The sequence below is a fragment of the Maridesulfovibrio zosterae DSM 11974 genome (genome assembly GCF_000425265.1).
GTDB classification, from domain to species: domain Bacteria; phylum Desulfobacterota; class Desulfovibrionia; order Desulfovibrionales; family Desulfovibrionaceae; genus Maridesulfovibrio; species Maridesulfovibrio zosterae.
Genome location: NZ_AUDC01000012.1, coordinates 229,984 through 287,654, shown reverse-complemented (window position 1 = coordinate 287,654; position 57,671 = coordinate 229,984). Strand labels below are relative to the sequence as shown.

General features: G+C 40.7%; 58 protein-coding genes and 2 tRNA genes (2 of these 60 only partly in view). 39 read left to right on the top strand and 21 right to left on the bottom strand.

What is annotated here, in order from left to right; all coding sequences use genetic code 11:
- The 9 genes from speA to H589_RS0108210 all read left to right on the top strand — a co-directional run.
- Window positions 1-617, top strand: partial view of a biosynthetic arginine decarboxylase gene (speA, locus tag H589_RS0108255; RefSeq protein WP_027721589.1) — the 3' end only. The gene continues 1,297 nt to the left of window position 1, outside the view; only the last 617 of its 1,914 coding nucleotides appear in the window; its start codon lies off the left edge, out of view; the stop codon is at window positions 615-617.
- Window positions 618-655: 38 nt separating this feature from the next.
- Window positions 656-1,846 carry a saccharopine dehydrogenase family protein gene (locus tag H589_RS0108250; RefSeq protein ID WP_027721588.1) on the top strand — a complete coding sequence of 397 codons (1,191 nt, stop codon included), beginning with the start codon at window positions 656-658 and terminating at the stop codon, window positions 1,844-1,846.
- On the top strand, window positions 1,846-3,015 hold the full coding sequence (gene nspC / locus H589_RS0108245) for a carboxynorspermidine decarboxylase (RefSeq protein WP_027721587.1): 1,170 nt from the start codon (window positions 1,846-1,848) through the stop codon (window positions 3,013-3,015). Before H589_RS0108250 ends, nspC begins: the two co-directional genes overlap by 1 nt.
- A gap of 11 nt (window positions 3,016-3,026) precedes the next feature.
- Window positions 3,027-3,890, top strand: a complete 864-nt coding sequence (gene speB / locus H589_RS0108240; RefSeq protein WP_035075487.1) for an agmatinase — start codon at window positions 3,027-3,029, stop codon at window positions 3,888-3,890.
- A gap of 523 nt (window positions 3,891-4,413) precedes the next feature.
- The gene (locus H589_RS20905; protein ID WP_027721585.1) at window positions 4,414-4,722 is read left to right on the top strand and encodes a hypothetical protein; all 309 of its coding nucleotides are present in this window, start codon (window positions 4,414-4,416) and stop codon (window positions 4,720-4,722) included.
- Window positions 4,719-6,092: a TAXI family TRAP transporter solute-binding subunit gene (locus H589_RS0108230; RefSeq protein ID WP_027721584.1), complete on the top strand. Its 1,374-nt coding sequence runs from the start codon at window positions 4,719-4,721 to the stop codon at window positions 6,090-6,092. Before H589_RS20905 ends, H589_RS0108230 begins: the two co-directional genes overlap by 4 nt.
- A 1-nt stretch (window position 6,093) precedes the next feature.
- Window positions 6,094-6,774 (top strand): DUF2491 family protein, encoded by a 681-nt coding sequence (locus H589_RS0108225; RefSeq protein WP_027721583.1) that lies wholly within the window; start codon window positions 6,094-6,096, stop codon window positions 6,772-6,774.
- Between the two features lie 85 nt (window positions 6,775-6,859).
- The gene (locus tag H589_RS0108220; protein ID WP_035075484.1) at window positions 6,860-7,621 is read left to right on the top strand and encodes a hypothetical protein; all 762 of its coding nucleotides are present in this window, start codon (window positions 6,860-6,862) and stop codon (window positions 7,619-7,621) included.
- Window positions 7,622-7,877: 256 nt separating this feature from the next.
- Window positions 7,878-8,300 carry a thioredoxin domain-containing protein gene (locus H589_RS0108210; RefSeq protein WP_027721581.1) on the top strand — a complete coding sequence of 141 codons (423 nt, stop codon included), beginning with the start codon at window positions 7,878-7,880 and terminating at the stop codon, window positions 8,298-8,300.
- A 190-nt stretch (window positions 8,301-8,490) separates the two neighbouring features.
- On the opposite strand, the gene H589_RS0108205 is transcribed toward H589_RS0108210, so the two are convergent.
- Window positions 8,491-8,565 (bottom strand) — tRNA-Val (locus tag H589_RS0108205).
- Window positions 8,566-8,800: 235 nt separating this feature from the next.
- On the opposite strand from H589_RS0108205, the gene H589_RS0108200 reads away from it, so the two are divergent.
- The gene (locus tag H589_RS0108200) at window positions 8,801-9,205 is read left to right on the top strand and encodes a MerR family transcriptional regulator (protein ID WP_027721580.1); all 405 of its coding nucleotides are present in this window, start codon (window positions 8,801-8,803) and stop codon (window positions 9,203-9,205) included.
- A 132-nt stretch (window positions 9,206-9,337) separates the two neighbouring features.
- Here H589_RS0108200 and H589_RS0108195 read toward each other — a convergent pair whose 3' ends face one another.
- Entirely contained in the window at window positions 9,338-10,114 is a 777-nt protein-coding gene (locus H589_RS0108195; protein WP_245577076.1) for a hypothetical protein, read from the bottom strand.
- Between the two features lie 249 nt (window positions 10,115-10,363).
- Between H589_RS0108195 and H589_RS0108190 the strand changes: the two genes are divergently transcribed.
- Together H589_RS0108190 and H589_RS0108185 are read left to right on the top strand one after the other, a co-directional pair.
- Window positions 10,364-12,541, top strand: coding sequence for an AsmA family protein (locus tag H589_RS0108190; protein WP_027721578.1), 2,178 nt, complete (start codon window positions 10,364-10,366; stop codon window positions 12,539-12,541).
- Between the two features lie 137 nt (window positions 12,542-12,678).
- Window positions 12,679-12,948: a hypothetical protein gene (locus H589_RS0108185; protein ID WP_027721577.1), complete on the top strand. Its 270-nt coding sequence runs from the start codon at window positions 12,679-12,681 to the stop codon at window positions 12,946-12,948.
- A 76-nt stretch (window positions 12,949-13,024) separates the two neighbouring features.
- On the opposite strand, the gene tdh is transcribed toward H589_RS0108185, so the two are convergent.
- Window positions 13,025-14,059: an L-threonine 3-dehydrogenase gene (gene tdh, locus H589_RS0108180; protein ID WP_156891687.1), complete on the bottom strand. Its 1,035-nt coding sequence runs from the start codon at window positions 14,057-14,059 to the stop codon at window positions 13,025-13,027.
- Between the two features lie 12 nt (window positions 14,060-14,071).
- On the bottom strand, window positions 14,072-15,262 hold the full coding sequence (locus H589_RS0108175; protein ID WP_027721575.1) for a glycine C-acetyltransferase: 1,191 nt from the start codon (window positions 15,260-15,262) through the stop codon (window positions 14,072-14,074).
- 232 nt (window positions 15,263-15,494) lie between these two features.
- Between H589_RS0108175 and H589_RS0108170 the strand changes: the two genes are divergently transcribed.
- On the top strand, window positions 15,495-15,956 hold the full coding sequence (locus H589_RS0108170; protein WP_027721574.1) for an Lrp/AsnC family transcriptional regulator: 462 nt from the start codon (window positions 15,495-15,497) through the stop codon (window positions 15,954-15,956).
- 132 nt (window positions 15,957-16,088) lie between these two features.
- Here the strand turns inward: H589_RS0108170 and H589_RS0108165 are convergent, their stop codons facing one another.
- A complete protein-coding gene (locus H589_RS0108165) occupies window positions 16,089-17,183 on the bottom strand; it encodes a hypothetical protein (RefSeq protein WP_027721573.1) in 1,095 nt (364 codons plus the stop codon).
- Between the two features lie 257 nt (window positions 17,184-17,440).
- Between H589_RS0108165 and H589_RS0108160 the strand changes: the two genes are divergently transcribed.
- The 3 genes from H589_RS0108160 to H589_RS0108150 all read left to right on the top strand — a co-directional run bounded on the left by H589_RS0108160 (window position 17,441) and on the right by H589_RS0108150 (window position 23,071).
- Window positions 17,441-19,720, top strand: a complete 2,280-nt coding sequence (locus H589_RS0108160; protein WP_027721572.1) for an ATP-binding protein — start codon at window positions 17,441-17,443, stop codon at window positions 19,718-19,720.
- Between the two features lie 182 nt (window positions 19,721-19,902).
- Window positions 19,903-21,993 (top strand): methyl-accepting chemotaxis protein, encoded by a 2,091-nt coding sequence (locus H589_RS0108155; RefSeq protein WP_027721571.1) that lies wholly within the window; start codon window positions 19,903-19,905, stop codon window positions 21,991-21,993.
- Window positions 21,994-22,435: 442 nt separating this feature from the next.
- Entirely contained in the window at window positions 22,436-23,071 is a 636-nt protein-coding gene (locus H589_RS0108150) for a GntR family transcriptional regulator (protein ID WP_027721570.1), read from the top strand.
- A 54-nt stretch (window positions 23,072-23,125) separates the two neighbouring features.
- Here the strand turns inward: H589_RS0108150 and H589_RS0108145 are convergent, their stop codons facing one another.
- Both H589_RS0108145 and H589_RS0108140 read right to left on the bottom strand, forming a co-directional pair.
- Complete coding sequence (locus H589_RS0108145; RefSeq protein ID WP_027721569.1) at window positions 23,126-23,788, bottom strand: BON domain-containing protein; 663 nt, start codon at window positions 23,786-23,788, stop codon at window positions 23,126-23,128.
- Window positions 23,789-23,861: 73 nt separating this feature from the next.
- The gene (locus tag H589_RS0108140) at window positions 23,862-25,283 is read right to left on the bottom strand and encodes a glycosyltransferase family protein (RefSeq protein WP_245577074.1); all 1,422 of its coding nucleotides are present in this window, start codon (window positions 25,281-25,283) and stop codon (window positions 23,862-23,864) included.
- A gap of 163 nt (window positions 25,284-25,446) precedes the next feature.
- Here H589_RS0108140 and H589_RS0108135 point away from each other — a divergent pair, with 163 nt between their 5' ends.
- The 7 genes from H589_RS0108135 to H589_RS0108105 all read left to right on the top strand — a co-directional run bounded on the left by H589_RS0108135 (window position 25,447) and on the right by H589_RS0108105 (window position 30,799).
- Window positions 25,447-26,046 (top strand): RlmE family RNA methyltransferase, encoded by a 600-nt coding sequence (locus H589_RS0108135; RefSeq protein WP_027721567.1) that lies wholly within the window; start codon window positions 25,447-25,449, stop codon window positions 26,044-26,046.
- Window positions 26,047-26,102: 56 nt separating this feature from the next.
- A tRNA-Tyr gene (locus tag H589_RS0108130) sits at window positions 26,103-26,187 on the top strand.
- 187 nt (window positions 26,188-26,374) lie between these two features.
- Window positions 26,375-27,121 carry a YebC/PmpR family DNA-binding transcriptional regulator gene (locus H589_RS0108125; protein WP_027721566.1) on the top strand — a complete coding sequence of 249 codons (747 nt, stop codon included), beginning with the start codon at window positions 26,375-26,377 and terminating at the stop codon, window positions 27,119-27,121.
- A complete protein-coding gene (gene ruvC, locus H589_RS0108120) occupies window positions 27,122-27,628 on the top strand; it encodes a crossover junction endodeoxyribonuclease RuvC (RefSeq protein ID WP_027721565.1) in 507 nt (168 codons plus the stop codon).
- The gene (gene ruvA / locus H589_RS0108115) at window positions 27,625-28,236 is read left to right on the top strand and encodes a Holliday junction branch migration protein RuvA (RefSeq protein WP_027721564.1); all 612 of its coding nucleotides are present in this window, start codon (window positions 27,625-27,627) and stop codon (window positions 28,234-28,236) included. The genes ruvC and ruvA overlap by 4 nt, the downstream gene beginning before the upstream one ends.
- Window positions 28,237-28,260: 24 nt before the next feature.
- Window positions 28,261-29,241 (top strand): Holliday junction branch migration DNA helicase RuvB, encoded by a 981-nt coding sequence (ruvB, locus tag H589_RS0108110; RefSeq protein ID WP_027721563.1) that lies wholly within the window; start codon window positions 28,261-28,263, stop codon window positions 29,239-29,241.
- Window positions 29,242-29,341: 100 nt separating this feature from the next.
- Window positions 29,342-30,799, top strand: coding sequence for a sensor domain-containing diguanylate cyclase (locus tag H589_RS0108105; protein ID WP_027721562.1), 1,458 nt, complete (start codon window positions 29,342-29,344; stop codon window positions 30,797-30,799).
- Between the two features lie 9 nt (window positions 30,800-30,808).
- Here H589_RS0108105 and H589_RS0108100 read toward each other — a convergent pair whose 3' ends face one another.
- From H589_RS0108100 to fdhD, 4 genes are all read right to left on the bottom strand, one after another.
- Complete coding sequence (locus H589_RS0108100; RefSeq protein ID WP_027721561.1) at window positions 30,809-31,681, bottom strand: transposase; 873 nt, start codon at window positions 31,679-31,681, stop codon at window positions 30,809-30,811.
- Between the two features lie 20 nt (window positions 31,682-31,701).
- Window positions 31,702-32,694 (bottom strand): GTP 3',8-cyclase MoaA, encoded by a 993-nt coding sequence (moaA, locus tag H589_RS0108095; protein ID WP_027721560.1) that lies wholly within the window; start codon window positions 32,692-32,694, stop codon window positions 31,702-31,704.
- Between the two features lies 1 nt (window position 32,695).
- Window positions 32,696-33,643, bottom strand: a complete 948-nt coding sequence (locus H589_RS0108090; RefSeq protein WP_027721559.1) for a formate dehydrogenase accessory protein FdhE — start codon at window positions 33,641-33,643, stop codon at window positions 32,696-32,698.
- A 438-nt stretch (window positions 33,644-34,081) separates the two neighbouring features.
- Complete coding sequence (fdhD, locus tag H589_RS0108085) at window positions 34,082-34,870, bottom strand: formate dehydrogenase accessory sulfurtransferase FdhD (protein WP_027721558.1); 789 nt, start codon at window positions 34,868-34,870, stop codon at window positions 34,082-34,084.
- A 249-nt stretch (window positions 34,871-35,119) separates the two neighbouring features.
- Between fdhD and H589_RS0108080 the strand changes: the two genes are divergently transcribed.
- The 6 genes from H589_RS0108080 to H589_RS0108055 all read left to right on the top strand — a co-directional run bounded on the left by H589_RS0108080 (window position 35,120) and on the right by H589_RS0108055 (window position 41,045).
- On the top strand, window positions 35,120-35,947 hold the full coding sequence (locus H589_RS0108080; protein ID WP_027721557.1) for an ABC transporter substrate-binding protein: 828 nt from the start codon (window positions 35,120-35,122) through the stop codon (window positions 35,945-35,947).
- A gap of 173 nt (window positions 35,948-36,120) precedes the next feature.
- Window positions 36,121-36,819: an ABC transporter permease gene (locus tag H589_RS0108075; protein WP_027721556.1), complete on the top strand. Its 699-nt coding sequence runs from the start codon at window positions 36,121-36,123 to the stop codon at window positions 36,817-36,819.
- Window positions 36,816-37,469 carry an ABC transporter ATP-binding protein gene (locus H589_RS0108070; RefSeq protein WP_027721555.1) on the top strand — a complete coding sequence of 218 codons (654 nt, stop codon included), beginning with the start codon at window positions 36,816-36,818 and terminating at the stop codon, window positions 37,467-37,469. The genes H589_RS0108075 and H589_RS0108070 overlap by 4 nt, the downstream gene beginning before the upstream one ends.
- A 149-nt stretch (window positions 37,470-37,618) precedes the next feature.
- Window positions 37,619-40,084 (top strand): glycogen/starch/alpha-glucan phosphorylase, encoded by a 2,466-nt coding sequence (locus H589_RS0108065; RefSeq protein WP_051249673.1) that lies wholly within the window; start codon window positions 37,619-37,621, stop codon window positions 40,082-40,084.
- 153 nt (window positions 40,085-40,237) lie between these two features.
- Window positions 40,238-40,531 carry an MTH1187 family thiamine-binding protein gene (locus tag H589_RS0108060; protein WP_027721553.1) on the top strand — a complete coding sequence of 98 codons (294 nt, stop codon included), beginning with the start codon at window positions 40,238-40,240 and terminating at the stop codon, window positions 40,529-40,531.
- A 31-nt stretch (window positions 40,532-40,562) separates the two neighbouring features.
- The gene (locus H589_RS0108055; RefSeq protein ID WP_245577072.1) at window positions 40,563-41,045 is read left to right on the top strand and encodes a hypothetical protein; all 483 of its coding nucleotides are present in this window, start codon (window positions 40,563-40,565) and stop codon (window positions 41,043-41,045) included.
- Window positions 41,046-41,047: 2 nt separating this feature from the next.
- On the opposite strand, the gene H589_RS0108050 is transcribed toward H589_RS0108055, so the two are convergent.
- On the bottom strand, window positions 41,048-41,794 hold the full coding sequence (locus tag H589_RS0108050; RefSeq protein ID WP_027721551.1) for a UPF0280 family protein: 747 nt from the start codon (window positions 41,792-41,794) through the stop codon (window positions 41,048-41,050).
- Window positions 41,795-41,878: 84 nt separating this feature from the next.
- A complete protein-coding gene (locus tag H589_RS0108045; protein ID WP_027721550.1) occupies window positions 41,879-42,529 on the bottom strand; it encodes a lactate utilization protein in 651 nt (216 codons plus the stop codon).
- A gap of 377 nt (window positions 42,530-42,906) precedes the next feature.
- On the opposite strand from H589_RS0108045, the gene rpmH reads away from it, so the two are divergent.
- The 7 genes from rpmH to H589_RS0108015 all read left to right on the top strand — a co-directional run bounded on the left by rpmH (window position 42,907) and on the right by H589_RS0108015 (window position 48,698).
- Window positions 42,907-43,041, top strand: coding sequence for a 50S ribosomal protein L34 (gene rpmH, locus H589_RS0108040; protein ID WP_015337954.1), 135 nt, complete (start codon window positions 42,907-42,909; stop codon window positions 43,039-43,041).
- Window positions 43,029-43,406 (top strand): ribonuclease P protein component, encoded by a 378-nt coding sequence (rnpA, locus tag H589_RS20635; RefSeq protein WP_084146914.1) that lies wholly within the window; start codon window positions 43,029-43,031, stop codon window positions 43,404-43,406. Before rpmH ends, rnpA begins: the two co-directional genes overlap by 13 nt.
- Window positions 43,406-43,714, top strand: coding sequence for a membrane protein insertion efficiency factor YidD (yidD, locus tag H589_RS20630; RefSeq protein WP_084146912.1), 309 nt, complete (start codon window positions 43,406-43,408; stop codon window positions 43,712-43,714). Before rnpA ends, yidD begins: the two co-directional genes overlap by 1 nt.
- A complete protein-coding gene (yidC, locus tag H589_RS0108030) occupies window positions 43,704-45,311 on the top strand; it encodes a membrane protein insertase YidC (RefSeq protein ID WP_027721548.1) in 1,608 nt (535 codons plus the stop codon). Before yidD ends, yidC begins: the two co-directional genes overlap by 11 nt.
- A 52-nt stretch (window positions 45,312-45,363) precedes the next feature.
- Entirely contained in the window at window positions 45,364-46,968 is a 1,605-nt protein-coding gene (jag, locus tag H589_RS0108025) for an RNA-binding cell elongation regulator Jag/EloR (RefSeq protein WP_027721547.1), read from the top strand.
- Between the two features lie 94 nt (window positions 46,969-47,062).
- Window positions 47,063-48,442 (top strand): tRNA uridine-5-carboxymethylaminomethyl(34) synthesis GTPase MnmE, encoded by a 1,380-nt coding sequence (mnmE, locus tag H589_RS0108020; RefSeq protein ID WP_425411455.1) that lies wholly within the window; start codon window positions 47,063-47,065, stop codon window positions 48,440-48,442.
- A gap of 1 nt (window position 48,443) precedes the next feature.
- Window positions 48,444-48,698 (top strand): hypothetical protein, encoded by a 255-nt coding sequence (locus H589_RS0108015; RefSeq protein WP_027721545.1) that lies wholly within the window; start codon window positions 48,444-48,446, stop codon window positions 48,696-48,698.
- A gap of 126 nt (window positions 48,699-48,824) precedes the next feature.
- On the opposite strand, the gene H589_RS19400 is transcribed toward H589_RS0108015, so the two are convergent.
- On the bottom strand, window positions 48,825-49,490 hold the full coding sequence (locus H589_RS19400) for a TIGR04282 family arsenosugar biosynthesis glycosyltransferase (protein ID WP_051249671.1): 666 nt from the start codon (window positions 49,488-49,490) through the stop codon (window positions 48,825-48,827).
- A gap of 2 nt (window positions 49,491-49,492) precedes the next feature.
- Window positions 49,493-50,194, bottom strand: coding sequence for a TIGR04283 family arsenosugar biosynthesis glycosyltransferase (locus H589_RS0108005; protein WP_027721544.1), 702 nt, complete (start codon window positions 50,192-50,194; stop codon window positions 49,493-49,495).
- Window positions 50,195-50,240: 46 nt separating this feature from the next.
- Between H589_RS0108005 and H589_RS0108000 the strand changes: the two genes are divergently transcribed.
- Window positions 50,241-50,711 carry a pyridoxamine 5'-phosphate oxidase family protein gene (locus tag H589_RS0108000; protein WP_027721543.1) on the top strand — a complete coding sequence of 157 codons (471 nt, stop codon included), beginning with the start codon at window positions 50,241-50,243 and terminating at the stop codon, window positions 50,709-50,711.
- Window positions 50,712-50,859: 148 nt separating this feature from the next.
- Here the strand turns inward: H589_RS0108000 and H589_RS0107995 are convergent, their stop codons facing one another.
- Window positions 50,860-51,210 carry a TraR/DksA family transcriptional regulator gene (locus H589_RS0107995; protein ID WP_027721542.1) on the bottom strand — a complete coding sequence of 117 codons (351 nt, stop codon included), beginning with the start codon at window positions 51,208-51,210 and terminating at the stop codon, window positions 50,860-50,862.
- A 165-nt stretch (window positions 51,211-51,375) separates the two neighbouring features.
- On the opposite strand from H589_RS0107995, the gene H589_RS0107990 reads away from it, so the two are divergent.
- Window positions 51,376-52,020: a class I SAM-dependent methyltransferase gene (locus tag H589_RS0107990; protein ID WP_051249670.1), complete on the top strand. Its 645-nt coding sequence runs from the start codon at window positions 51,376-51,378 to the stop codon at window positions 52,018-52,020.
- A 95-nt stretch (window positions 52,021-52,115) separates the two neighbouring features.
- Here the strand turns inward: H589_RS0107990 and H589_RS0107985 are convergent, their stop codons facing one another.
- The 5 genes from H589_RS0107985 to H589_RS0107965 form a co-directional block, all read right to left on the bottom strand.
- Window positions 52,116-54,521 (bottom strand): Cache 3/Cache 2 fusion domain-containing protein, encoded by a 2,406-nt coding sequence (locus H589_RS0107985; RefSeq protein WP_027721540.1) that lies wholly within the window; start codon window positions 54,519-54,521, stop codon window positions 52,116-52,118.
- A 144-nt stretch (window positions 54,522-54,665) separates the two neighbouring features.
- Complete coding sequence (locus H589_RS0107980) at window positions 54,666-55,094, bottom strand: hypothetical protein (protein ID WP_027721539.1); 429 nt, start codon at window positions 55,092-55,094, stop codon at window positions 54,666-54,668.
- Between the two features lie 224 nt (window positions 55,095-55,318).
- Window positions 55,319-55,942, bottom strand: a complete 624-nt coding sequence (locus H589_RS0107975; RefSeq protein ID WP_027721538.1) for a LysE family translocator — start codon at window positions 55,940-55,942, stop codon at window positions 55,319-55,321.
- Window positions 55,943-55,954: 12 nt separating this feature from the next.
- Window positions 55,955-56,362, bottom strand: a complete 408-nt coding sequence (locus tag H589_RS0107970) for a response regulator (RefSeq protein ID WP_027721537.1) — start codon at window positions 56,360-56,362, stop codon at window positions 55,955-55,957.
- Window positions 56,363-56,384: 22 nt separating this feature from the next.
- On the bottom strand, window positions 56,385-57,002 hold the full coding sequence (locus tag H589_RS0107965; RefSeq protein ID WP_027721536.1) for a D-sedoheptulose 7-phosphate isomerase: 618 nt from the start codon (window positions 57,000-57,002) through the stop codon (window positions 56,385-56,387).
- 164 nt (window positions 57,003-57,166) lie between these two features.
- Between H589_RS0107965 and H589_RS0107960 the strand changes: the two genes are divergently transcribed.
- Window positions 57,167-57,671, top strand: the start of a protein-coding gene (locus tag H589_RS0107960; RefSeq protein ID WP_027721535.1) for a glycoside hydrolase family 3 protein. It continues 608 nt past the right edge of the window; only the first 505 of its 1,113 coding nucleotides appear in the window; its start codon is at window positions 57,167-57,169; the stop codon falls past the right edge of the window.

The window sequence follows — 57,671 nt, the reverse complement described above, 5'->3', positions numbered from 1 at the left end:
TCCGTCGTATCGGCATACTCGCAAAAGACCTCCCGTCGCTACCGCAGGAACTTGAAGGTATTGGACATGCTCTTTCTGATATATATTATTGCAACTTCAGTGTGTTTCAATCTCTGCCCGATGCATGGGCAATTGGTCAGCTTTTTCCTATAATGCCTGTACACAGGCTTGGTGAAAAACCTGTCCGTGAAGGAATTCTTGCAGACATCACCTGTGATTGTGACGGAAAAATCGATCGTTTTATTGACAGTCAGGGAGTCAAACGGACGATGCCTCTGCATGAGTTGAAGGATAACGAAGAGTATTATCTTGGGGCCTTCCTTGTCGGAGCCTATCAGGAAACTCTTGGTGACCTGCATAATCTTCTTGGTGATACAAATATTGTCACTGTGAAGATCAAAGAGAACGGAGAGTTTGATTTTGTTGGAGAAATGGAAGGAGATACTGTGGAAGATATACTTTCATACGTTGAATATGATACAAAGTACCTTCTGACACGTTTCCGTGAAACAGCTGAAAATGCGGTACGTGAAAAACGCATTACTCCTACTCAGCGCAGAGAAATACTTCAAGCCTACAAAACTGGCTTGCAGGGTTATACATACTTTGAAAGATAAAAAATATCCCGCTTAGAGGATAATATGAGGATAATATTATGTCCAAGGTCCTAATTATCGGTGCCGGAGGAGTCGGGAGTGTTGCAGTTCATAAATGTGCTCAACTACCTGAAGTTTTTGGTGAAATACATTTAGCCAGCCGTACTGTTGAAAAGTGCCATGCAATTGCTGATTCAGTAAAGAAGCGCACTGGTGTAACTGTTTCTACTTATCAGGTTGATGCGGATAATGTGCAGGAGACAGTTGAACTGTTAAAACGTATTAAGCCCGATCTTCTGGTCAACCTGGCGTTGCCGTATCAGGATCTGCCGCTCATGGATGCATGTCTTGAGGTTGGGGTAAACTATCTTGATACCGCAAACTACGAGCCGCCGAATGAGGCTAAATTTGAATATAAATGGCAGTGGGCTTATCAGGAACGTTTTAAAGCTGCAGGATTGATGGCGCTGCTTGGTTCCGGATTTGATCCCGGTGTAACGAATGTATTTGCAGCTCATGCCATGAAGCATCACTTTGATGAAATTCATGAACTGGACATCATTGACTGCAACGCCGGTGATCACGGTCAGGCTTTTGCTACAAACTTCAACCCTGAAATCAATATCAGGGAAATCACCCAGCGTGGCCGTTATTGGGAACGGGGTGAATGGGTTGAAACAGATCCTCTTTCATGGTCTATGGACTATGATTTTCCTGATGGAATCGGTCCTAAGAAATGCTATCTTATGTATCATGAAGAGCTTGAATCACTGGCTCTGCATATCAAAGGTCTTAAGCGTGCAAGATTCTGGATGACCTTTTCCGAACAGTACCTCACTCATTTAAAAGTACTGGAGAATATAGGTATGACTTCCATTGAGCCTATTGAGTATAAGGGACAGATGATTCAGCCTATCAAGTTTTTGAAGGCAGTTCTGCCTGAACCGGGATCACTGGGACCGCTGACCAAGGGCCGCACATGCATCGGTAATGTCATGAAAGGTATTAAAGATGGTAAAGAGAAGAAACTTTACGTCTATAATATTTGCAGCCACGAAGCTGCGTATGAAGAAGTCGGTTCACAGGCTATCTCCTATACAACCGGAGTTCCTGCTATGATCGGTGCTATGATGATGGTGACTGGAAAATGGTCAGGCGAAGGTGTTTTCCATATGGAACAGTTTGACCCTGATCCTTTTATGGATGCATTGAACAAGCACGGTCTTGCATGGAATGAAGTGGAATTGTAGTGAGCTGCCAGAGTGAATACAACTTCAATCCTTTTGAAGTTAAAACACCATGTTTTATTGTGGACGAGGGCCTTCTGGAGAAAAATCTGGAGATCCTCGCCTCTATAAAGGAGCAGGCAGGATGTAAAATTCTGCTTGCTCTGAAATGTTTCGCCATGTTCAGCACCTTTCCGCAGCTTTCACGAAAGCTGGACGGTATTTGTGCCAGCTCTCCCCATGAGGCCAGATTGGGCCGAGAAGAGTTTGGAAAAGAAGTACACAGTTTTGCTGCCGCATACTCTGAAAATGATATCAATGAGCTATGCCGGACCAGTGATCATATTGTGTTTAATTCCTTTGCACAGTTAAATAAATTCCGCCCTGTTATTAAAGACATTGCCCGCACTGAAAATCGTAAAATAGAACTTGCTGTGCGCATCAATCCTGAACATTCTGAGGGAGCTGTGCCTATTTATGATCCTTGTTCCCCCGGTTCCAGACTTGGAATTCGCAAGGCTCAATTTGAACAGGACAACCTTGATGATGTTATAGGGCTTCACTGGCATAATCTATGTGAGCAGGGTGCGGATTGTCTGGAACGGACAATTGAAGCTGTTGAAAGAAATTTCGCTGATATATTGCCGCAGATGCAATATGTTAATTTCGGCGGCGGTCATCATATCACCAGAGAAGGGTATGATGCTGACCTGCTGATAGAATTAATTATCCGATTCAAAAAGAAATGGAATGTTGAAGTTTACCTTGAACCGGGTGAGGCCGTTGCGCTTAACAGCGGATTTCTGGTTGCATCTGTTCTGGATGTAACTTTGGCAGATATGCCTATTGTGATAATGGATTCTGCTGTGCCATGTCATATGCCTGATGTTATTGAAATGCCTTACAGGCCTTATATAGTAGGGTCTGGTGAAGCGGGTGAGAAGAAATGGACCTGTCGAATCGGAGGTCCTTCCTGCCTGGCAGGTGATGTGGCGGGTGAATATTCCTTTGATGCCCCTCTGAAAGCAGGAGACAGGCTGGTCTTTACTGATATGGCCATTTATTCCATGGTTAAGACCAATACTTTCAATGGTATACAGCTTCCAGCCATTGCGCTGTACAATCCTGAAGAAAACCGTGTGAATGTTGTCCGCGAATTCGGATATGAAGATTTTAAAAACCGTCTCTCATAGGAGAATTTTCTGTGGAAGATTTTTTTCTTGCCGGTGAAATCCCTAATTGTGCTCCTGAAAAGGCTGCAATCCATATAATATCTGCTCCTCTCGAATCATCTGTTTCTTATGGAGGGGGTACGGCAGAAGGCCCTAAGGCTATTCTTGAAGCGTCGACGCAGCTTGAATTATGGAATGGGGTATCATGTCCGGGGGAAGCTGGAATTCATACAGCAGAAGTGCTGGATTGCTCTGGCGGAACTCAGAAAAGTCTAAATGCAATTGAAAAAGCAGTATCTTTTTCATCAGATTGCGGAGCGATTCCCATTGTTCTCGGCGGCGAACATACGGTTACTTTAGGAGCGTTGAGGGCTCTTAAAAAAAAGTATGGAAATTTTGGAATAGTTCAGTTTGATGCTCATGCCGACTTGCGGGATAGCTATGAAGGAGATTCGTTCAGTCATGCCTGTGTTATGCGCAGGGCTGTGGATGAACTTGGCTTGACTGTTTTTCAGCTGGGCGTACGGGCTATGTGTCTTGAAGAAGTTGAATTTCGTAAAGAAGCCGGCATCCGGTATATTGATTCACGGGAACTATATCTAAGCGGTATACCTGAATCTTTACTGCCTGATGATTTTCCTGAAAAAATTTATATCACGTTCGATGTCGATGGGCTTGACCCATCAGTTATCAGAGCTACCGGAACTCCTGTCCCCGGAGGTATAGGATGGCATGATGCAATGTCACTACTTGAGCTGGCAGTACAGAATCGTTGCGTTATAGGTGCAGATGTAGTTGAACTGGCCCCTCAGGCTGGAGATCATGCTTCAGATTTTGCGGCCGCACAGCTCGCATACCAGCTTACAGCTCATTGTATTTCTTCAGCTGGAGATTAAGGTGACATAGTAATCGTTTATTGTTTTACAAGTATATTTTGGCCAGTTTCTTTGGGGACTGGCTTTTTTATTTTCTAACATTATTTTTCCGTCAGCAAAGTCTTTGTAGGGAAAGAGTTTTGTTCAGTCTATTAAACCTGTATTCAGCTACTAAGAACATCGTGCTGGCCTGTGAATATCGAGGATTATAATTGTATAAAATAACGGTGAAATTTTAGGTAATATTTACAAATGGTTGATGGTAATTTATAAGGAAATGCACATAATAATATGTGTATTTTTCTAGATATGTACATCTGGAAGGGGAAATGCACAGCTTGCTCTAGGTAGCTGTAGAAGGTACCACACTGTTCATATCAGCTGTTTAAACAGCAAAATTATGTTTTTAGAGTTATGTGAATTGTCCTGTATTTAGATTTCAAAAACTAAAATAACCAATTATACAGCATGAAATACAATAAACTTACTATTTGCCTTGTTATGGTAATTCTTATTTCGATCTTAGGCGGAGCTGATTTGGCGGATGCTAGATACAGGTCAAGATCAAAATCTTATAGCTCCTCGAGATCATACAGTTCTTCAGCCTCGAAGACATCTTCTTCTGTTTGGGGAGGAAGAAGCGGTGGAGGATATTTCAGCTCAAGCAGTAAATCCAGTTCTGGTTACTCTAAGCCTTCTACATCAAAGTCAAAATCTACCTCTGAGTCAAAATATTCTAAACCTGCAAAATCAGCCTCTGTTCAGGGATCAGGATATAGTAAACCTCAAAAGAGTGGAATTTCATACAAGACCGGTAGCTCAGGCATGTATTCCACTGGAACTTCAAATGTGAAAAGTTCCAAATTTGATAAAAAAATTTCCAATAAGCAGACCGTGTCCGGTGCAAAGTCATCGTATGCCCAGTACCAGAATTCTAGATCCAAGTTTAAAAAGAAGTCTGTTTCATCGTATAAATCCAACTATAAAAACAATAAGCTTTCGCAGAAAGTTAATCATAATAAGAGATTTGATTACGATAATGATGCTTCTGCACGCTCTAGATACTATTCCAGCAGTGGGTGGAGGGCTCCCGGATATATTTATAACTCCCGTCCCAGCTTCGGTATGTGGGATTCTATGTGTCTGTGGATGATGCTCAGTAATCTGAGTCGTCCCGGATATTCCCAAACATTTTATAATCATCAGAATGATGTCGGAATTCAGGAATGGCGCAGGGAAGCTGATGAACTTGCCAGAACAAATGCAGAGCTTCGAGAAAAGTTGAATGAGCTGGATGCTGCTACAGCAGGTATGAATGGTCCTATAGACCCATCATTTCTGCCGGAAGGGATTCCGGCCAGTATTGCTCTGGCCCCTGAAGCTTTGGCAGCTATGTCCAGCAGTACTCCTGTTTTGCGTTTTGCTACAGCCTCTAAAACAGGAAACTATAATTATTTTGGAGGAGTTGTTAAAAGCAAAGCCAGTGGTATTGACGTTGAGCTGCTAAACACATCCGGTTCATGGGAGAATCTTGATTTATTAGTAAACGGTAAGGTTGATGCGGCAATGGTTCAGTCTGATGCACTTATGCTTTACAAAGCCTTATACCCTGATGTGAAGCTCGTTACTGAGCAGACAGTTATTTATCCTGAAGCGGTGCAAATGATTGCCAATCGTGATTCAGGTATTAAATCTGTTAAAGATATAAACCCGGATAAGCATATTTTGTACATAGGGCCCAAAGGGTCTGGTACAGCCATGACTTGGAAAGCATTCTGCGTGCTTGATAGCAGATACAAAAAAATACCGACACGCACAGCCGGTTATGATCAGGCCCTGCAGGAGGTAAGAGAAAATCCTTATGCTGTAATGATGTTTGTATCTGGGCTGAACAGTGAATTTATTCATAAAGCTAATCAACTTGCATCCTCAGGTACAGGACTACAATTGGTTACTGTAGATGATTGGGATTTCAATGATGTAAGCGATAGTGATGGAAATGATGTCTATAAATTCGTTGAAATTCCTTCTGGAGTGTATCCCGCTCTGCAGAAAGGGTGGATATTCGGTCATGATATTGAAACAATAGCTGTGGAGTCTGTAATGGTTCTGAAATCAGACTGGATCGACAGAAACGGTGCTGAAACACTTGATTCATTATCTTCAGCAATTGTCGAAGCAAAATCCATAATGCAGAAAAGAATATCAGCTAAAGGTAATTAGTATGAGTTCATGGAAAACAATAGGTCGCGTTCTCAAAAATAAAATAAGCGAAGTGAGAAAATCATCTGAGCATGATTATGATGAAAAAATTCCCCTTGGAATGCATATAGGCGGGAAAGTCGGGATTGATACCACAACTTTTCTTCTTTATGGGGATAAACTGATAACCGCAAAACCTGCTTCAGAATACTATGTCATCGGTCATGGCATTGTTTTTATTGAAGGTGAAAGAGTTGATCGAATTTATCTGAGCACGGGTAAAACAACCGAAGCTGTTCTGGAGCTTATGTCCGGAGCAGGTGAAGAGACTTATGAGGCACGTTTCTACATTCCTTTTGACAGGGTTTATCCTCAATCGGACGATGAGTGGGCATTCTGGCTGGATGAGAATGAAGGATATATCGGATGGGAGGCTTTTGAACTTAAAGATATCCTTTTCAGCAGGCTGTGGATGCCCGGACCTCAAAGGGTAAAGCCACTTGAGTTAAAGGAAAAATTACAGATAGGATCTGAAGAAGTCGATGTTACTCACGAAACAATGATATACGGGCGCAGCCCAGATGAAAATGAAGATTTGTCAGAGTATGTGCTTGTTGAACTAAGTTCTTCAGTCAATGAGGATTTTATTTCCATTATGACTGGAGTCGATATGATTCCAACCGCCATACGGGTTATGTATTGAGAAAGATTAAAACAATATCCTGATTATTTTATATGCCGAAATTATTCATTATATGCACAATCCTAAAAACTAAAATGGAGTAATTATGTCTTTTTTTAATTTTATGAAAAGTTTTACCAAAACCAAAACCCGTGATGCTGGAAAGTCCATTGTGCAGGCAATTGCAAGCTGGGACCCGGAAGCCGCTTCAGCTGCTGAAATAGAAATGATGGAAGAACGGCTTGATAAGCTTACTCAGCAGGTTGCTGAGGCCCGTTCCAGCTATCAGAAAGAGCAGAAAGAAGCTGATGAAATCAATTCCCTGTTTGATCAGCGTATGAAAGCTGCTGAATTGCTTAGCGGAAAACTTGCTGATAATCCTGAGAACGCAGCTGAAATTGAAGAAGCTCTAAATCTGCTAGTGGCTGAAATGGAAGAGATGAAGCCTGAGATTGATCGGGAAATGATGGAAGCTGTTGAAGCAAAAGAGTTCATGGGTGAGCTGGAAGAAGTTGCCAAGGCTGCTGCCGGCAAACTTAAAACAGCACGCCAGTCACTTGATAAAGCCAAACGTGATATGGAACGGGCTAAAATCAAGCAGGAGAGAGCTCAAGAGCGCGCAGAACAGAGTGCAGCACTTGCCGGACTCCGTAACGATTCAGATAACATTGGAAGTGCGCTGTCAGCTATGCAGCGTGAAGCTGAAGAAGCAACCATTAAAGCTGACGCTTTGAGTGCAAAAGCAAAACTTTTAGCTCCATCGCCAAAAGAAAAAGGCAACAGCCTTATTTCGCAGGCAATGAGTGAAGTCAAAGGTGATGCAAAGCCCACTAACTTTGCAGATCGTCTTGCTGCTCTAAAAAAATAATCTTTTTTAATACACCAATAATTCAAATCTCCTGTCACTTTCGAGTGCAGGGGATTTGAATTATTAATGTTTGGGGTTACGCGGTTCGCCTGCTAATAATTGACAGTCATTGAAAGGGTGATTTTTCAGGTTGCCAATGTTGGGCAATTCGGAATAAGTCGACTGAGCGGCGTAGCAGGGGGCTGTAATCGTGGTCAGCTTGTTCCAGATAACTTTTCAATTAAAAAATATTTCAAATATAATGGTGTAATAAGAAATGTCTTTGAATAATACTCAGCAAGATGGACAGGGGGAGAAAATACTTGAGCAGCTTAAAGATAGGCTCAAGGAATGTAAGGACAATGGCGACTCCAAGGGACGTGCCTTAACTCTTTTTGATATGGCACATATAGAGATTGACAGGAATAATCAGGAAGCTGCTTTGCTCTTAATGATTGAGGCATATTCTTTGGCTAAAGGGCTTGATGATTTGTCCTGCACATGCCCTATAGGTGAGCTTCTCGGGCAACTTCTTTATGTCTCAGGAAGTCGTGAGGAAGGACTGAACATGGTCCGTGAGTCATATGCCGGATATAAAGAAATTGGTTCTGACGATAACGCAGCAAATTCCGAATATCTGCTGGATGCAATGGAGGCACATGCTCTTGCTAATCCCATAGCTGAAACTGGAAAAGAATAGTTGTAAGTACAGGAAATAGTCTTCTTAATATCAGGTTTACCAGATTATCACGATAAGGCTTTATACCTCTTTTTTTGGCTCTACCGGCTCTACCTCAAAGATAGGCTCTACCTCAAAGAAAGGGGCGAGAGATTAATCCGATAAAAAGAAAAAAGGACTCACGATTTACACCGTAAGTCCTTGAATTCTCTGGTAGGCACGAGCAGATTTGAACTGCTGACCCCTTGCGTGTCAAGCAAGTGCTCTCCCCCTGAGCTACGCGCCTATGTCGGTCTCAACGAGGCAGGTTCTACGTGACAGCTCTGTGTCTGTCAAGCTGCTTTTTAATTTTTTTTAGATATTTAATTATTTTTCTGAATAATCAGGATGTTGAGGGTTAGGTTTATGCCTTATATGTCTTGCATGGAGCGGCCTGTTACTATTCAAATCGTTTTGTTCTCAGGAGGATAATTGCTTCTTTAGGCTTTTCTAAGAGTTATCTCTCTGATACTAAGTTTCTTATGAATGGGCAGAGTGAAGAAAAAATCTATAAAATAGGCCAGGCAGCTAAACTTGTCGGGTTGAAATCTTATGTGCTGCGGTTCTGGGAAGGCGAGTTCGAGCAACTTGAACCTATCCGGACACCCTCAGGACAGCGTTTGTATAATGACGGGCATATTGCTCTCATTAGTAGAATTAAATCGTTGTTGCATGATGAGGGGCTTACTATTGAGGGCGCACGTAAAAGGCTTGATTCTCCAGAGCCTGATGATAGCGCTGTTGCTGCACTTGAAGAGTCTACCGCTAGTAATATTGAGCAGCTGCCATTGTTTCTCCATGATGGACGCTCTGATAATTTTGTAGATAAATCAGTCCTTAAAGAAATACAGGCAGAATTGCTCGCATTGAAGAATTTACTCAGTTAATTATTTATTAATCTAGCTATTAAAAAAGGTGGTACATCTGATCGGGATAAGTCAGAAGTACCACCTTTAAATTTGGGCAGTAGATGCGTCTCATAATTGGGAGGCGTCAGGAATAGCTTCAGAAGTGTTGTTTTATTTGTTTGCGGGTAATTCCGGTGGGAATATTCTGGGATCTCTAGAGTGAACATATAGACAGAAAGCGGTAAATGCAGCAATAAATCCTGGCAAAATAGGCTCCCATGGTATTTTGTAAAATACAGGATGGACCATGGATGCTCCATAAAGCGTGGAAAAGCAGGCTATAAAAGATAGATAAAAAGAACGCGACAGTGCGCCTGCGGCTGCTATTGCCATTCCTGTCCAGAAAATTCTTTCAGGTAGAATGTGTGGTTCAATTATGTAAACCTGCCATGAAATGAACATAGACACGACCGCAATAATTGTTTCAAGGATTGGTGAAAATCTGTTTTGATCCATCACAAACATTATGGACCGAGGCAGCAGAAAGCATGAGTATACAGTCAGCCCCAATGCAAATGGAAATATATAAAAAAAAGATTCAGTCATATAGGGTGGGTCAGGATTAGGGTGCAGCATGTTGGGTAGGAAACCCTGATAGTTCGCATAATATAAAAAAGCACCTGCCAGAACCACAAGACTGGGCCACAAAATTTTTGGTGGAACTTTTCGATGGGGTTTCAGGTCGAATATTTGGGCAATTACTAGAGGTACAATTGCTCCGAAAACTGCCATATGTAATAAACAAAAGTATAGTAACTTAGTGTCTTTAAGCTTTGTTGAAAACCGGTATCCAATCTGATCCGGCCATGGACCGAAAAACTGGTCCAGATATCCCGGTAGTTTAATCATTGAAATTAAATAGATAGCGTAAGCAACAAAGGTAGCCAAAAGTAGGGTCCACTTATTTCTCATGAGGTTTTATTGCCCGATTCTAGCGCTGTTGGCAATAGTTTCAAGTTTACGTAATCGTCTACAAGTTCATTGATGTAGGGCTGGATGCGGTTGTGTTGTAATTATTGTTTGATTTTATCAGCAGAGAGGATATATTCAGGCAAGATCATAGTTTAGAATTAATGTTAGGCGTATGTTGCGTTTGAATAAAATTATGGCCTCAAGAGCCATACGGAGTTTATACTTATGAGTAAAACGTCAAAGATTATTATTACAGCGGCAGTTAGTGTGGTTGTCGTTATTGCAGCGGCTATGGTTCTGGCTACAATTTTAATTGATCCCAATGATTATAAAGATGAGATTTCAAAAATTGTACGTGAAAAGACCGGGCGTGAATTGGTTTTTGATGGAGATCTGAAACTATCAGTCTTTCCTTGGATCGGTATTTCAACTGGGGGAGTTTCGCTTTCAAATGCTCCTGGATTTGCAGAAAAAAATATGCTCAGTTTAAAATCAGCCGATGTAAGCGTTAAGCTGATCCCGCTTATTACTGGCGGCATTGAACTTCGTAATGTTGAAGCTAATGATTTACATGTAAATTTGATGCGTAATAAAAAAGGTGTCACTAACTGGGATGATTTAACCGGTGGTGATAATGCTGAAAAACAAGATAAAAAAACATCTGAAACAACAAAAAAAGAAAAATCTGAGCTTAAACTTTCAGTTGGAGGAGTCAGTGTTCAGAATGCTCAAATCGTATGGGATGACCGAAAAGAAGACATCCGGCAGGCTGTAAGTGATTGCGATATTACTGTGGATGGATTTGCTCCCGGAAGTCCGTTTAAATTTAATATACATGTAGCCCTTTCATCTACAAAGCCTGAGATTGAAGCTGACGTTAACACTTCCGGTGAAGCTGAAGTTTCAAAGGATTTTAAACAGGTCGGGGTTAAAGGTTTAAGTGTTGTTGTTGATGCTGCCGGTAAAGCTGTTCCCGGCGGAAAAGGCAAGATTGCACTTACAGGTGACGCAGCTGTTGATATGATTAAAGGTGCAGCTGATATCAAAGGGCTTGTGCTTGAAGCCTATGGCATGAGGGCAGACGGCACATTTAAAGCTGCTGGGCTCAATGGAAAAGATTTAAATTTTTCAGGTGATTTGAACGTACCCAGTTTTAATTTGAAGAGCACTCTTGATCAAATGGCTATGAATATAAAGACATCTGACAGTTCTGCCCTCAGTTCCGTTGGTATGAATTTTAATTTTTCAGGTACGAAAAGTTCTGTAGAGATTAAAGATTTGCTGATTAATCTGGATGAATCAATCATTAAGGGACTATTTTCATTTGCCAGTCCTGATCGGCCTAACATTGTCGCACAGGTTAATATTGATAAGCTTAACATAGATAAATACCTGCCGCCTAAAGAAGATAAAAAAGTTGAAGAAAAAGAAACTGCAGTTGCTCCAGCTGTAAATGAAGACAAACAGGAACTTCTCCCTGTTGATTTATTACGTAAGCTCACGCTTAAAGCTGATCTGAGTATTAAACAGCTAATAGCTGGAAAGGCCAACCTTAGCGACGTTGTCGTACGAGCCAGAGCCAAAGATGGAGTGCTCACAGTGAAACCTGCTTCACTTAATGCGGCCAAGGGCGCTTTTACCTCAACGGCAGTAGTTGACGTTCGGGGTAAGCAGCCCGTTATGACTGCAAGTGCTTCTCTGACCGGATTAGATGGAGCGGCTTTGTCGCATGAGATGACTGGTAAGGATTCATTTTCAGGAAAGATGAGTTTCAATACGAATTTGCAAACTGCTGGTAATGATATGAAGTCAGTTTATGCAAATCTCAATGGTAATTTCGGTTTTAAGGTTCTTGATGGTTATGTTTCAGGGTTTGACCTTCTTTATCTAGCAGGTGATGCGTTTTCTGTTCTGACTGGCGGTGCTTTCGGAAATAGGGATAGTAAGAGGACTGAGTTCGGTGAAGTTTCTGCAACGGCCACAATAAATAAAGGAGTTGCTGTAAACAAAGATCTGCTTATGAAATCGCCTCTGCTGCGTGCATCAGGAGCAGGAAGTATGAACCTTAATACTATGACTCTTGATTACGGGCTGGATGCAAAAATTGTAGGAACTCTGGAAGGACAGGGCGGTAAGAGTATGAATGATCTGATCGGCCTGACTGTTCCTGTAACTATTTCCGGAGCAGTTGCAGACCCATCTATAATGGTTGATCTGCCGCGTTTTGCAGTTATTCTTGCAAAGTCTGGTTTTAGCATTGTTGGAAGTGTTGTTGAAGGTGTTGGCGACGTGATTCAAGGTATCGGCGATACTTTATCAGGTAAGAAATCTTCTGGCAGTACTAGTGATCAAGACAAGAATCCTGTCCAAAAATTGGGAAATACCCTTAAAAAGTTTTTCTAACTGTATTATTGTTAATGCAAGGCCGTTCCTGGTGATGGGAACGGCTTTTTTTATTTTATGCGACACATCCTGACAGAATCTGTCTTTTTTAAGCTGTAGTCTATATCTATAGATAGATAAAAGGAGGATGGTATTAAATGAGAGGTAACCAGCTCTATGAAGTCATAGTGCGTGAAATGAATCATGTGATGGCTAATGGAAAAAGTCCCGAAAATGCAGCCTTAAGCGTTATGAATGAATTTGCGCATGAGAATATTTATGTTTCAACACGCTATCTAAAACACGCTGGTTTAGCTGCTAAGGTCGCGGAATTAAAAACTTATGGAGTTGAGAATGCAGATATTGCTGAGAGATTGGGAATAACTAAAAGGCATGTTCGCAGGTTGTATGCAAGTTTGAACAACTAAATATTTTTAAAGCTATTCTATAGATTAAAAGAGGCAAACAGATCTGCGGAGTCTGTTTGCCTTTTGATTAAGCAAATTAATCCCAGTCAAGAACAACTTTTCCGGATTGGCCAGAACGCATCACATCAAAACCTTTCTGAAAATCATCAATTTTGAAATGGTGTGTTATTGCGGGAGTTATGTCGAGGTTTGATTGCAGCATGGAAGCCATTTTATACCATGTTTCAAACATTTCACGGCCATATATACCTTTGATCTTCAATCCTTTGAAGACGACCTTGTTCCAGTCAATACCGGTACCTTCAGGCATAATGCCGAGCATAGCTATGTTTCCGCCATGATTCATTTTATCCAGCATGTCTTTAAATGCCGCAGGGCTGCCGGACATTTCAAGACCAACATCAAATCCTTCGGTCATTTTCAGGTCTGCCATAACATCATCAAGCTTTTCTTTGCTGACGTTGACAGTTTTGGATGCTCCAAGCTTACCTGCGATTTCAAGGCGGTAATCATTAAGATCTGTAATGACAATGTGTCTTGCTCCTGCATGGCGGGCAATTGCTACAGCCATGATGCCGATTGGACCTGCTCCGGTAATGAGAACATCTTCACCAACGAGATCGAATGAGAGAGCTGTATGTGCTGCATTGCCAAGAGGATCAAGGACAGATGCTACATCATCAGAAATGGATTCTGTAAGTTTGAATACATTTGATGCAGGAACACTGATGAACTCTGCAAAACAGCCCGGACGGTTTACACCAACACCAATGGTATTACGGCATAGGTGTCTTTTGCCGGCGCGGCAGTTACGGCAATGTCCGCAAGTGACATGGCCTTCAGCAGAAACACGGTCTCCGAGATCTAGTCCCTGTACTTCACTGCCCATGCTTTCGATTGTTCCGACAAATTCGTGTCCTACAACCATTGGGACAGGGATTGTCTGCTGAGCCCATTTATCCCAATTATAGATGTGTACATCGGTTCCGCAAATAGCAGTCTTTTTAACTTTGACGAGTACATCGTTGGGGCCGCACTGGGGAACCGGAACTTCTTCCATCCAGATGCCTTCTTTTGCCTTGCTTTTAACCAGAGCTTTCATCATTTTCATTTCTATATACCCTTACTTGATTATTCCGAGTTCACGGCCTACTTTAATAAATGCGTCAACAGCCTTGTTTACCTGCTCAGGAGTGTGACCTGCAGACATCTGAGTTCTGATTCTTGCAGCCCCGCGCGGTACTACTGGAAAACTAAAACCGACAACGTAGATACCTTCTTTTAACAGTCCTTCAGACATCTTCTGGGCAAGGACTGCATCACCAAGCATAACTGGTATAATGGGGTGGTTACCTGGTACAAGAGTAAATCCGGCTTCTGTCATGCGGGTGCGGAAAATTCTGCTGTTCTCTTCAAGCTTTTCACGAAGTTCAGGCTTTCCATCAATTAAATCCAGCACTGCAATTGATGTGGATGCGATAACAGGAGCAAGAGTATTGGAAAAAAGGTAGGGGCGTGATCTCTGGCGCAGCCATTCAATAATTTCTTTACGTCCTGAAGTGTATCCTCCAGATGCTCCGCCAAGAGCTTTACCCAGAGTTCCTGTGATAATATCTACCCGGTCAAGAACTCCACAATACTCATGAGTTCCTCGACCATTTTCACCGATAAAACCGACAGCATGAGAATCATCTACCATTACAAGTGCGCCATATTTATCAGCCAGGTCGCACACGGATTTGAGATCTGCTATGATGCCGTCCATGGAAAAAACACCATCTGTTACAATCAGTTTATGACGACAGTTTGCAGCGGCTTTAAGCTGCTCTTCAAGGTCAGCCATATCATTATTCTTGTAGCGAAATCTTTGAGCCTTACACAGGCGGACGCCATCAATAATAGAAGCGTGATTCAGAGCATCACTGATAACTGCATCTTCTTTACCCAGAATTGTTTCAAACAATCCACCGTTTGCATCAAAACATGAGCTGTAAAGAATCGTATCTTCGGTTTTTAAAAATTGACTGATTCTTTTTTCAAGCTGTTTGTGTACATCCTGAGTCCCACAGATAAATCTAACTGAGGAAAGTCCGAATCCGTATTTATCGAGTGCAGCTTTACCTGTCTCAATAAGATCTGGATTGTTTGCCAGTCCCAGATAGTTGTTTGCGCAAAAATTGAGTACTTCCTGGCCTCCTGCAACAGAAATAAGTGCCTGCTGCTGGGAAGTTATAATTCTTTCATCTTTGTAAAGACCTTCTGATTTTAACTCTTCAGTCTGCTCAGAAAGAGATTTTAACAAATTATTTTGCATATACTTTTCTCCTGTTGAGGAATATGGTTATTTCGAAATTATTAAAAAACTACATAAGAACTGTTGTCAAGCAAAAAAATAATGCTGATAAATTAAGAAACAAGTAAAAAAGAAGTTAAAATTGAGTGTGTGACTGTTGAAATTGATTGATTGACGGATTTGTTATTTTACCACTATGTATATTACGTTATCTTGCAAAAAATAAATCTATTTTGACTAAAGGAGATTCGGCGTGAAAGAGAGACAATTAGTTCTTGATGATGTAGATCGTAATATTATTGAAGAATTACAGCGTAATGGACGTGAATCATATAAAAATATAGCAAGAAAACTTGGTGTTTCTGATGGCACTGTACGGTTGCGTACAGAACGAATGATCAAAAATGACTATTTGCGTATCACCGCTTCCGTAAATCCTCTTTATTTTGAAAACAGCCTTATCGCTATGGTTGGTATTAATCTCGATGAACGCGCCAACTCTGATATTATGGAAAAGATATCAAAGGTTAATGGTGTTCAAAGTGTAATCAACGTTTCCGGCCGTTTTGACCTTTTAGTTGAAGTCTTTGTCGCTTCCAGAAATGACTTCCGTCAGTTTCTTGTAGATGATTTGTCATGCATTGGTGGTATCAAATCGACAGAAACATTCATGTTTCTTGATGCTATTAATAAATGGGCTGAGCACAGAGATTAAAACTTCCACTCTACCTTCTATATAATTTGTCATATTTGTCTAATTTGTGCCGAAGCAGCTTTTACGGGGAAAGCTGTCTTCGCTATAAGGCAGTCGTGCTTTTTTGTATTGAGCAATTTATTTAAGATAGAGTTATGGTTTCATGTATACTTTGTCATAGGCATACGGGTTGATTTGAATCTGTTTTGTCGGGGCAAGATCCTTTAATATCGGAGCTGTTCTGATAGTCCTAACGTATTTATGATTTCTATATTGGTTAAGCTGCAGTTTTTGTGCTCTTTTACGTTTAACATACTTGTCCATACGGTCCCAGCGATCAAGCCACTGCTTATAAAGTCTGAATGTCTTGGCCATTTCCTCATAATCCTGAGTACTGCTATCCCGTTTACGTATCCCGAAAAAATCAAGCACTTGTTTTACGAATAGTTTGCGTGGTTGAGGCTTGATTTTAGCTGCTGATCTGATGCGGTCAATTTCTTTTTCGTCTGGCGAAATAGCTGCCGCCTTTTGAGAATCCTTCATTGCAAATGCAGCAATAGTTTGCTGTAAATCTTTAATCCTTTGAGATTTATTTTCTTCGGTACTTTTTGATGCCTTCAGAGGAGTATATCCCAGCGATAGAAAAATATCTTTCCCGCTAGTCAGAACAGTCATATCATAAACAGATTGTAAATTTACCTCAGTATATGGTTGATGATAATAATATTGATCATTCTCGTCATCATACAAGAAGTCTCTATGTATATATGCTATGTTTCCATCTTTAAATGCTTCCAGTACTGCTTTAAGTGCAGGAGAGGGTAATATTTCATCTGCTCTGATTGTATTTTCTTTTGCCTTAATTATTTCTAAGGAAGATTTAGACACTTTATTTCTTTTATCAGACAGACTCTTTTCTTTTTTGTGCAGGCTTGGAGTTGATTGATTTTTTATTTCATTAATAATTTTCATCAGTTCTTTGGAGGGAGGAACTTCACTAGCCTTATGTGGATTGATATCTTCTTTAGCTGGAATTCTGGCTAATTTGGGAGCGTTGAGTCTTTTATATTCGTTTGTATTTTGAAATTTAGCAGGTTCTTGGAAATCATATTTTTCTTGGGATTTAAGTTCTGTTAACCTTTGCCCTGTATTGTCGGATGCAAACCCTAAGCCTGCTATCGCTAATAAACTGATTAATAAAAGCGAAAGGTGAAAGACATATTTTGCCTTTTTTATTTTTATCTTCATAGGTATTCGAGTTGAGACTTGCATAAGGATTAATTTAGCTAGTTATTTTTATTTCGAATATGATTTTTTTATTTTGTATATCAGAATATATCAATCTGAAATAAGTGTGTCATTTTTTTATAAAAGTAAAGTATGTTTTATTTTAAAAGTAACTTTTATAGTTTAGCAATTTGTGGCATATTGCTGTTAATTTTAGTTCACTATTTTTTCGTCAAAGCTTTGATTGGTTCGTTGATATTCATTTTCTGGTGGAGCATATGGTCAAATTTTTCCGTATACGTAAGGGGCAGGTGCTACCATATAAACTTCTGGTTTATATTCTGATTTGTAGTTCTTTTTTTACGATTCTCGGCACAAGTATTCAGCTTTATATGGAATATCGTAATGATGTTGGTGAAATCCAGAAAGGAATGAATCAGATTGAGCAAAGCTACGCTAATACCATTGCAGCAAGTCTTTGGGATATAAATATCGATCATGTTAAAATTCAGCTTGAAGGGGCTCTTAAGCTGCCTGGGCTGCGATATCTCGAAGTTGTTGAGATGTCTTTTGGTTCTGTTGATCCTGTTGCCTCGCTAGGCGCTATTCCTAAAGGTAAAAATATTATAGAGCGCACGTATCCATTGATACATATTGTAGATGGTAAAACCGTAGAGGTCGGACAGTTAAGAGCTGTTGCGGGGCTTGATGACGTATTTAAGAAACTCAAACTCAGAGTTTTTATAATTATGTTAACTCAAGGTGTTAAAACTTTTCTTGTCGCATTATTTATTCTCATCATTATACATTATATGATTACCAGACATTTGCAGGCCATGGCTGACTATGCGCAGGATATGGATATTAATAATCTTGACCGGGAACTTGTTTTAAAGCGGCGTAGAGTTAACAGAACACCTGATGAGATTGATATGGTTGTGCAGGCATTTAATAAAATGCGCATGAATCTGGTCCGTGATATTGCTGAGCGAAAAAAGGTGGAAGAAGCACTTAAAGAAGCAAATATGATTGTTGAGAAGAGTCCTGTGATACTCTTTAAATGGCGTAATGAAGAAGGTTGGCCTGTTGAGCTTGTTTCGCAGAATATTTCTCAGCTGGGATTTCAGGCTGATGAATTTTTATCAGGAAAAATTAAGTATATTGAGGTAATACATCATGAGGACCTTGATCGAGTTGGTCAGGAACTAATGCACTGGATTAATCATGGTGTTGATCATTTCATTCAGCAATATCGCATTGTAGATCATTCGGGAAGAGTTTACTGGATCGAAGATAGCACAGTAGTTGTCCGGGATGCTGATGGTAATGTTGCTTCTTTCTTAGGTATTGCAATGGATGTTACTGAACGTGTTATGGCCGAGAGTGAATTGGCACGTTTACGTAATCTTCTTAAAAATACCATTGATTCTATGCCGACTGTATTAGTTGGTGTGGATGAGAATATATGTATTAATCAGTGGAATAAGTCTGCTGAAGAAGAGACACATAAAACTTTTGAAGATGTTAAGGGATTACATCTGTTTGATTTGTTCCCACAACTTAAATCCGAGCTGGATTTGATTGTAGAGTCTGTTAAGAACTTAGAAGTTAAGGAGAAGAATAAGATCCCTTTCAGTGCAGATGGTGAGGTTCAATATAAGAATATAAAAATATATCCACTCCTTGAAAGTGAAGCTGGTCGCGGAGCAGTTGTTCTCATTGATGATGTTACAATGAAGTCACGTCTTGAGGATATGATGATCCAGACGGAGAAAATGATGTCCGTAGGTGGACTGGCTGCCGGAATGGCCCATGAAATTAATAATCCTCTTGGAGCAGTTCTTTCAGGTGTGCAGGGGACAGAAAGACGTTTTTCTCCATCTCTTCAGAAGAATATTGAAGTTGCCGATGGGATTGGGTTGGACCTCCAGAAGGTACATCAGTATATGGATCAGCGTGGTATTTTAGGTTACCTTCGCGGGATAAGTGATGCCGGACGCAGGGCAGCCAGAATAGTTCGTAACATGCTTGAATTCAGCCGTAAGAGTGAATCTACAAGAGCAGAAGTAAATGTGAAGGGAATTTTGGAAAAAACCCTTAGTCTGGCTGAGAATGATTATGATTTGAAAAAGAAATATGATTTTAAAACTATTGAAGTCCGGCGTGACTATGAGCAGGGATTGCCGAAGGTAAGTATTACAGAAACCGAAATTGAGCAGGTTTTTTTAAATCTTTTCAAAAATGCAGCTCAGGCAATGATTGATAAAGATTTTGAAGGAGAAACTCCTAATATTACCCTTAGAACACGCAAAGATGGTGATTTTGTTCGCATCGAGGTTGAAGATAACGGTTCGGGAATGGATGAAGATATCAGGAAAAGGGTGTTTGAACCATTTTATACAACTAAGCGGGTAGGTTTAGGAACCGGACTTGGGCTGTCTGTTTCTTATTTTATTATTACGCGGAATCATGAAGGTGAGTTTTTAGTTGAATCAGAGCCTGGTAAGGGATCAAAATTTATTATAAGACTTCCTGTTGTTGAAAATAAAATTGATTGAAAATAAATTTCATATAAGAGTGATGATCAAAGTTCTCCTTCCACAATATTGGAAGGAGAACTTTTTTTTAAGTAGATGGAATATTTAAATGTAAGTTTAATGTAAAATGTTATAAAAAATGTTATAAGATTACTGTATTGTTTGTGTTATGCATTTACGGACTACCCGAAAGGAGGGGTTTTATGACATTAAATATTAAAAATAAGCTGATCATGATGACATTGGTTGCAGTGCTCTTTTCAGTTGGTGGTCTTTCGTTTGTTGCTTATTTTGAAATGACTGGCATGGCAGAAACTTATTTTTCTGAGTCATCATCGGGAGAACTACAGCAAGTGGACCGATTTATAACTCTTTTCATGAAAGAAGCTCAATTGAATGCCAAATTTATTGCTACTGATAAGAGAGTGGAAGGAGCTGTAGGTGCCGGAGTTAATTTTGTTAATGACAATAAACTGGGTAGCATAACAAGGGCTGTGCTTGGTGAAGAGGGTAAAATTTTATATGATTTTTTTGAGCAGATGGTTAAAAGCCATCCTGCCTATGGGAACATATATACAGGCATGGAAGATGGTACTTTCATTATGGCTCCGGGGGATAAGATGCCTCAAGGGTATGACCCGAGAAAAAGGCCATGGTACAGAGAAGCTGAGAATTCACTTGATGAGACCTCATTCAGTAAGGCCTATAAATCAACTACTGGTGACGCCGTAAGTACTATTACTGCCAAGATAAAAAAGGACGGCAGCCTCATAGGTATAGTCGGTATTGATATTAATCTGTCTACTCTTACTGATGTTGTGTCAGCAATCAAGGTCGGGAAAACTGGGTATGTTATGCTTATGGAAGCTGATAACACGATACTTTCAGACCCGGTTCATAAGGATTATCTGTTTAAGCAAGCTGATAAAGTTGATAATTCCGGACTTACAGCTGTGGCAAAACTTAATGATGGAGTTTCAATCATCAGTTTGGATGGGAAAGAAACCTTTGTAAGAATTTATACATCGCCTCACCTTGGCTGGAAGTTGGCGCTTCTTATTGATAAATCAGAGATCATGGGAGGAGCTTACAATACACTCAAGGATACTTTTTTGATAGGATTTGGAATTGCGTTGGTTTTATGCGTAGTTGGATGGATCGTCGCGAGGTCCATTGCTACTCCAATCCAGCTTTTAGTCAGTGCTGCTCATGATGTCTCAAATGGGAAGTATGATGTAGAGCTTGACGAATCTAATTTCTCAGGTGAATTGCTTACTCTGCAGCAGTCTCTTAAAAATATGGTCGATAATCTTGTAACCTTGTTAAAGAGCACTGAGGAGAAAGGTATAGAGGCAGAACGGCAGACAGAACTTGCCAAAGATGCTCTTGCTGATGCTGAAGTTGCACGCAACGAAGCAGAGAATGCAAAACGTGAAGGTATGTTGCAGGCTGCAGGGCATCTTGAAAAAATAGTAGCACAGGTCTCCAGTGCAACACAGGAACTTTCTTCTCAAATAGAAGAGTCCCGATCCGGTGCTGATGTTCAGAGGGAACGGACTACCGAAGCAGCTACAGCAATGGAAGAGATGAACGCTTCTGTTTTTGAGGTAGCACAAAATGCATCAAAAGCAGCGGAAAGTGCTGATATTGCTAAGAATCAGGCTGAGGTTGGGGGGAAGATAGTTCATAATGTAATATCAAGTATAGGTGAAGTGCATGAAGCTTCCGGGCAGATGTCTATCGGACTTGAAGGGTTAGGTCAGCAGGCTGAGGGGATCGGGAACGTTATGAATGTGATTACTGATATTGCTGATCAGACAAATCTTTTAGCTCTTAACGCTGCAATTGAGGCTGCCCGAGCAGGTGATGCCGGGCGCGGATTTGCTGTTGTTGCTGATGAAGTCCGTAAATTGGCTGAAAAAACCATGGATGCTACCAAAGAGGTTGGTGATGCTGTGGCTGCTATTCAGACCAGAACTCGTGATAGTATCAGCGATATGGCAAGAGCCTCCGGCATGATTGAGACTAGTACCCAATATGCGTCTGAGGCAGGTGAGTCTTTATCTTCTATCGTAGAAGTTGTTGACGATACTGCGGATCAGGTTAGGGCTATTGCTACTGCCTCGGAAGAGCAATCTGCCGCTTCGGAGGAAATTAATCGTACGACTGATGATGTCAATCGTATCGCAGCTGAAACATCTTATGCAATGGAAGAGTCCTCACAGGCTGTGATGGAACTTTCTAGACTCACTGAAGAGCTTAATTCAGTTATTGAAGATTTGAAAAAAGTTTAAACTAGCAAAATATTCATATAGAAGGCCGTTTCCTTATCGGGGAAACGGCCTTCTCTGTTTCTATGTCGAAAATTAATAAAGAAAAAAATTTCGAATTCAGTGCTAATTATATCCTTGTTTAGGATACCCTTTATAATAAAAAATATTTCTAAAGTTAAACAATCTCATTCTATACATACGGTATGATAAACTGTTGTATTTTGTCATAAAGTTGAATTATAGATACAACATATAAGACAATAGGATATTAATGTTATGCATTGATTATAAATTATTGCACTACCAATGCTCATGCTCTATTGTAAATAATATATTTTCGTTGCAAACGTTTGCTGCTTGATATTATTCAGAAAAATGCTAAAATAAAAAATCATTACGAATGCATTAAATGAGGGGAGTTGCATAAATATAGTATGGAAATACTATAGTAAGGGGTATTTATATGACTACTAATGATGGACTGAGGAGAAGGGTTTTAAGAGATGATGTGGTAGAACATATTGTCGAGAGTATTATAAACGGTACTTTAAAGCCTGGCGATAAGATTGTTGAAACCAGAATTTCTCGTGAATTACACGTCAGCCAGGGGGCTGTGCGTGAAGCTATACGAGATTTAACTGCACGTGGTTTTGTTGAGACTGAACCGTATAAAGGTTCAAAGGTGAGAACTCTCACAGTTAATGATCTTCATGATTATTATGCTGTGAGAGGAGAACTTGAGCCTATTGCTGCCGGATGGGCATATAAACTCAATACAATTGATATTGACGGGCTGTACTGCATAGTTGATACAATGCAGGCAGCAGTGTTGCGCAAAGATGCGGATGTTGTACGTAAGGCTGATTTGGAATTCCATAGGAAGATTGTCGAAGCATGCGGGAATAAGTCTCTTATTCGGTCATGGGAAGCATTGGCAAATGACTATTGGATATATACAATAGCATATAAGGGATTTAACAGCGATACAAGTCTGTCAGGTCATGCAGAATCACACCGTTTAATTATTAAAGCAATTGAATCCGGTGATATCAATTTGATGAAAGAACGATTGCAAAGCCACTTTGTGAATGAAATATAAAGTTATTGGATTGAATCAGCTGGCATCTTTCGGATGCCGGCTTTTTTAATCCGGTTATTTCATTGCAAAGGCAATTCTTTTGCTTTGTCGAAGATATTGATTTTGTTTGCTTGAACGGATAAATGATTTCACAGATTTGACGCCGTTTATATTACCTGCAATCTGTCTGGCCTTTACTGCTTCATTAATATCACCAACTCTTCCAAGTAATATAATATTACAATCTACTGACTTCACAGCTACATTAGCTCCCCATACATTATCATCTTCAAGGAGAGCCGTTTTTACGGACATTTGGAGTATATAATCTTCTGCGTTGTTACAGTGGCTGTTTTCCTCTTCGGAAAAAAGATAGGTGGTTAGAGAATTGACTTTATTATTTTTTTTGACAAGCCTACGTATACGCTGGAGGTCCTCCTTCTCATCGTATTTGCCGACAATATACACATTACCGTTATATGCGTATGTACTCAGGTCTAGAATTTCCAAACCTTTCTCATTAAGAATAGCTGACTGAATTTTGGTTTCCAACATTTCATCTTCAATAATAGTTTGGAAACCACGCTCATCAGTGCTTATGGCGTATGCGGTATAGATAGATCCGACTGAAGAAGGAATCATAAGAGGTCCGGGCAGTGGCGGTATCAGTACAGAAGCAGAGCACCCGCTTAAACAGCTGATTATCAGTATTAAAAATAAAAAATGTATTTTCTGCATCCCGCTATCATCCTTGATTAGAGTTTATGGGGGCAGTACAGCAAAGAATATGCCTAGAAGGTTATTTGTAGAATTACTGTATAAAGTTTAATAGGTTAGTAATTCTGTTGTGGTAAGTATGCTTTTTTAAAATTAGATTACGCCAAAATTTTGAAAGACTTTTCTTGAGTTTAGGAAGTGTCATAAATTTATCACATAGTGCCGGTAGTTCATCTGGAGAGATGAAGGAACATTCTTGTACAAGTTCGTCTGGGAAAATGGAAAGACCGGGCGTATAATCAGTCAGTAGCAGACCTCCGACAGCCCATACATCAAAATTTCGCTGTGTAAGTCCACACGGCAGAAGCGGGCTTGTCATATTCAGATTTATTCCTGCTCCTGCATAGATTGATGGCAATGCTGTATAGTAGTCTACTGGTGGACGAATGTCAGTAGAAGTAAGTTGTTTTTTCCAGCCTTCATCGCCGAAAAGGGTGAGATTTTCTCCCGCAGCATTGAGTATACAGCTCCTCCAAAGCAGTCCTGATTGTTCGGCTCTGAATCCTGTTTCACGTACCTTGCGTCCCGGCCAGAATTTATGAAGCATATCACGTTTTGCCCACCACTCAAAGTCCGGCTTTGTTCCAGTTCCGATGGTTCTTACTGCTTCATCATAATCTTTGTGTGTGAAAGTACATCCTGCAAAAAAACTATCTTTGTGAGGGAAGCTGGAACGGCCTACAAAGACGACTCGTTTATCAAGCATTGGAAATTTTACAACATCAGCATTAAAAAGATCAGGGTCTGTTCCAAGTGGGAGATGCTCGACTTTTATTGATCCAAGCTGTTTCAGATGCTGGATAAACCAATGGTCGGTTACCATTAGCGGGACTTGTTTCCAGTAGTCTGATTTAATGCCTGAAATAATATGGAATGGATTGTCTACAAACCAGACAACTACCTTGACACCAGCCTCTCTAAGCATGAAATATGTTTCGCCTGTATTGTCCAGTCCTATAAAATTAATACTCAGAACCAGTTCCGGTAATTCCTGATCTAGCATGGAAAGCAGGTTTTTGCGCATTGCATCCGGATCGATAACACTGTATGTGAAGTCGGCATGTGCAAGGGCTTTTGAGAGTTCCGGTACTAATAGAGAATTATCATCTCCTGGAATCCATACTGTCTTTTTTCGTACTTTTTTATTCACTCCGGTTTGCCTGATTACCAGTTGAGCAAGTATCGGACCCCAGAATGATGGGAAAAGCATTTTGTTCGGAGTGTATAAAATAATTCTGTGTGCAGTTGTGGATAATAGCTCCGGTTTAATCTTTTTGAATGCGGAAGGGATTTTTCTCGAAAGGGTTTGTGATTCGAAGTCAGGACATTCTATATAATAAATAGTGCTGTTGTCAGGAAAAAGTTTTAAAGCTGTTTCCGGCACAGGTCCCAACCCTAAGAATAAAATTTCACCGCTACCGCCTAGGTCCTGAAAGTATTCAGTCCCATCGGGCAATGACTGTAATTTCCCGGATTCGTTTTTAATACGTATTCTCTGAGGGCGTTGCATAGTTTATGGAACTTGGCTAACAAGCCTTAATAAGTTAATTTTCTTTCATCTTATAACGCAGTTGCTTAGAAAAGTCTTTTTTTGGGTGCTGCGAAACCAACAGCAGAGTATGAAACAATATCGCGATCATTATTTTAAAAGGGCTAAAAAAGATAATTATCCTGCCCGTTCAGTATATAAGCTTCAAGAATTGGACAAGCGTTTTAACATTTTAGCCAAAGGGCAAAATGTTATGGATCTTGGCGCTGCCCCCGGATCATGGACTCTTTTTGCTGCCAAAAAAGTAGGTGACGAAGGCCGTGTTCTGGGCGTTGACATTCAGTCGACCGATACAATCTTTCCAGACAACGCAACTTTTTTGCAGGCTGATGTTTTTGAAGATTCTCCAGAACTTCTTGCTGCAATGGATAAACAGCTTCCGTATGACCTTATCATCAGTGATATGGCTCCGAAAACTTCCGGTGTAAAATTTGCTGATCAGGCCAATTCTCTCGAACTTTGTGAGAGGGCTCGAGATATTGTTCCAAGCAGGCTTAAGATTGGGGGGAATTTTGTCGTGAAAATTTTTGAAGGCCCCGATGTTAAAGGCTACACTGATTCATTGAGAAAGATGTTTTCCAAGGTGAAAACATTCAAGCCTAAAAGCTCCAGACAGGAAAGTAAGGAGATTTTCATTGTAGGGCTTGGCTTTCGCGGCGGGGCAGAGTAAGAAGGGGATCTTCTTTGCTAAGCAATATGCTGGCATAGTTTATCAATAGAAAAAATGGTGGGGTTCCCGAGCGGCCAAAGGGAACAGACTGTAAATCTGTCGGCAACGCCTTCGGAGGTTCGAATCCTCCCCCCACCACCATATTTATATATTCCGGCGATTTTTACCGGATTTCAGGTTAAAGCTTAAGGTCCTTTTTGATACGGCGAGTTTGGATTGTTGTGATAAAAAACGCATACAGTCTATACGCCACTCAGAGGTAAATTATAAAATTAGCAGACCCTCGAATTTTTTACGGGGGTTCTTACGTTCTTTTCAGGAGGAATACATGGCTGGACATAGTAAATGGGCAAACATTCAGCATAGAAAAGGTAGACAGGACGCCAAGCGCGGTAAAATTTTTACCAAAATGGCTAAGGATATCATTATCGCAGCCAAGGGTGGCGGCGATCCCAGTATGAATGCTTCACTGCGCCTTGCTATTTCAAAAGCTAAAGCAGTAAACATGCCTAACGATAAAATTGATACAGCAATCAAGAAAGGTACTGGCGAGTTGGCTGGTGGTGATATTGCTGAAGTCATGTACGAAGGTTACGGTCCCGGTGGTGTTGCAGTCCTTATCGAAGCTGCCACTGATAACAAAAACCGTACTGTTGCTGAAGTGCGTCATGCCCTCGGTAAAGGCGGCGGTTCCATGGGAGAAGCTGGCTGTGTTGCATGGATGTTTGATAAAAGAGGTGTAATGATTTTTGACAGTGAGAAATACACTGAAGATCAACTCCTTGAAATCGGTCTCGAAGCCGGTGCTGAAGACGTTATTGCTGAAGATGGCTCTCTTGAGGTTCATTGTGCTCCTGAAGATTTCAGTGCAGTGCAGAAAGCCTTTGAAGATGCCGAATTTGAAGTGACAAGTTCTGAACTTTCTTATGTGCCAAAGAACCTTGTAGAAGTTGATGTTCCCAATGCTAAAAAGCTTATGAACCTTATGGAAAAGCTGGAAGACAATGAAGACGTACAGAACGTCCATGTTAATGCCGATTTTCCTGAAGAGCTCATGGCTGAAATGGCAGACTAGATGGGAGATTCCGGTATTATCATTATAGGTATTGATCCTGGAACCCGTGTTACGGGGTTCGGGATTGTCAGGGAACTTTCGGGTCAGGTTTCCCTTGTTGATGCCGGTACAATCCGTACTGATACCAAAAAACCGATGTGTGCTCGTTTAGGGCAGATTTATGCTCGCATTGCAGAGCTTATAGAAAATCATTCACCGGATGAGGCGGCAATAGAAAATGTTTTTGTCGCCTCTAATCCGGCTTCAGCCATCAAACTGGGACAGGCTAGAGGTGCTGCTATGGCTGCATGTGCTGTTTCCGGTCTGGTGGTCTCTGGGTACGAACCTACCAAGGTTAAACAAAACCTTGTTGGAACCGGACGTGCTGATAAGACACAGGTCGCTTTTATGGTAGAGCGTATTCTTGGTGTTAAGAATACAAAATGGGCCAAAGATACAACTGATGCTCTGGCTATTGCAGTCTGTCATCTCAATGAAAGAAGATTTGCAAGGATGGCGGGAAAATGATCGCGTATATTCACGGAAAACTCCTCGAAGCTACAGATAAATCATGTATTATTCTTACTCCCGGCGGAGTGGGGTATGAGCTTTTTTTGACTATCTCAGCTCTGTCTACCTTGCCGGAAGCCGGGTCTGATATGGTCTTTTATGTTCATTCTGTTATCCGTGAAGATGCTTTTGATCTTTATGGTTTTCCTTGTTTTGATGACCGTGAAGTTTTTCGTACTCTTATTTCGATTGATCGCCTCGGACCTAAAAAAGCACTTGCAATTCTATCTCAGTTTAATCCTAAAGAGTTGCAGGATATCGTTTTTCGTGAAGACGTAAAAAGCATGGCTATTGTTCCGGGAATTGGCCCTAAATCCGCCCGTCAGATCTTATGGTCCTTGAAAGACAAAATGGAAACCCTTAAAAGTGCGACTATACGAAGCGGAGCCTGTCCGACGGAAGGTGATCGCAGTGAGTTTCTTGATGCGCTCTCAGGGTTACGAAACCTCGGATATGCAGATGATGAGGTTCGGGAGTTCCTCAAAGGTATTTTTGATGAGGAACCGGATCTTGATGCTGGCGGTGCAATACGTGTGGCGCTTAAAAAAATATCTCAGAGTAAATAGTTTTAACACAGGCAGTGCCGGAATATGTTGGAAAACAACGGAACAGATGATCACATTAGACCGCAACGACTGACTGATTTTATAGGTCAGGACGATCTGCGTGATAATCTTGATGTTTTTATTCAAGCGGCCCGCGGACGCGGAACTGCCATGGATCATGCCCTCTTTTACGGAAATCCGGGACTTGGCAAGACAACTCTTGCCCGTATTATCTCATCAGAGCTCGGGGTAAATCTTATCTCCACCTCCGGTCCGGTTTTGGAACGCAGTGGTGACCTTGCAGCTATTCTAACCAATCTTTCCCGTAATGATATCCTTTTTATTGATGAAATTCACAGAGTTCCGGCCACGGTTGAGGAAGTCCTCTATCCGGCAATGGAAGATTACAATATTGACCTTATCATAGGTCAGGGACCTGCTGCCCGTACTGTTAAAATAGATCTTGAACCATTTACTCTGGTCGGTGCTACAACTCGTCTTGGGCTTCTGACTTCTCCTTTGCGTGATCGGTTTGGATGTATTTTTCGTCTGGAATTTTATTCACCGGAAGAGCTTGCCCGAATTGTTATCCGTGCTGCCCGAATTTTTGATCTGAAAGTTACTGAAGAAGGCGCGCTTATCATAGGAAAGCGCTCTCGCGGTACTCCGCGTATTGCCAACCGTCTTCTTAGACGTGTCCGTGACTATGCTACTGTGCATGGTGACGGGATAGTCAATGCTGAGCTTGCTGATATGGCTCTTGACCGTCTTGATGTTGATCCACTGGGGCTTGATTATATGGACCGCAAGATTCTTAATGTACTCATCGATCAGTTTGGTGGCGGTCCTGTTGGAGTTAAAACTATCGCCGTTGCCTGTTCTGAGGAAGTGCGTACAATTGAAGAAATTTACGAGCCATACCTTATTCAATGTGGATTTCTTAAAAGAACATCACGAGGTCGCGTCGCTACCGCTAAGGCTTATCAGCATTTACAGAAAATAACCGGAGCAGGTAGACTTTTTTAGATTTATTTATCCTTTCGGAATGTTGCTTACTTCCTGCATTTAATGTTTTTGTGTATTGTTCCTGCATAGCAAGCGCATTTGCTATAGTCCAGGAGGTATAATGTCGATTCGAATAAAGTTAATAACTGCACTTACAAGTATCCTCGTTCTCGCGTTCATCTCACTTAGTATATTCAATTATAATGTTTCCAGACAAAATGCCCGTGAAGAAACTCTGAATTCTGCACTGCCGCTTACCCGTGACAATATTTACTCGGAGATTCAGGCAGGTCTTATGCGCCCATTGTTTGTATCATCGTTAATGGCCAACGATACCTTTTTGAAAGACTGGGCCAGTTATGGCGAAAAAGATGTTTTGCAGATTATGCGCTATTTAGATGAAATTAAAAATAAATATGGTTTTTTTAGTACTTTTTATGTTTCTGCATTAACCAATGATTATTATTACCCACAAGGGATTTTGAAGACAGTATCTAAGTCAGACAGCCATGATGTCTGGTTTTATGATTTTATTAAGTCTGGTGAAAAGTATAATCTCATTGTTGATACCAATGAGGCAGAAAATAATTCTCTGACAATTTTCATCAATCACCGGGTCGTAGATAGAGATGGGAAATTGCTGGGTGTCACTGGTGTCGGCCTTAATATGGATAATGTATCCAATCTTCTTAAGAATTTTTCTGATAAGTATTCAAAAACAATTTTTCTCATGAGCACTGACGGTACTATTCAGGCTCATTGCCAAGCTGATCTGGTTGGTTATACTAATATTAAATCTATTGCCGGCATAAGTGGTATTGCTGATAATATATTGTCTGCAGACCGCAAAGAACCTGTAACATTTGAGTGTAAGGACGATGGAGATAGGATTTATCTTACATCCAGATATATTCCTGAATTTAATTGGTTTTTAATTGTTGAGCAGGATGAAAACGGGCTTCTTAAATATGCCAAAGATAATTTTATCAGGACATTAACCATCGGGGCTCTAGCCACTTTTCTTGTTGTTGTGTTGTCAGTCCTGGTTGTGAATTATTTCCAGTTACGCTTGGAAAAGCAGGCTAATACTGACGAGCTTACCGGAGTTGCAAACCGCAGATCATTTGAGCGCAAAGTGAATGATGCCATAAGTCTGCATAGCAAAAACGGAAATATATTTTCACTCGTATTACTTGATGTCGATGGATTCAAGGCTGTTAATGATCAGTGCGGACATATTGAGGGAGATGTTGTACTGCGGGAAATTTCAAATATAATCTCTTCGTCGATTCGTGAAACAGATTTCTGTGCACGATGGGGCGGGGATGAATTTATTATCCTCATTTCAGGAAATGATGAACAAGCTTTCATTATTGCTGAACGCATCAGGAGACAAGTTGAACAGATTCGAAAATGTTCAGATAAAAACTCAGAAGCACAAGATGGGATAGTCGTAACAGTCAGTTGCGGTGTAGCTCAGTTCAGAACAGGGGAAACTCTGGATTCACTGACCCTCAGAGCTGATCAGGCCATGTATAAATCAAAGGATCTTGGTAAAAATATGATCATAAAAAGTTAAAAAAATACTTTAATCAACATCAGGTACTATTTTACACATATAACCTACAAGTAGATCGAAAATATTTTTACTACGGTTATTAAATCTGAATTCCAGTTCTTTAAGATAAAGGGGGAAACGGTGAGGAGAAATCCCTTTGTACCGTTTGAATCTTTCTCTTGCAAAATCCCAGAATTCGCCTTCTGAAGTTTCTATGTGTGGGGTTATATTTCGGTATTTACGAATATAGTCCAGTGGAAGAGTTTCGTCGCCACAAAGAATTAGTGCATCGTATTTCTGATAACGGTCAGTGTGGATAATTGAGCCATGCCGTACAAGCTTCAGATGAAAATTATGATTGAAGTGGAAGACTGATTCTGCAGTAATATTCTGCATAAGATCAATGAACACCCAGCCGTTTTTTTCCATTATGCCAAATACAGGTATTTCTCCAGAATTACTTTGAGCAGGCACACCAGTCAGTTTCTTACCCTTAAGATGGGTATGCAGTCCTGTTTCAGGGCCTAGTAGCTGCTGCGCATCAATTGCCTGTGAAAGGATAGCAAATCGTATAGCAGTTATCGCTTTATAGGTTGCGTTGTAGGACAATCCCAGGTCCTGCGAGATGGCGTGAGCAGTGTTGTCTTCAGAGAACATCTGAATCAGACGAAGCCATTCACGGCAGGAAAGCCCTCCGTTGTTAATCCATCTACCACTGAACTCCTGAAATGTGTATTTGCATGATGAGCAGCGATAACGATTACCGTTGAGTGCATAAAGCTTAAGTTCTCTGCAGCGTGGACAGAAGAGTTTACGCTCACCCAAACATTTGTGGATTAAAAATTTTCTGGCTTCTTCTTCTGACGATACCAGTTTTTCTATCATTTCATTATTATCTGCCATAGTTAACTCAGAGCCATTGGCTAGCCACCAATAGAAGACATCTGCGTTGTGCATACACCTTCATTTCCTGATCTGGATTCCAGAAGATGATAACCAAGCGGTTTGTCGCGCGTCGCTGCGGCAATAACTCTCAGGAGCTGGTCATCTCCAAGCTTCGGGTTGCGCAAAATATTACGTAGATTATATGTACGGTCCGAAAAGAGGCAGGTTCGCAGCTGTCCATCAGATGTAATGCGCAGTCTGTTACACGTTCCGCAAAAATGTGAGCTTACAGGAGAAATGAGACCCAGTCTGCCTTTGCCGTTCTCAATTGTATACATTCGGGCTGGACCACGGTTGTCTGGTGTGCGTTCAGCGGGAATTAAATTAGCAAATTCTTTTGCTTGTAAAAGGATGTCATCCGCTGACCAGAATTGTCTGTCTGACTGCGTGTCATCGCCCATAGGCATGAATTCAATGAAGCGCAAATCTACAGGGTTTTTACGGGCAAAATCAAGAAATACTCCCAGCTCTTTATCGTTGGTACCTTTCATGGCAACCGCATTTATCTTAATCTTGATTCCTGCTGATAAGCACGATTCAATAGTTGCAAGAACGTCATTAAGATGATCCTTACCTGTTACTTCCTTAAATGTTTGTCTGTTTAGAGTATCAAGTGATATATTAAGTCTTCTAACACCTATTTTTTTTAAATCTGGAACAACATTTTTAATTGTTGTCCCGTTTGTCGTAATACGTAGATCAATGTCTTCGTGGCGTGACATAATCTCACCAATGAAATCCATAAATCCACGGCGTGCAAATGGTTCACCGCCGGTAAGGCGAAGTTTGCTGATATTCATGGATGTAGCAAGTCCAATCAGGCGTAACATTTCTTCATAGCGAAGAATATCGGGGTGAGGGATAAATTTAAAATCCTTGGTCACGCAATACACGCAGCGTAGATTACATCTATCAGTAACGCTAAGGCGTAAATAGCTGATACTTCTTCCTAATTTATCGGTAAGTACCATTTTAGAACCCCCACACGGATAAAGTGCCACGCGTATATCCTTCTTCGACTGCAACAAAATCAAGAGGAAGGGATTCCAGATCATCAAGTGCCGGAATGGAAATTTTATCAAATTCTCTGAAGTCAGCTGTTTTTATATAGCTTTTGCAAGATTCACAAACATCAACACGGTATCCAGGGGATTCATCCACTGTGAAAAATTTGAGTTTTTCAGGATTGCCTTCATCGCAGTATCCACAGGCAAGTCTGCGTACTCTGTATTCTGTATGGCAAAAAGAACAGTTTGCATAACGATATCCCTGTTTGTGATGCAGTGTGTGCATGAAAGCAATGCTTCCGCAAATAGGACAGTGACCATGCATTCTGGCCGGGGGCAGGCTTACATCAAAGTCCAGTTCTTTGTTTGCCGGTCCTTTTTTTTCTTCTGGTTCCTGTGTAGGCAGATACTGTTCAAGTTCAAGAGCGGCAGCTTTAATGGAAGGAGTTAGAGATGATTGTACGAGAAAATTAAGTGTACGCGGAGCTTCAGGTGTTTTTTCTGCCCATTTGGAGAAGAACTTATCATCACCTTTAAGGTAAGCACTGAAAGCTTCTTTAATATTCAACTCTCCTGATTTAAGCTGCTCAGTTAAGAAGTTACTTGCTTCAGATATTATACCTTCAGATTCAGTCAGAATAGTGGATAATTGATTAAAAAGTACAGTGGCTTGGTCCAGATCGTACGGAAAATCACTTCTCAGTATGAGAGGTCGTCCTTGTAAATTTTCGTCAGCAGTAGCTAATTTCGATGGTTCAGGGATTACAGGCCTGGCTTTTTCTTGTGCTTCAAGCTGAATGCGGGCTACTTTAGCGATCAGCCCGACAAGTTCTTCTGGTAGAAAAGGCTTGCTCTCAAGGTCTGAGATTTTTTTATCAAGCTGGCGTTTTGCGGCAGTGTAATCGTAACTCATCAATTAGCTCCTTAAAAAATACCAATTGGGCCACTATTTGACTGCCAGTAATATTACTCACCACAGACAGCGGCTATGACTTTTAGGTTAATTTTAACATGTACCGAATCGCATAAGTCTTATACACATAAGGTGCATAGGAATGCAAACTACTCATGGTTTTGCACAGAGGATAATTAGATTGCAAACAGGCAAAGTGTGTCTAAGATATATTACATAATAACAGCTTGTTATGGATAGAAAATATTTTTTAATAAAAGTTTGCTGCGAAGATCTTTGATACTAGCATGTACCTATACATAAATTTGATTGATAGGAATAAGAAAAAAACTTTGCCTGTGGTAATATGAAATGTGTTTTTAGCCAGAGAAATAAAGTCTATTATGACAGTTTTGATACAATAGACTTGTGCCTTCAGACAAGGTGATATTATTGTGATTAAAGCCCTTGGATACGGCCTTGATCGTTGTATACCCAAAATCCTGTGTCACTTATATTCCCAATGAGAGTAATCCCTATTTTTCGAGCCAGTTCAACGGAAAAACTGGTGGCAACTGCTGTAGAAGCTAAAATCGGAACTCCTATACGAACGGTTTTAAGCAGTATTTCAGAGGCAACACGGCCTGTAGAAACGATCATTTTACCATCCGTTGGAACTTCTTCTAAAAAACATTGACCAACGATCATATCAATTGCGTTGTGTCTGCCGATATCTTCCCTGAAATAAAGCATTTTTTCAGGTGTACATAAAGATGAATTGTGACATCCACGTGTTTTGCCATAAAGAGTAGAGCGCGCATGAAGTTCAGTGGCGTGACTTAAAATTTGTTCTGGTGTAACTTTTAAGGCAGATTTGATTGAGCGTTTTGAAACGGTCGATACGTTGCGTCCGAAGTTAGTTCCTTTGCCGCAGCCTGATGTTATGGAATATTCAAGAACACGTCCTTTCCATGGGTCGTGGGTGACTGTAACATCTGCAACAATGCGATCTGGACTTTCAGTTATTTTTAAATCGGTGATTTGATCTAAGGATGAAATATACGCATCAGATTTAAGGAACCCTACTGCAAGGTAATTCGGAAATTTTGATGTTGTCAGTAAAGTTACAACCTCACGCCCGTTGAGATTTATGGTTAGTGGTATTTCGAGAATACTCTGAATTTCCTTGTCCTTAAAAGAGCCGTTAGAGTACTCTTGTATGGTAAAATGCATGCTGTCGTTAATCATCTGGTCACCTGTTTTTTGGATTTGTATCAGAATAGGCTCAACAACTCCTTCAATCAAGGATATCTTTTCTCCTTCGGCTTCAGCACTTAAGAGTTATAAGGTTCAGATTGAAAGTATAATTATGCTTTGGTTGACATATCCTTTTGGATTTGCTTTAGAATACTGATACACAGCCGTCTTGACGGAAAGTATCTATAATGCGGATGTCTTGGTTTTATTAAAATCTAACAAGGTGTTTTTGGAGGAAAAATGAAAAAGATTAAGGTGTTATTTCTCGCTCTCGCTCTGGTTTCTCTGCTGGTTGCTCCAGGATTGGTTAAGGCTGAAGAAGTTCTTATGATGGCTACTACCACCAGTACTGATAATACAGGACTGCTGGACGAACTCGCCCCTACTTTTAAAAAGGATACTGGAATCGAATTGCGCTGGACAGCAGTCGGCACAGGTAAAGCTCTCAAGATGGGAGCCAATTGTGACGTTGACGTTTTGATGGTTCATGCTCCTGCAGCAGAACAGAAATACGTTGACTCCGGTGCTCTCAAAGACCGTCGTGAAGTTATGTATAATGATTTTGTAATCATAGGCCCTGCTGCCGATCCAGCAAAAGTTAAAGGTATGTCAGTTGTTGATGCTATGAAAACTTTTGCAGCTAAAAAAGCTCCTTTTATCAGCCGTGGTGACGATTCCGGTACAAATAAAAAAGAAATTTCTCTTTGGAAATTGGCTGGTACAAGTGTTCCTGATAAAGAAGCATGGTATATCCAGACTGGACAGGGAATGATTAAAAGTATTGTTATTGCAGCTGAACGTGGCGGTTATATCATGACTGACCGCGCAACATACATTAAATACAGCGCCACCAAAGATGGTAATCCTGCACTCAAAGTTCTCGTTGAAGGCGATAAAACACTGTACAATCAGTACAGTGTACTTGCTGTAAATCCTGAGAAATGCAAAAATGCTAAGTACAAACTGGCGACTAAATTCTCAGAGTGGATGGCTTCTCCTAAGACTCAGAAAGAAATTGCCGATTTCAAACTTCTTGGCAAAAAACTTTTTATCCCTAACGCTAAATAAGGTATCATATGGCTCGGAAAGGAGGGGAGAGTACCTCCTTTCCGAGTAATATTTTATCAATTTATGCAAGGTAGTAGAATATTTGTTAATCAAATTGGTATAAGTGGTTGAGGAGTTAAAGAAATAGTCAGATTTTGAAAAAGATTCTGGCTGCCGGAGGCATAAAGGATGATATGGATTTTATTTTAAACGGCTTCATGCAGGCTTTCGTATTGCTTTTCTCTGGAAATGCAGAAACATATTCTGCTATTTCTACAACTCTATGTGTGTCGACTATTTCTATTCTTGCCAGTTTGACTATTGGTGCTCCCCTTGGATTTCTGCTTGGGTATCATGATTTTTACGGAAAAAAGACTATGCGTATGATCGTTGATACTTTGCTTTCTTTTCCTACAGTGGTTATAGGGCTGCTGGTTTATGCTTTTTTGTCCCATAATGGCCCTATGGGAAGACTGGGATTGCTTTTTACTATTCCGGGTATTGCTGTCGGACAGACATTGCTTGGATTGCCTATAGTCGTTGCTATGATGGCAACAGCTGTAGAAAGCCTTGACCAGCGACTCAAAAACACTTTGCTGACACTTGGTGCGGCTCATGGACAAATTCTGCGCACGACTCTTTGGGAGGCTCGTTACAGTCTTGTCCTGGCGGCAGCGGCGGCCTATGGCAGGATTGTTTCAGAGATAGGTATTTCAATGATGGTCGGTGGCAATATCAAATGGCATACGCGCACCATCACTACAGCAATTGCCCTTGAAACTGGTAAAGGCGAATTTGCTATGGGGATTGCACTTGGCCTTGTACTTATGGTTATTGCTTTTGCAGTTAATTTTTCTATGTCCGGCATTAAGAAAAGAGCAGGGCAGCCATGAGCGAGTTGTACAAACTGTCAAATATAGTTCAGCAGTACAATGGACGAACCGTTCTTGAACTTGATAGGTTTCAAGTGCCTGAGGGAAGTATTGTAGGACTTGCGGGACATAATGGAAGTGGTAAAAGTACCTTGATGCGCATGCTTGCCTTTCTGGAAAAGCCTGTTTCTGGAGAGGTAGAATATGACGGAAAAAGGATAGACGGATCTGTTTCTTATTTACGGCGTGAAGTGACGATGCTCACTCAGGAACCGTATTTGCTTAAAAGATCTGTAATGCGCAATGTTTCTTATGGACTTGAGTTGCGCGGGATAGGCCGTGAAGAAACTGAGACAGCCGTTTATGAGTCTCTGGTGCAGGTCGGACTTGATCCAGATCTTTTTTTAAACAGAATGTGGTATGAACTTTCTGGAGGGGAGGCTCAAAGAGTTGCGTTAGCGGCGCGACTGGCAATCAAGCCACGAGTACTTTTACTGGATGAACCAACTGCCAGCCTTGATCGTGAAAGCACGATGCTTATTCATGCAGCAGCTGTTAATGCGAGGGAGAATTCCGGAACAACACTGGTAATTGTAAGCCATGATCACCTCTGGTTGCATGATGTCTCTGACATTATTTTTAATTTTGCCGGTGGGCGGATGGAATATTAAATATATTGCAAAATTTATTTTAGAAGCAGCAACCTTTCAGGTTTTGCTGCTTTTTTTTATTCTCTGTTTTGGATTTTATTACATCTGGATTTAGCATTCTCAAACTGTTAGTATCTTCATAATTATCCATGCAGCCAGCAGGAGGCCCAATGAGTAAAAGTAAGTTTGCCATCAAAAAAAAGAATGATCGCAAAAGCTTAACAGCTGATATACGAGATCATGTTGTTTACTCTCTGAGTAAGGAAGTTAAATACGCAAATGAGCATGATATGGGAAAAGCTCTCTCTTTAGCTATTCGTGACAGATTAGTTGAGCGTATGATCCAGACGCGGGACAGATATCGTAACTCTAAAGCCAAGCGTATGTATTATTTTTCCATTGAATATCTGCTCGGACGTTGTCTTGGAAATTCGCTCTGTAATATGGAGTTGCTCGATCTTTGCGAGGATATTTTTAAGAATATGGGCTTTGATCTGGATGAGGTGCGGGCTAGTGAACGTGACCCTGCTCTTGGAAACGGTGGACTTGGACGTCTTGCAGCATGTTTTCTTGATTCACTGGCAACTCTTGATATGCCCGGTTGCGGTTACGGCATTCATTATGAGTATGGACTTTTTAGACAGATTATTCACAATGGATACCAGAAAGAGCTTGCCGATTACTGGATGATGGATGGTATGCCTCTCCAGATTCCACGGTTTGATCAATCTGTTATAATCCCGATTTATGGCAGGGTGGAAAATAGTGTAACTCCAAGCGGGGAATATCTGCCCATGTGGATGGACTGGGATGATATTGTCGGAGTTCCCTACGATATCCCAATTGTTGGCTACGGTGGTAATACGGTAAATTACCTGCGTCTTTTTGCTGCTAAGGCATCTAAAAATTTCGATATGGAAATTTTTAATCACGGTGACTATATACGGGCAGTACAGCGTAAAATTGAGTCTGAAATGGTTTCCAAGGTTCTCTACCCGACAGAATCTGTTTCATTTGGTAAAGAATTGCGTCTGGTGCAGGAGTATTTTCTTGTAGCATGCGGATTGCGCGATATTACCCGTCGTTTTCTGGCTCAGAATAGCAATTTAGATGAATTTGCAAAATATGTGGCTATTCAACTGAATGATACACATCCTGCGTTGACCGTAGTCGAGTTGATGCGTTTCCTGGTCGATGAAAAAAGAATTAAGTGGGAAAAGGCATGGAATATAACTAAGGCAACATGTGCTTACACTAATCATACCTTGCTTCCTGAAGCTCTGGAACAGTGGTCCGTTTCGCTGCTTGAAAAAGTTTTGCCCAGACATTTGCAAATTATCTATGAGATTAACAAAAGGTTTCTTGCTAAAGTTAAAAACAGGTATCCGGGAAATGAAGACAAAGTTCGTCGTATGTCTTTAATTGCAGAAGATGGCAGCAAGAAAGTTCGTATGGGAAATCTTGCGGTTATCGGTTCTCATTCAGTTAATGGTGTTTCAGCATTACATTCAGAACTGGTCAAGACTCGTCTTTTTCCTGATTTTAATGAGCTTGAACCAGAAAAGTTCAACAACAAAACTAATGGAGTAACTCCACGCCGCTGGTTGCTCAAGGCAAATCCGGGATTATCCAGATTACTTACAGATACTGTAGGTAAAAAATGGATAACCGACCTTTCTAAGCTTAGAAAACTGGATACTCATGCTGACAGTTCAGAATTTCAGGCTTTATTTATGACCGCTAAACGTGAAAATAAAATAAGATTAGGAAAATTAATTCATGGTACTCTTGGAATTAAGGTTTCTCCTGATTCAATATTTGATATCCAGGCCAAGCGTATTCATGAGTATAAGCGGCAACTGCTAAATGTATTGCATATAATTCATATGTATATTCAATTGGTGGACCACGGTAAAGAACCTGTAAGCGCGCGTACTTTTATTTTTGCAGGCAAAGCTGCTCCCGGATATTGGGAGGCGAAGCAGATTATTAAATTGATTCATAGTGTTGGCGCCGTTGTTAATAATGATCCCCGCACAAAAGATATACTTAAAGTTGCATTTATTCCAGATTACAGAGTTTCATTGGCTGAAAAAATTATCCCTGCCTGTGATTTAAGTGAGCAGATATCTACTGCAGGGACAGAGGCATCCGGCACTGGTAATATGAAGTTTGCTATGAATGGAGCACTTACAATAGGAACGTATGATGGGGCAAATATTGAAATGCTGAATGAAGTCGGGGAGGACAATTTTTACCTTTTCGGATTGCGGGAAAATGAGGTGGAAAAGAAATTAACCAGTGGTTCCTATCATCCTCAAGATATTTATAATAACTCATTCGAAATCAGGCAGGTGCTTGGAGCGCTTCTTGAAAATAGATTTTCTCCTCATGATTATGATCTTTTTCGCTGGATTGTCGATAAGCTTCTTTCTGATAATGAACAGTATTTACACCTTGCAGACTTTCAATCATATATTGAAACTCAGGAGCAAGTCTCCAAAGATTATGGGCAGCCCAAATTGTGGGCACGTAAAGCCATATTGAATACCGCGCGAATGGGTATGTTTTCAACAGATAGAACCATGCAGGAATATGCACGGGATATTTGGAATATTAAACCGATTAGAAAATAATTGGCATGTTTTTTAAGAAAAATTAATGATTTTACATTACCATATAGTTTGAATGTATTTTGAATAATTATCAAATATTTCAGCTTGCTTTTGGTTCGTTTAGTTTTATTATATTGTTTCAGGCAATGCTTATTATCAATGGAGTTTCATAAAATGAGTGTACTTGTAGAGCTAACAATTTTTCCTACAGATAAAGGTTCGAGTGTGAGTTCGTATGTGGCACGGGTTGTAAAAGTAATTCGTGAATGCGGGCTTTCATCTCAACTTGGGCCCATGGGTACCAGCATAGAAGGTGAATGGGACCAGGTTATGTCAGTGGTGACAAAATGTTATCGGGAGCTGGAAAAAGATTGCGATCGAATTTATATGGTCATGAAGGCAGACTGCCGTAAAGGAGCCGTAGACAGGCTAAACGGTAAAATCAAGTCTGTGGAATCTAAACTGTAATATGAAATTCATTGCAGTGAGGCGAATGTTGATGATGAAGATTAGGTTTTTCTTGGTAATATTGATGGTGTGTGCAACCTCTGGCTGTGCACATGTAGATGTTTCACATCTAAAAAATCAGCCGTGGAAGCTTGAAACGGAACGTACTCTTGAAATGGAGTTCATGACTTTTGATTATGAAGTAGTGCCACGTAAAGACAGTTTCGGAGTTCGCGGAATGGCCTATGTGAAGCAGGATAATGTTCCTATGTGGGCAAAGTGGATAGGAGAACTCTGGATTCAAGGATATCTCAGTGATCAAGACGGGGTTGCGCTTGCGCAGGGACTTCAGGTTTTTTCACCGGAAAAGCTGGAACCAGGAAAAGGGATTCCTTTTGACTTTGAGCTAAAACCGGCAACTCTTGATGCCGGACCACTGTTTATTTCATTCGGCTACAGAATTTCTTTGTCGAAAAGTAAAGATGATAACAATGGACCACCATTTATGGCAATTGAACGGGCTGTTACACAATAGAATTATAATGCAATAAGCTCAATATTACCCCATGCGCCGATTTTTGAGTCGTATTGGACAAATACACCATCAAGTCCGTGCTCTGACAGAGTGCGGGCTTTTTCTATTACTGCAGGTACATCAGATGGAGTCTTGAGCAGGTTTGCTAGAGCAGTTGCGGCAGCGTCTGCAAAGCGTGCATCTTTGGAGCGGACAGTCACCAGGTCTCCGCTGCCAAGGCTTAAGGAATGTCCGATAGTTCCTGAAGATGAGCAGATTGAGACGGGGAAATCTTCGGCATCAATGGCAAGTCCAATTTGAGCACCGGAATCAGGTTCTGACAGCAGGGCTACTTTGCGGTCTTTTGTTGAATGCATAAAAATATCGCCACCATTTTCTACAATAATATTGGAGGAATATGGAAGCAATTGGTCCGCTACATATTGAGCAACAGCTCCGGCTACAGCTGCCATGGGGCCTACATTGCATATTTGTGCTGAGTACGCCATGGCTGAGATTATTGGGTGAGTTTTTTCAGGAACAGGTATTGGCACAAGGCTAGTGGCAAACAAAGAGTTTAAAATGATGTGACCGTTAAGTACAGAACGTATTTCATGGACTGCATTAAGTGATTCTTTGCTGAGATTTTTTTCTGCAATAATGAAAAGATCAGTTTGTTCTACAACAACTTGAAAAGACGTTTCAGTATTAGAAGGGGTCACATTTTCTCGATAGTTACGAGTGTGATCTGTATGTCTTTTTCTGCTCAAGAGGATATCCATAAAATTTAAAGCCGTTATAAAAGGCAGACAGTCTGCATAATGACTGTCTGCCACCAGTATTGATGTATTAAATTAGAAGCCGAGGTCTTCGTTGATCAATACAACGTGAATCCGGCCTTTCGGGAAGGATTTCTCAGTAATTGACCAGACAGAACAGATTCTGTCTTTGGAACTACAGTTAGCACATTTACCGGTAACAGCGCAGGGTGTTTTCTTTTTAAGACGCATAGCATTAACCGGAGCAGCGTATTCTTTAATACGGCTGACAGCTGCATCGAGATCTACACAAAGTTTATTTCTGCCGACAAGCACAACCACGTTGCGGGGGCCGAATGCCATTGCAGCAACTCTATTTCCAGAGCCGTCGAGATTAACTATTTCACCTTCCTCGGTGATTGCATTTGCACTGGTGATGAATACGTCAGTAAGCAGTGCCTGTCTGCGACGCTCAATTTGTTCTTCACGCGGTATCTGGTAGTCATAAGTGTCAATGACTTTAACTTTATTCAGTTTTTTTACCTGATCATAAAGTCCTGAATCCACAACCGTCATTGAACCACCGAAACTTATGGAAGAGGGTTTAAGCTGGGGAATAATTTTATCAAGAACAAGTGAAGCGGCAGCAGCGCTGCTTTTTGCTACATGAGTTGTGTAGCCATTGTCTTCAAATACTTCTTTGATTTCCCCAAGTTTTATATCCCAGAATGTCTGGACAGGTTTCATATCTTTATCTCCTAAAGTGGTTATAACCCTTAAATTAAGGGTAGTTAAAAATTGTTTATTCACGTGTTTATTATGCGTGAAAAAAGCGGTGAAAAAAATAAAGGTACGTGTTATGAAGATATATACCTTGTCATAAAGTTCAGCATCAGCATTATATATGAATTCATTTTGACAGCTGAGCCGCTTCGCGGTATGCGAACTTGTTTTCACTTGAAGCAGCATAGATTATTCAGGGTGAGATTAAAAGTACTTAGCATACAGGATTTCAGTGAAAAACATTTCTTGACGATACCTGTTGTAGGGGATATATGTTCCCGTTCCTCGTAGCTGGAACGTTTCCAGCTTGATCAACGTTATTAATTTTTGGAGAAATAGAAATGAAAAGAACTTACCAGCCTAGTAAAATCAGAAGAAAAAGAACTCACGGTTTTCTCGTTCGCTCTCGCACCAAAAACGGTCGTGCAGTTATTGCAAGACGTCGTGCAAAAGGACGCAAAAGATTAGCTGTTTAACTTGGACAAAGGAGCATAAGCTCCTGAAAACGCCTGAATTTAACCTTTGCTATGAGCAGGGGAAGAAACTCTACACAAGAAGTTTTATACTTTTTGTGCTGTGTCATGGTAGTGGCCCCGGCGGGGTCCGTTTGGGCCTTACCGTGAGCAGAAAGAAAGGTCCTGCAGTAGTCAGGAACCGGATTAAAAGAGTGATACGTGAGTTTTTCAGGCTCAATCAGAAAAAATTCCAAGTGTGCGCGGACATAATTTTTGTTCCCAAGCGCGCATTGGACGGCAAGAGTATTACTTTGGGGCTTGCCGAAAAAGAACTGCTTCCGGTCATTGATAGGATCAATAGTCTTATCAAAATCAGAGAAGAGTAATGAGAAATCAGGGAATGCGGACTCTGTTTCTTTATCCAATACGATTTTATCAGAAGTTTATATCCCCGTTATTTCCGGGGTGCTGCCGCTTTCATCCTACCTGCTCGCAATATGCCATTGAGGCTATATCCCTTCATGGAGTGATCAGAGGGGGGATGTATGCTTTGTGGCGTCTGATTCGTTGTAATCCGCTATGTAAGGGCGGATTCGATCCTGTTCCCGTCCCACGAAAAAAACTACCACCGCGCAGTCCCGACCTTAATATTCAGGGACAAATTTTAGTGAGAAAACAAAGACATGGAAAATAAACGCGTTATTCTGGCTGTAGCATTATCGTTCGCCGTACTTCTCGGTTGGCAGTATCTTTTTCCCCAGCAGCCTGCTCCTTTAAAGCAGGAACAAACAACTAATCAGGTCCAGAGCAATGCGAATGTTGCCGGTCCTGTTTCTAGTCAACTTCCAGATCCAGCTTCTACCGCTGCCATTGTCTCTGCTAAAGGAACAAAGCTTACAGTTGAGACTCCTTTCTATTCTGCCGTAGTTAACTCTCAGGGCGGACTTCTCGAAAATTTCATGCTTAAAAAGTTCAAAGCAACAATTCATGCTGATTCACCTCCTGTAGATATGGTCGGTGCTAATGCTTTGAACAAAGCTCCTATGGGCCTTATCCTCAACGGAATTGCTACATGGTCTGAAGGCGTATGGGGATTTGAAGGCAGTAACCTGAACCTTGATGGCGACAAAGTCGGAACTCTTGTTTTTCGTGGTGATGTCGAAGGTTTTAGAATTGAACGCCGTTTGACTTTTCACGCTGATAATTACCTGATTGATGAAGACGTTAGAATTATTAATATGTCCAACCCTAGTGGGATGGGCCGTTTAGCTTTTACAACCGCTACTAAAAGTTTGACTTCAAAAGATGACCGCTACAATCCTACAAGAATTTCATGGTACGGTCCTGAGGGCCTTAATGAAGAAAAAGATCGTGATGATCTCAGTGAAAAAGGTGTAACTGCCAGCGGAAATATTAATTGGACTGCAATTGATTCCAATTACTTCATTCTTGCACTGGTCCCCGGATCTGCAGATGTAACTATGAAAGGAAAATTGCAGGACGATATCTTCCGTGTTGCTGCAGAGCAGAATGTCTCATTTGATAAAGGGGTTGAACGCAGACTCTCTTGTTCATACTATTTTGGACCTATGGATGCTACACTGATGGCAAAAGTGCCCGGTAACCTTGATAAAGCCATTGACTTCGGCTGGTTTGATATCATTGCGAAGCCTTTAGTCGTAGCTCTTGAGTGGTTTAACCAGTATGTACATAACTACGGTATTTCAATCATTCTGCTGACAATTGCGATTAAGATTCTTTTCTGGCCTCTGTCTCATAAGAGTTACAAATCCATGGAGCAGATGAAACGTCTTCAGCCCATGATTGCTAAACTTCGTGAGAAATATGGTGATGATAGAGAAGCTCTTAATAAAGAAACAATGCAGCTTTATAAGACTTACAGTGTCAATCCGGCGGGTGGATGTATACCCATGGTTCTGCAGATTCCGGTCTTTTTCGGACTGTATAGAGCCCTGATGGGAACGGTTTCACTAAGACATGCCGATTTCATCCATTTCCTGCCTTTTACTGATATAGTTTGGCTGGCCGACCTTTCGACTAAAGACCCGCTTTATATCACTCCGATCATAATGGGTGCTACCATGTTCCTGCAGCAGAAAATGACGCCTTCAGCTGGCGATCCGACTCAGCAGAAAATTATGATGTTCCTGCCCCTTGTGTTCACATTTATGTTCCTCAACTTCCCATCAGGGTTGGTTGTATACTGGATGGTGAATAACGTGCTTTCAATTGCCCAGCAGTGGATGATGATGCGCAAGGTTAATGATTAGGGCACACAGCTGATCGGACTTAATGGAGTGAAGAACACAACTAGGAGATAGAATGAGCGAATTCAAGGAATTCCAGGGGAAGAATTTGGATGAGGCGATTAACAGCGCCTGTGATTATTTCAACCTGAATCGCGATAAATTAGAAATTGAAATCTTGAGTGGCGGTTCCACCGGAGTATTTGGTCTGGTGGGAAAGAAAAACGCAAAAGTTAAAGCGCGCCCCAGAGGTGCTGACAACAAGCCTTCTATGAGTGAAGAAGCTAGAAATAGTAGACCTCGTCATCAGAGAAGTGAAAGACCTATCGAACCAAGACAGCGCAGGCAGCCAGAGGAACCTAAGGCTCCTGAAAACAGAAAAGAGACTGAATCTGCTCCGCATACTGAATCAGAAGTTCCGGCTGTTAAGCCTGAAGCTCAGATTGCTGTTAAGGAAGAAAGTGAAGTTGCTGTTAAGTCTGAATCTGAATTGGCTGTAAGAGATGACGTTTCTGCTCCTGTAGTTACTGAAAATCTTTCAGATTCAGCAGAGGAAACTCGTGGTGATACTGCTGGCGAATATATTGAGCGTCGTAGCATTATGGAAGGTGACCCTGAAGATATCGCCGCAGCAGTTCGTGAAGCTCTTGAAATGATGATCGAACCCATTGTACAGGCTAAGCCGAAGCTCGAAATAGAAGTTGGCGAAGATCGTGTAAACGTGCTTGTTGACGACGAAGAAAATTCAGGTCTTATTATTGGACGTGAAGGACAGACTCTGTCTTCACTGCAGTATCTCTGCAACCGGATGGTATCCAAAAAATTACAGACTTCTGTACGTGTACAGATTGACACAGGTGATTATCGGGAACGTCAGGACGAAAAATTGCGTCAGCTTGCATGGCATCTTGCAGACAAGGCCATGCATACCGGACGAGTACAGTCTACCAAACCTTTGAGTTCCTACCATCGCAGGGTCGTGCATATGGCCTTGCAGGAGGACAAGTACGTCAACACCCGTAGCAAAGGCGAAGGCCCGATGAAACGAGTTTTGATTCTGCCGCGCCGTAGTCGCAATGCTGGAGACGGAAGGCGTAATGATAAGTTCAATTCTCAGAAGCCGGAACGCTACAATTCTCGGGGATCTGAACGTTCAGAACGTAATGATCGTTCAGATCGCAGCAGAGGACCTAGAGATCGTAATGAGAATTATGGCAATCGCTCTAATGATAATTATGGTGGGCGCAGTCGTAACGAAAACTACGGTAACCGCTCTAATAATTATGGTTCCCGCAGTCGTAATGAAAATTACGGCAGCCGTCCTCGTAATGAAAATGTAGATGGAAGAACTCGCAACGAAGGTTACGGGAACCGCAATCAGACAGATAATTATGGTGGACGCAGTCGTACCGAAAATTACGGCAACCGTCCTAATAATAATTATGGTTCTCGCGGTCGCAATGAAAACTACGGCAGCCGTCCTCGTAGCAATAACTACGATAACAGGAATCGTAATGAAAACTTTGGAAACCGCGCACCTGCTGAAAACTTCGGTAATCGTGCGCCAGAAGATCATTATCGGTCCCGTCAGCCTCGTAATAATTCAGTAAACCACGATGATCATAATAATGATACTGGTCCTGATAAGTTTAATAGTGAACGCTATAACCGCTACGAATAATAAGTTCGCGAAGCGGTGAATAACGATTTTATAAAACCCCGTGGACTAATGTCTGCGGGGTTTATCTGTTGATATACGGAGAGTTATCATGTCAATTACATCTACAGGCACAATCGCTGCAATTGCTACACCTCCCGGAGATGGAGGAGTAGGCATTATTCGCATTAGCGGAAAGGAAGCACTTGCCATTGTCGAAAATATTTTTAAACCAGCCAAGGATTCCTTTTCTGGTTTTAGACCATACACCATGCATTACGGGTGTATAATCGATTCCTGTGGTGTAGAAATTGATGATGTTCTCACTGTCTTTATGCCTGGTCCGAATTCTTACACTGGTGAAGACACAATTGAGATTAACTGCCATGGCGGACGGGCTATATTAGGAGCTGTGCTGGAAGAAATTATTTCACTTGGAGCACGTATCGCTAATGCTGGTGAATTCACACTACGTGCTTTTTTAAATGGCCGGATGGATCTTACACAGGCCGAAGCGGTTGCTGAAATGATTCATGCCCCCTCAAAAGGAGCGGCGCAACTGGCACGAGTTAAGTTATCAGGAGTTCTTGGAGAGCGTATCGAAGAGCTTCGTAGACGTCTTGAGGAACTGCGTGCACAATTATGTGTTGCAGTCGATTTTCCTGAAGACGAACTGGAGTGTTTGCCGCTTGAACAAATGAACTCTGAAGTCACAGATGCTGTAAAGAATATTTCTGAAATTTTGTCAGGTGTTGAGCGTACTAAAGCATGGCGTGAAGGTGGGCTTGCTGTACTGTCTGGTAAGGTTAATGCTGGTAAATCGAGCCTATTAAATGCACTGCTTGGACGTAATCGCGCAATTGTGACTGATATTCCCGGCACAACACGGGATTTTATTGAAGAGACTTTGAACCTTGATGGTTTACAGGTCAGGGTTGTTGATACAGCAGGACTCCGCGATACTGATGATGCTGTGGAGCAGGCCGGACTTAATATGGGCCGTGACCTTGCTTCACAGGCAGATCTTGTCCTGCTGATTATAGATGGTTCTCAGCCTTTTGAACTCGGCGATATTGATCCTGAATTCTCTGCTGAAAGTGGAAAGTGTCTTGCTGTAATTAATAAATGTGACCTTGCACAATCAATTCCTTCACCAGCAGTCATAATGGCCGATGCAGGGTACGATGTAGTTGAGATTTCGGCAAAAAAGGGACAAGGTATCGATGATCTTGCCGGGTTGATTAGAGAGCACATTTTAAAAGGTGCAGGTGAACCTGATTCGGATGAGCTTGTTCCAAATTCCCGACAGGCGGTTACTTTGAAGAAAGCAGTTAGTGAACTTGAAGAACTTATTTATGATATACGCATGGAAATTCCGTACGATTTGCTTGGCGTAAGACTTGAGTCTGCATGCAGTGCTCTTTCTGAGATTACAGGTGAAATTACACCGCAGGAAGTGCTTAATTCAATTTTTGATAAATTTTGTGTTGGGAAATAAAATGATTAGTAAAATTGTAGATTTAAAAGCGGTTACTTGCGGGCTGGTACCTCTAATCGTTAATCATCTGGATACTTGCTCCAATCCTGTTGTAGAATTTCAGATCAGACTTGGAATTCGTGAAGAAATTATTAGTGGATTCGGTACCGGTGGTAACTGGGATATCGAGGTTATTGATGATCTTGGGTGTGACAGGCTGAAGTTTACCCGGAGAAAAGACAGCAACGAAGATCGACTAAATATAGTTGAATATTAGTTGCAGCTGTACGTCATTTCTTTTGTGAATCCTGCATAATTTAATATATAATTATTTTTTTAAACTATTAAAGTTAGTTATGAATGATAGAATTAATATTTAAATTTTTACGATACTGAAATATGATCAAAAAATATTTATTATTTCTTTGAAATATAATTCTGTTGTTCGCGGACAAGTTTCATTTACTTTTGGTAATTTCATGAGTTTATGTAAATCATCTAATGTATCTATGTCTGAAAAGTATGGCAAAATTGCTGGATTTAGTTTTTCATTTTTCAACCTTTGAAGAGTTGTGTTGAATACGGTGTCAGTACTCCATTTCATATCTTTAAATATAGTTTTCGAGAGATTGTCTTTTTGGAAGCCTATCAGGTAATATCCACCGTCATTTGCAGGCCCTATGCATGCGGTGGATTTTTTTAATAATTCCAAGCTGTCCTGCACTATCTGCGGATCTATTCCGGGAATATCACTTCCAATTAGAGTACAGCTTGTGCAATTGCCTGCAAAATTATCCTGAAAAGCATTTTCCATTCTTTCACCCAGTGACTCTCCCCGTTGTGGGATGAAGTGCCTACAGCCAAGCCATTTCTGGTATTGTTTTAAAGGGCGAAATGGATCATAGCATAAAGTAATGCTGACTTTTGCCTGTTCTAACTTTTCAAGAATATCCTCCACAAAAGATCTATAAAATAATGCAGCAAGTTCATCTCCAATAACTTTTCCAAGTCTTGTTTTGACTTTGCCTGACTGAGGATATTTTATAAAAATAAGTACGGATTGATTCATAGTCAGCGTCCTTTTGACTGGTACATTTTAGCAAGTTTAAATGTACTTACGCCGCAAATATGTAGAATTCTAAGGCAGATATTTCGTACTGCACAGCGCAAAGGTCCTCTCTGGAGATAGCGTCTGGCAGATGTTTTTACGGTTTCATCAAGAATGATAATTTCACGTCTTTCTTTTTTTATTTTTCTGAAAAACTCAACATCTTCCATGAGTGGTACCTGTGGAAATCCTCCTAATTCGAGAAAAATATCTTTTTTTACAAAAATAGCCTGATCTCCATAGGGGACTCTTTCAAGTCTTGTACGCATATCTGCTATGTATGCGATAAATTTCATGACAAACGATTCAGAGTCGAAAGAAAGCTTAAATGCTCCGGCCGATACAGTAGGAATTGAAAGAGCCTCATGTACCAGCTTATCGACGTTCAATGGCAACCTTGTGTCGGCGTGAAGAAAAATTAAAGAATCGTTGCTCGCTTTAGCAGCACCGCAGTTCATCTGGGATGCTCTTCCCTTTGCAGAGTGTAATTTAATGACTTCAGAGTCATTAATCTCTTGAAGGGTTGAACAATTTATGTTTCCATCTACTACAATTATCTCGCATTTATTTTCGCAACATTTTTTTATGTTACTGATACTATTGGCAATGTGTTCTTGTTCATTGAAGACAGGAATAATGATTGATATATTTAATTTCGACGGCATTTGCCGTAAATATACTTTTTAAGCAATTGAATAAAGGGGGCAGAATATGGATACTGATATAAAACTCCGAAAAGGAGTAAGTAAGGATGAAAGTCTTATCGGCTCTTATTTGACACAAGGCGAAGTTATGCATCTTGCTTTGCAGGATAATATGGGGTTGTTTAGTGTCCCTGTAAATTACGGGTATTATAATGGAAAAATATATATCCATTCTTCAAAAAAAGGTCGCAAGATAGAGGCTCTCCATAAAGGAGGTGTGATCGGGTTCAGCGTTCTTGTTGAGCATCAAGTTGTTGCGAAGGATGATCCTTGTAAATGGGGGTGTGCTTTTAAATCAGTCATAGGTGCAGGAGTTCCCCGCGTTCTTGAAGAGAAAGAAAAACTTGCAGCTTTAAATTGTATCATGAAGCAGTATAGCGGCAAGGAATGGGTTATGAGTGATTCTGGTATAAAAGCTGTTGATGTTGTTGAGATAATGGTCACAAGCATCAGTGCCAGAACTGTTGAAAAAGATTAAATTTTTGTTTTACTGCTTTTAAAGTATGTATACTTTATTTTGTGCGCCTTTAAATTAGGCGCACAAAATAAAAATTGATATATAACTCTGTAGAAACTAACGTTCAGTAAGTATTCAACCGAAAGTTAATAATTTTTAGCAGCGACCGCTAACCAACTCTGCCTAGCTGTGCTTCTTCCATACGGGACTGGCAGGAGACGCATAAGCAAGTCGTTGGGTTGGCTTTTAAGCGTGCAAATCCGATCGACTCGGAGCATTCCTCACAAATACCAAAGTCGTAGTGCTCTACCCTCTTTAAAGTTTCTTCTGTTTCTTTGATAAGTTCTGTTTCACGTGAGTGTAATGCCAGGTTTATTTTTTGTTCAGTAATGCGTGATGCATACTCATTATCATCAGCACAGCTCTCTACGGCAGTATTGCGGGACTGTGTACGCTCCAGAAGTTCAGCCAGTTTTTCTTCGAGATATTTTTTAATAAGAGATCTTTGAGAAGAATTCATGATTTGCCTCCATTGGAATTGATGAAATCAGTTATTTGTTTTTTGACTATTGAGGCTTATACATATGCTGGTCTGTTAATTAATCTCAGTCTTGTGACGGATTAGCTACACTTTGATGTACTCTCCTGAAAACGTGGTTTAACCATACAACAGTTGGAATGTGATATGAACTCTGATTATACTAAGTTTATAAAGTATTGGGAGGAAAAAGGAGCGCGTAAAGATTTTTCAACTCCTTTTCAAATTGAGCTCTTCAATTCTCATGTTGATAAATCAGCTGAAATACTTGATGTGGGCTGTGGTTATGGTCGTATAATGAGCCTTTTACACAAGTCCGGTTTTGAAAATATAAAGGGTGTAGAGCCGTCTGATTCCCTCAGGAAAAGGGGAAGAGAGTACGATTCAAGTCTTGATCTTCGAGAGCTTAAGGACAACCAGATTTCTTTTACAGATAACTCATTCGATGCAGCTCTGTTAGTCGCTGTATTAACATGCATTCCTAAAGATGAAGATCAGACTGCTTTAATCAATGAAATTTATAGGGTACTCAGGCCGGATGGAGTTTTATATATCAACGATTTTTTGTTGAATTCGGATGAGCGAAATTTGAAGCGGTACGCTGAATTCGAAGCTAAGTACAGCACCTTCGGTGTTTTTGAGTTGGAGGGCGGTGGTGTTTTACGACATTTTTCACCAGAACACATAGAAATGCTCCTCACTAATTTTCAGACAGTTGAGTATAAAGAAGTAATTTACACCACTATGAATGGAAATAAGTCTATGGGATTTTACTATATTGGGCGAAAGTAATATTTTCTACTGTGTATGCAGAACGTTTTGTATTTAAAAAGGCGATATCTTATAAAGATATCGCCTTTTTAAATGAATGCTCTGACTGTTTTTTACTACTGCATATTGCGAATCAGTTCTTTAATTTGAGCAGCAAGTTTCGCTACTTCAGAAATAGCCTGTGCTGATTGAACCGTTGTTTCAGCTGACTCTGTTGAGATAATGTTAATTTCTTCAGTCGCTCTGCTGATTTGTTCACTTGATGCTGATTGTTCTTCAGCTGCAGTTGCTATGCTCTGAATCTGGTCGGCCGAGTCTTCAACCATTTGAACTATTTCATCAAGAGCAGTACCAGACTTGGCGACTAATTCCGTTGATTCAACAATAGACTCAACAGCATTTTCTGTTGCTGATATATTTATCTGTGTGCTTGACTGAATAGATGAAATAGCTGTTCCAACTTCTTTGGTTGCATCCATTGTTTTTTCAGCAAGTTTACGAACTTCATCTGCAACTACAGCAAATCCGCGCCCTGCTTCCCCGGCTCTTGCTGCTTCAATAGCTGCATTTAAGGCCAGCAGGTTTGTCTGGTCGGCTATATCGGTGATGACATTCATAACGCTTCCTATAGAATCAGTCTGTGTTCCAAGTTTTTCCATACTCTCTTTAAGCTCTTCAGAATTGTCTTCAAGAACTTTGATGGATTTTACCACAAGACTTACTATATTTTGCCCATCTATAGCCTTCTCTTTAGTTGCTTTTGCATTTTCAGAAGCTTGTCCTGCGTTACGTGCAACTTCCATAACAGTTGAATTCATCTGTTCCATTGCAGTTGCAGTTTCACTGGCTCTCTGTTGCTGAGTTTCGGCTCCTCTACGTGATTCTTCCACTTGAGCGGCAAGTTCATCAGCTGCCGATGACAGCATATCCGATATCTCGTCAGCTTCTCTTGCTGTCTCAGATATTTTGTTATGCTGATCTATAACAGCCTGTTCATTTTCTTTCATAGAGGTAATATCATTCATAGTCATGAACGCACCAATGGGCTCTCCGTCAAGATTATTGAGCGGGGATACATCGATGATAGCGTAGAATTTGATTCCCTGTTCTGTCGATGATGATATTTCAATATCTGAGAATTCTTTATTTTGGCTTACACAATTATCAATATGCTGATTAATATTACTATCGTTGATGAGGTCTTTAAATTTTTTTCCTATGTAACTATCAGTTGTGCCGGAAAAACCAAATTTATCAATCAGGTGTTGATTAACAAAAGTAATTTTATCATCAAGATCAACAACGATGCAGGGCTGGGGGAGTCCATTCAGAAGGCCTTCAGAAAATCCAAGCTTATTTTTAAGTTCAAGAACCATTGCCCTTACTGAATTTATAGTGCGTCCTACAACATCATCAGCCTCATATCTGAGATCAGATTCATAATCTCCTTCTGATACTTTTTCAGTGAAGTGAGCAAGTTCAATCAAAGGTTTAGTCGTGGCCTTGATAAGTATAAGCAGGATTATTATTGAAAGAACTAAAGCAATGACGGCTATGACAACATTGGTGATGAATATTTCTTTATCAACACCATGCGCCATATCAGATCTATTCATAGTAAAGGCAAAAGCCCAGTTCCAAGGCTTGAAGTGAGTAATGTAGGCACTTTTAGTTTGACCATCCATTTCGTAATTTACTGCACCTTCTTTTGTATTCTCGTATATTTGCCATAAGGGACTTTCTTTAAGGTTTTTGCCTTCAAGAGTCGGATGGATAATAATTTCGCCTTTATTGTTGAAAATATATGCGAATCCTTTGCCTCCGACATTTGATGCCTCGATAGATTTTCTGAATGCCGGGGTAATAATTTTTCTGCCGACAAAAATGACGCTGACAATTTTTCCGCGAAGGTTGGTAAGAGGCTTATATGCAGTGATATACCAGGCATTAACTACATAAGCCATGCCGTAGTATGTTTTTCCAGTCATAACAGTTTTATAAACATTACTGCTGGATGGAATATATGTCCCTACGGCACGACTTCCGTCAAGTTTCATGACGTTAGTTGATACTCTGAGAAGTTTGTCGGGCAGAACTTCAAAGATTGTTGCAGTTCCTCCGATTTCTTTTTGAAGATCGTCAACTAGGTCGTTTTTATTGTTGATGACTAATCCACCGAATTCGAGAGTTGGAAAAGTTGCAGTTTCATTTTTTTTGGTGAATTGGTTTGTAATCGTTTGGGTGATTAATTTTCGTTTGTTTAACTTTGGAAATCCCATAGAAAAAATTTGTTTATCCAGTATGTCAATATCAGATTTAACTTTATCAATAAGGATGTCATTCTGCATTTCCATAAGAGAATGAACACCTTGAGCTATGGACTGCATTGAAGTTTCACCAAGTTCCTGCAGTGATCCCTGTACCTTATATAGGTTAATGGTCGTCATAGAAATAATTGTAACTAGAATGATGCCTACAGCCCCCAGCATTAATTTTGTCTGAAAAGCTAATTTCTTGAACATAGAAAGCTCCTAATCCAACGTTAACGTGCGCAACTATCTTGCTGTAGAAGACCTTCCCAAGAATTCTGCAGTTGATAATCAATAAAATAGATTTAAAGAATCAGAATTTATCCAAGTCATCCTTAAATTATTGTATATATCAAGTCAGGGTACATTAGTCCGCGAAAACTTTGCCAACAACTTTACCACCGCACTCTCACTTTCGTGGTCTATACGGGAAACCATTGGTTCTGCCTTTGCATAATATACTATAACACTATCCCCACGTGTTAACTCCTCCCAAAATTCGGCATCAACATGTGCTTCTCTCTGGTGTGGCAAGCCGTTTGGGTCAATGAAGCGGTAGCTCACATAATAATTTTTAAATTGGCTTGCAGTCTTACTTTTACCTTCCTTTATGGCATTTTTCCTGACGACAGTACCTATTGCTTTCGCTTCTCCAAATGCTCTGATTCTCTCTATTCTGATTTCCCGATAGGGAATAAAGAAAAGCAAAATGAGCAAGATTACAGCACTGGCTTGCAGTAACTTGATTTTTACTGTTGAAGAAGATGTTGCATAAAACACAGTCATAGATACAGCTTATCATTTGCTTTTGAATGGAGCAAGACACAGTATAATCGTAATAAATTGTGGCGAGCGTCAAAAATGCTGAATTTGAAATAGATATGAGAATTATGGATTTAAAACGTGCTTAGATAGGCTGTAGGCTTTACCTAGTTAAGAATCTGTTTAATAGTTCAAAAAAGTGTATTATTTATCTGGTTATGAAAATATTTTAAGTGGTTATGATGTTGCTAGTGCTTTGATAAAGCGATTTTGAGTCCCAGTCCTATAAAGACAAATCCTGAAATCATTTCCAGTCTTTTTTTGAATTTTCCACCTGAAATGAAATGACGCATTTTTCCAAGGGTGAGTGAGACAAAGCTGAGCCAGATGATGCCCATACTGAAATGAATTGTCATTAATAAGAGTGATTTGCGTAATATGTCTTCTGTCGGAGAGATGAACTGTGGGAGTAAGGCCAAATAAAAAACAGCTACCTTTGGATTAAGTACATTAGTCAAAAAACCTTCACGCAATGATGTTGTGATTCCTTTACTGCAGATCTTTTCAGTCTGTTCTGTTAAGTCATTTTTTCTACTGCTGCGTAAAGATTGTATGCCCAGAAATATAATATAAAGAGCACCAGCCATTTTTACCATTTCAAAGGCCGTAGCTGAGTTCATTAAGATAACGGACAGGCCGAGGGCGGAAGCTAGTGCGTGGATAAGAAGCCCGGCATTAACACCGGCAACAGTGCACAGTCCGTCTTTAGTCGATCGAGTGAGGGAGTTATTAACTACCAGCATGGTATCTGAACCGGGAGTGATGGTAAGTATCGCTGCTACAGGAATAAATGCCAAAGTCAGTCCGTCCATGGTCACTCCTAGTTAAATAAGACCGAATTTATTCATCTCGGATTTAATTTTGTCTGCAGTAATAGGCTTTGTCATGTAAGATATAGCCCCGCATTGAAAGAATGCACGTGAAACTTTGATTTCATCATCAACTACTGAAGTGATGATAACTTTAGATTTCTGCTCTTCTGACCAACCATTTTTCTGCTCGAAGTTTCTAATTTTTTCGAGAGTTTGCAAGCCGTCAATTCCGGGAAGGATTATATCCATAAAAATCAGGTCATATCCTTCACCGGAAGTAATGCTTGTTTCATACTTTGCAAGAGCTTCTTCGCCGCTTACAGCATAATCCGTCGTAGTGTTTTTGCTGGTAATTGTTTTTAGTATTTCCAGTAGATACATTCGACTGGTTTTACTGTCCTCAACTACTAGAATTCGCATGTCAGCAGCTCTCTTAGATATTTTAGTCTGCAGTCAAATATGGCTCAAGCTCTGAAACTGCCTCAAAGAGAAAGTGGTCAATGAGCTCGCAAAAAAGGTGTCCTGCAGCAATATGAATTTCCTGAATTACAGGAGTGTCTTTGCTCGGAACGCTGACAACGTGGTCACAGATCGACAGCATTTCACCGACGCCCATTCCAGTCATCCCTATGGTGATCATATTTTTACGCTTTGCTTCTTTAAGTGCCTTTATAACGTTAGGGCTGGTTCCAGATGTACTGATCCCGATTAATACATCACCGGGGAGTCCCAGGGCCTGTACTTGTTTTTCAAAAATCATATCATAAGAATAATCATTGCCGATGGCTGTAATTATTGATGTATCAGTGGTTAGAGCAAGACCCGGAAGAGGGGGACGCTCAAGTTTAAATCTATTAACCAATTCTGCTGCAAGGTGCTGACAATCAGCCGCGCTTCCACCATTACCACAGAATAAAATTTTAGATCCTTGCGCAAGGCGTACTGCCATTGATCTGGCAATCTCTACTATTAACTGTGAATGTTGTTCAAAAAAAGCCTCTCGTACTTCAATGCCTGAGCGGGCATGATCAAGCACTTTTTGCAGAGCTGTTTCGGACATATTATTTCCTTTTGATTCTTTTTATTAAGCGAGTGGAGCAAACTATTTATAGCAAATCAACTTGTGTGGCAATACATGCATAGGTCCTTGCTAAATACCTGAATCACAAATATAACTCATTTTTTATAAATTTATAGTGAGAAAATATAAGCTGGAGTCTATTAATGACAAGAATTTTCCCTCTTTTACTTATTTTGATTATGATCATATCGGGTTGTGCTCTGCATTCAAATTCTGGTGTACATTCAGAACTTGATAAAATGGTAGGCCAGATGGTTATGGTCGGATTCAGGGGAATGACCGCAGATTCCGAAAGTCTTATTGCGCAGGATATCCGCAATTCCGGGATAGGAGGGGTTATTTTATTCAATAAAGACTGCGCGTTGAATAGTACTGTGCGAAATATTTCAGGACCTGATCAGTTAAAAAGACTCACATCATCTTTACAGAGCTATGCCGATATTCCTCTTTTTATAGGAATCGATCAGGAAGGCGGGATAATCACAAGACTCACAGCTGAAGCAGGTTTTATGCAGACTCCATCGGCAGCAGAACTGGGGAATAGTGGTGATAAAGATGCAGCATTCCGGGCCGGAAAATCTATTTCAAGTACACTTGCTTCTGAAGGAATAAATATGAATTTTGCACCTGTTGTGGACGTGAACTGCA

Excerpts from the sequence above, each read along its gene's own strand:
- H589_RS0108250 (WP_027721588.1), top strand. The coding sequence starts at position 656 with ATGTCCAAGGTCCTAATTATCGGTGCCGGAGGAGTCGGGAGTGTTGCA.
- H589_RS20905 (WP_027721585.1), top strand. The coding sequence starts at position 4,414 with ATGCTAGATACAGGTCAAGATCAAAATCTTATAGCTCCTCGAGATCAT.
- H589_RS0108225 (WP_027721583.1), top strand. The coding sequence starts at position 6,094 with ATGAGTTCATGGAAAACAATAGGTCGCGTTCTCAAAAATAAAATAAGC.
- H589_RS0108220 (WP_035075484.1), top strand. The coding sequence starts at position 6,860 with ATGTCTTTTTTTAATTTTATGAAAAGTTTTACCAAAACCAAAACCCGT.
- H589_RS0108210 (WP_027721581.1), top strand. The coding sequence starts at position 7,878 with ATGTCTTTGAATAATACTCAGCAAGATGGACAGGGGGAGAAAATACTT.
- H589_RS0108200 (WP_027721580.1), top strand. The coding sequence starts at position 8,801 with ATGAATGGGCAGAGTGAAGAAAAAATCTATAAAATAGGCCAGGCAGCT.
- H589_RS0108190 (WP_027721578.1), top strand. The coding sequence starts at position 10,364 with ATGAGTAAAACGTCAAAGATTATTATTACAGCGGCAGTTAGTGTGGTT.
- H589_RS0108185 (WP_027721577.1), top strand. The coding sequence starts at position 12,679 with ATGAGAGGTAACCAGCTCTATGAAGTCATAGTGCGTGAAATGAATCAT.
- tdh (WP_156891687.1), bottom strand. The coding sequence starts at position 14,059 with ATGAAAATGATGAAAGCTCTGGTTAAAAGCAAGGCAAAAGAAGGCATC.
- H589_RS0108175 (WP_027721575.1), bottom strand. The coding sequence starts at position 15,262 with ATGCAAAATAATTTGTTAAAATCTCTTTCTGAGCAGACTGAAGAGTTA.
- H589_RS0108165 (WP_027721573.1), bottom strand. The coding sequence starts at position 17,183 with ATGAAGATAAAAATAAAAAAGGCAAAATATGTCTTTCACCTTTCGCTT.
- H589_RS0108160 (WP_027721572.1), top strand. The coding sequence starts at position 17,441 with ATGGTCAAATTTTTCCGTATACGTAAGGGGCAGGTGCTACCATATAAA.
- H589_RS0108155 (WP_027721571.1), top strand. The coding sequence starts at position 19,903 with ATGACATTAAATATTAAAAATAAGCTGATCATGATGACATTGGTTGCA.
- H589_RS0108150 (WP_027721570.1), top strand. The coding sequence starts at position 22,436 with ATGACTACTAATGATGGACTGAGGAGAAGGGTTTTAAGAGATGATGTG.
- H589_RS0108145 (WP_027721569.1), bottom strand. The coding sequence starts at position 23,788 with ATGCAGAAAATACATTTTTTATTTTTAATACTGATAATCAGCTGTTTA.
- H589_RS0108135 (WP_027721567.1), top strand. The coding sequence starts at position 25,447 with ATGAAACAATATCGCGATCATTATTTTAAAAGGGCTAAAAAAGATAAT.
- H589_RS0108125 (WP_027721566.1), top strand. The coding sequence starts at position 26,375 with ATGGCTGGACATAGTAAATGGGCAAACATTCAGCATAGAAAAGGTAGA.
- ruvC (WP_027721565.1), top strand. The coding sequence starts at position 27,122 with ATGGGAGATTCCGGTATTATCATTATAGGTATTGATCCTGGAACCCGT.
- ruvA (WP_027721564.1), top strand. The coding sequence starts at position 27,625 with ATGATCGCGTATATTCACGGAAAACTCCTCGAAGCTACAGATAAATCA.
- ruvB (WP_027721563.1), top strand. The coding sequence starts at position 28,261 with ATGTTGGAAAACAACGGAACAGATGATCACATTAGACCGCAACGACTG.
- H589_RS0108105 (WP_027721562.1), top strand. The coding sequence starts at position 29,342 with ATGTCGATTCGAATAAAGTTAATAACTGCACTTACAAGTATCCTCGTT.
- H589_RS0108100 (WP_027721561.1), bottom strand. The coding sequence starts at position 31,681 with ATGGCAGATAATAATGAAATGATAGAAAAACTGGTATCGTCAGAAGAA.
- moaA (WP_027721560.1), bottom strand. The coding sequence starts at position 32,694 with ATGGTACTTACCGATAAATTAGGAAGAAGTATCAGCTATTTACGCCTT.
- H589_RS0108090 (WP_027721559.1), bottom strand. The coding sequence starts at position 33,643 with ATGAGTTACGATTACACTGCCGCAAAACGCCAGCTTGATAAAAAAATC.
- fdhD (WP_027721558.1), bottom strand. The coding sequence starts at position 34,870 with ATGATTAACGACAGCATGCATTTTACCATACAAGAGTACTCTAACGGC.
- H589_RS0108080 (WP_027721557.1), top strand. The coding sequence starts at position 35,120 with ATGAAAAAGATTAAGGTGTTATTTCTCGCTCTCGCTCTGGTTTCTCTG.
- H589_RS0108075 (WP_027721556.1), top strand. The coding sequence starts at position 36,121 with ATGGATTTTATTTTAAACGGCTTCATGCAGGCTTTCGTATTGCTTTTC.
- H589_RS0108070 (WP_027721555.1), top strand. The coding sequence starts at position 36,816 with ATGAGCGAGTTGTACAAACTGTCAAATATAGTTCAGCAGTACAATGGA.
- H589_RS0108065 (WP_051249673.1), top strand. The coding sequence starts at position 37,619 with ATGAGTAAAAGTAAGTTTGCCATCAAAAAAAAGAATGATCGCAAAAGC.
- H589_RS0108060 (WP_027721553.1), top strand. The coding sequence starts at position 40,238 with ATGAGTGTACTTGTAGAGCTAACAATTTTTCCTACAGATAAAGGTTCG.
- H589_RS0108055 (WP_245577072.1), top strand. The coding sequence starts at position 40,563 with ATGATGAAGATTAGGTTTTTCTTGGTAATATTGATGGTGTGTGCAACC.
- H589_RS0108045 (WP_027721550.1), bottom strand. The coding sequence starts at position 42,529 with ATGAAACCTGTCCAGACATTCTGGGATATAAAACTTGGGGAAATCAAA.
- rpmH (WP_015337954.1), top strand. The coding sequence starts at position 42,907 with ATGAAAAGAACTTACCAGCCTAGTAAAATCAGAAGAAAAAGAACTCAC.
- yidD (WP_084146912.1), top strand. The coding sequence starts at position 43,406 with ATGAGAAATCAGGGAATGCGGACTCTGTTTCTTTATCCAATACGATTT.
- yidC (WP_027721548.1), top strand. The coding sequence starts at position 43,704 with ATGGAAAATAAACGCGTTATTCTGGCTGTAGCATTATCGTTCGCCGTA.
- jag (WP_027721547.1), top strand. The coding sequence starts at position 45,364 with ATGAGCGAATTCAAGGAATTCCAGGGGAAGAATTTGGATGAGGCGATT.
- H589_RS0108015 (WP_027721545.1), top strand. The coding sequence starts at position 48,444 with ATGATTAGTAAAATTGTAGATTTAAAAGCGGTTACTTGCGGGCTGGTA.
- H589_RS19400 (WP_051249671.1), bottom strand. The coding sequence starts at position 49,490 with ATGAATCAATCCGTACTTATTTTTATAAAATATCCTCAGTCAGGCAAA.
- H589_RS0108005 (WP_027721544.1), bottom strand. The coding sequence starts at position 50,194 with ATGCCGTCGAAATTAAATATATCAATCATTATTCCTGTCTTCAATGAA.
- H589_RS0108000 (WP_027721543.1), top strand. The coding sequence starts at position 50,241 with ATGGATACTGATATAAAACTCCGAAAAGGAGTAAGTAAGGATGAAAGT.
- H589_RS0107995 (WP_027721542.1), bottom strand. The coding sequence starts at position 51,210 with ATGAATTCTTCTCAAAGATCTCTTATTAAAAAATATCTCGAAGAAAAA.
- H589_RS0107990 (WP_051249670.1), top strand. The coding sequence starts at position 51,376 with ATGAACTCTGATTATACTAAGTTTATAAAGTATTGGGAGGAAAAAGGA.
- H589_RS0107985 (WP_027721540.1), bottom strand. The coding sequence starts at position 54,521 with ATGTTCAAGAAATTAGCTTTTCAGACAAAATTAATGCTGGGGGCTGTA.
- H589_RS0107980 (WP_027721539.1), bottom strand. The coding sequence starts at position 55,094 with ATGACTGTGTTTTATGCAACATCTTCTTCAACAGTAAAAATCAAGTTA.
- H589_RS0107975 (WP_027721538.1), bottom strand. The coding sequence starts at position 55,942 with ATGGACGGACTGACTTTGGCATTTATTCCTGTAGCAGCGATACTTACC.
- H589_RS0107970 (WP_027721537.1), bottom strand. The coding sequence starts at position 56,362 with ATGCGAATTCTAGTAGTTGAGGACAGTAAAACCAGTCGAATGTATCTA.
- H589_RS0107965 (WP_027721536.1), bottom strand. The coding sequence starts at position 57,002 with ATGTCCGAAACAGCTCTGCAAAAAGTGCTTGATCATGCCCGCTCAGGC.